At 73.5% G+C, this 55,840-nt stretch carries 53 protein-coding genes (1 of these 53 cut by a window edge); 38 read left to right on the plus strand and 15 right to left on the minus strand.

Annotated elements, in window-relative coordinates; genetic code table 11:
• Positions 1–339: 339 nt before the first annotated feature.
• Together AB0C33_RS43750 and AB0C33_RS43755 are read right to left on the minus strand one after the other, a co-directional pair.
• Complete coding sequence (locus AB0C33_RS43750; protein ID WP_358299261.1) at positions 340–714, minus strand: STAS domain-containing protein; 375 nt, start codon at positions 712–714, stop codon at positions 340–342.
• 368 nt (positions 715–1,082) lie between these two features.
• A complete protein-coding gene (locus tag AB0C33_RS43755) occupies positions 1,083–2,039 on the minus strand; it encodes a helix-turn-helix transcriptional regulator (RefSeq protein WP_358299264.1) in 957 nt (318 codons plus the stop codon).
• A 141-nt stretch (positions 2,040–2,180) separates the two neighbouring features.
• Here AB0C33_RS43755 and AB0C33_RS43760 point away from each other — a divergent pair, with 141 nt between their 5' ends.
• Entirely contained in the window at positions 2,181–3,374 is a 1,194-nt protein-coding gene (locus AB0C33_RS43760) for an amidohydrolase (RefSeq protein WP_358299267.1), read from the plus strand.
• Positions 3,375–3,408: 34 nt separating this feature from the next.
• Here AB0C33_RS43760 and AB0C33_RS43765 read toward each other — a convergent pair whose 3' ends face one another.
• The 3 genes from AB0C33_RS43765 to AB0C33_RS43775 are packed head-to-tail and all read right to left on the minus strand — an operon-like array spanning position 3,409 to position 6,383.
• Positions 3,409–4,068: a GntR family transcriptional regulator gene (locus AB0C33_RS43765; RefSeq protein ID WP_358299270.1), complete on the minus strand. Its 660-nt coding sequence runs from the start codon at positions 4,066–4,068 to the stop codon at positions 3,409–3,411.
• Between the two features lie 4 nt (positions 4,069–4,072).
• A complete protein-coding gene (locus tag AB0C33_RS43770; protein WP_358299273.1) occupies positions 4,073–5,041 on the minus strand; it encodes a LysR substrate-binding domain-containing protein in 969 nt (322 codons plus the stop codon).
• Between the two features lie 31 nt (positions 5,042–5,072).
• Complete coding sequence (locus tag AB0C33_RS43775) at positions 5,073–6,383, minus strand: MFS transporter (RefSeq protein ID WP_358299276.1); 1,311 nt, start codon at positions 6,381–6,383, stop codon at positions 5,073–5,075.
• 173 nt (positions 6,384–6,556) lie between these two features.
• On the opposite strand from AB0C33_RS43775, the gene AB0C33_RS43780 reads away from it, so the two are divergent.
• From AB0C33_RS43780 to AB0C33_RS43810, 7 genes are read left to right on the plus strand one after another with little or no spacing between them, the layout of a single operon-like run.
• Entirely contained in the window at positions 6,557–7,990 is a 1,434-nt protein-coding gene (locus AB0C33_RS43780; protein WP_358299279.1) for a 2-hydroxymuconic semialdehyde dehydrogenase, read from the plus strand.
• 8 nt (positions 7,991–7,998) lie between these two features.
• Complete coding sequence (locus tag AB0C33_RS43785; RefSeq protein WP_352355222.1) at positions 7,999–8,796, plus strand: fumarylacetoacetate hydrolase family protein; 798 nt, start codon at positions 7,999–8,001, stop codon at positions 8,794–8,796.
• Positions 8,793–9,539: a fumarylacetoacetate hydrolase family protein gene (locus tag AB0C33_RS43790; RefSeq protein ID WP_358299282.1), complete on the plus strand. Its 747-nt coding sequence runs from the start codon at positions 8,793–8,795 to the stop codon at positions 9,537–9,539. The genes AB0C33_RS43785 and AB0C33_RS43790 overlap by 4 nt, the downstream gene beginning before the upstream one ends.
• Positions 9,536–9,961, plus strand: coding sequence for a RidA family protein (locus AB0C33_RS43795; protein ID WP_357981716.1), 426 nt, complete (start codon positions 9,536–9,538; stop codon positions 9,959–9,961). Before AB0C33_RS43790 ends, AB0C33_RS43795 begins: the two co-directional genes overlap by 4 nt.
• Entirely contained in the window at positions 9,958–10,500 is a 543-nt protein-coding gene (locus AB0C33_RS43800) for a 3-hydroxyanthranilate 3,4-dioxygenase (RefSeq protein ID WP_357981713.1), read from the plus strand. The genes AB0C33_RS43795 and AB0C33_RS43800 overlap by 4 nt, the downstream gene beginning before the upstream one ends.
• A 2-nt stretch (positions 10,501–10,502) precedes the next feature.
• Positions 10,503–11,480, plus strand: coding sequence for an amidohydrolase family protein (locus AB0C33_RS43805; protein ID WP_358299626.1), 978 nt, complete (start codon positions 10,503–10,505; stop codon positions 11,478–11,480).
• Positions 11,477–12,715 carry a carboxylesterase family protein gene (locus AB0C33_RS43810; protein ID WP_358299285.1) on the plus strand — a complete coding sequence of 413 codons (1,239 nt, stop codon included), beginning with the start codon at positions 11,477–11,479 and terminating at the stop codon, positions 12,713–12,715. Before AB0C33_RS43805 ends, AB0C33_RS43810 begins: the two co-directional genes overlap by 4 nt.
• On the opposite strand, the gene AB0C33_RS43815 is transcribed toward AB0C33_RS43810, so the two are convergent.
• Positions 12,693–13,142: an Lrp/AsnC family transcriptional regulator gene (locus AB0C33_RS43815; RefSeq protein WP_358299288.1), complete on the minus strand. Its 450-nt coding sequence runs from the start codon at positions 13,140–13,142 to the stop codon at positions 12,693–12,695. The genes AB0C33_RS43810 and AB0C33_RS43815 overlap by 23 nt on opposite strands.
• A 139-nt stretch (positions 13,143–13,281) precedes the next feature.
• On the opposite strand from AB0C33_RS43815, the gene AB0C33_RS43820 reads away from it, so the two are divergent.
• Genes AB0C33_RS43820 through AB0C33_RS43835 form a run of 4 tightly spaced genes read left to right on the plus strand, consistent with a single transcriptional unit; the run spans position 13,282 to position 17,469 of the window.
• A complete protein-coding gene (locus AB0C33_RS43820; protein ID WP_358299291.1) occupies positions 13,282–14,169 on the plus strand; it encodes a tryptophan 2,3-dioxygenase family protein in 888 nt (295 codons plus the stop codon).
• 14 nt (positions 14,170–14,183) lie between these two features.
• Positions 14,184–15,449: a kynureninase gene (gene kynU, locus AB0C33_RS43825; protein WP_358299294.1), complete on the plus strand. Its 1,266-nt coding sequence runs from the start codon at positions 14,184–14,186 to the stop codon at positions 15,447–15,449.
• On the plus strand, positions 15,446–16,780 hold the full coding sequence (locus tag AB0C33_RS43830; protein WP_358299297.1) for an NAD(P)/FAD-dependent oxidoreductase: 1,335 nt from the start codon (positions 15,446–15,448) through the stop codon (positions 16,778–16,780). Before kynU ends, AB0C33_RS43830 begins: the two co-directional genes overlap by 4 nt.
• 2 nt (positions 16,781–16,782) lie before the next feature.
• Positions 16,783–17,469 carry an alpha/beta hydrolase gene (locus AB0C33_RS43835; RefSeq protein ID WP_358299300.1) on the plus strand — a complete coding sequence of 229 codons (687 nt, stop codon included), beginning with the start codon at positions 16,783–16,785 and terminating at the stop codon, positions 17,467–17,469.
• Here AB0C33_RS43835 and AB0C33_RS43840 read toward each other — a convergent pair.
• Positions 17,435–18,766: a M14 family zinc carboxypeptidase gene (locus tag AB0C33_RS43840; protein WP_358299303.1), complete on the minus strand. Its 1,332-nt coding sequence runs from the start codon at positions 18,764–18,766 to the stop codon at positions 17,435–17,437. The two genes, AB0C33_RS43835 and AB0C33_RS43840, sit on opposite strands and share 35 nt — an antisense overlap.
• A gap of 69 nt (positions 18,767–18,835) precedes the next feature.
• Between AB0C33_RS43840 and AB0C33_RS43845 the strand changes: the two genes are divergently transcribed.
• From AB0C33_RS43845 to menC, 12 genes are all read left to right on the plus strand, one after another.
• Entirely contained in the window at positions 18,836–19,447 is a 612-nt protein-coding gene (locus tag AB0C33_RS43845; protein WP_358299306.1) for a TetR/AcrR family transcriptional regulator, read from the plus strand.
• Between the two features lie 63 nt (positions 19,448–19,510).
• Positions 19,511–20,944, plus strand: a complete 1,434-nt coding sequence (locus AB0C33_RS43850; protein ID WP_358299309.1) for an MFS transporter — start codon at positions 19,511–19,513, stop codon at positions 20,942–20,944.
• A 2-nt stretch (positions 20,945–20,946) separates the two neighbouring features.
• On the plus strand, positions 20,947–21,801 hold the full coding sequence (locus tag AB0C33_RS43855; protein ID WP_358299312.1) for a M55 family metallopeptidase: 855 nt from the start codon (positions 20,947–20,949) through the stop codon (positions 21,799–21,801).
• A 59-nt stretch (positions 21,802–21,860) separates the two neighbouring features.
• Complete coding sequence (locus tag AB0C33_RS43860) at positions 21,861–23,426, plus strand: serine hydrolase domain-containing protein (RefSeq protein WP_358299315.1); 1,566 nt, start codon at positions 21,861–21,863, stop codon at positions 23,424–23,426.
• 121 nt (positions 23,427–23,547) lie between these two features.
• A complete protein-coding gene (locus tag AB0C33_RS43865; RefSeq protein WP_358299318.1) occupies positions 23,548–25,107 on the plus strand; it encodes an ABC transporter substrate-binding protein in 1,560 nt (519 codons plus the stop codon).
• Positions 25,107–26,054, plus strand: coding sequence for an ABC transporter permease (locus AB0C33_RS43870; protein ID WP_358001330.1), 948 nt, complete (start codon positions 25,107–25,109; stop codon positions 26,052–26,054). Before AB0C33_RS43865 ends, AB0C33_RS43870 begins: the two co-directional genes overlap by 1 nt.
• Positions 26,051–26,908 carry an ABC transporter permease gene (locus tag AB0C33_RS43875; protein ID WP_352355187.1) on the plus strand — a complete coding sequence of 286 codons (858 nt, stop codon included), beginning with the start codon at positions 26,051–26,053 and terminating at the stop codon, positions 26,906–26,908. The genes AB0C33_RS43870 and AB0C33_RS43875 overlap by 4 nt, the downstream gene beginning before the upstream one ends.
• Entirely contained in the window at positions 26,901–28,613 is a 1,713-nt protein-coding gene (locus tag AB0C33_RS43880) for an ABC transporter ATP-binding protein (protein WP_358299321.1), read from the plus strand. Before AB0C33_RS43875 ends, AB0C33_RS43880 begins: the two co-directional genes overlap by 8 nt.
• Positions 28,614–28,654: 41 nt before the next feature.
• On the plus strand, positions 28,655–30,205 hold the full coding sequence (locus AB0C33_RS43885; RefSeq protein ID WP_358299324.1) for an amidohydrolase family protein: 1,551 nt from the start codon (positions 28,655–28,657) through the stop codon (positions 30,203–30,205).
• Entirely contained in the window at positions 30,202–31,812 is a 1,611-nt protein-coding gene (locus AB0C33_RS43890; protein ID WP_358299327.1) for a helix-turn-helix domain-containing protein, read from the plus strand. Before AB0C33_RS43885 ends, AB0C33_RS43890 begins: the two co-directional genes overlap by 4 nt.
• A gap of 53 nt (positions 31,813–31,865) precedes the next feature.
• Positions 31,866–32,624: a GNAT family N-acetyltransferase gene (locus AB0C33_RS43895; protein WP_358299330.1), complete on the plus strand. Its 759-nt coding sequence runs from the start codon at positions 31,866–31,868 to the stop codon at positions 32,622–32,624.
• Positions 32,621–33,739: an o-succinylbenzoate synthase gene (menC, locus tag AB0C33_RS43900; protein WP_358299333.1), complete on the plus strand. Its 1,119-nt coding sequence runs from the start codon at positions 32,621–32,623 to the stop codon at positions 33,737–33,739. Before AB0C33_RS43895 ends, menC begins: the two co-directional genes overlap by 4 nt.
• Before the next feature lie 30 nt (positions 33,740–33,769).
• Here menC and AB0C33_RS43905 read toward each other — a convergent pair whose 3' ends face one another.
• Positions 33,770–34,225 (minus strand): MarR family transcriptional regulator, encoded by a 456-nt coding sequence (locus tag AB0C33_RS43905; RefSeq protein WP_358299336.1) that lies wholly within the window; start codon positions 34,223–34,225, stop codon positions 33,770–33,772.
• Between the two features lie 89 nt (positions 34,226–34,314).
• Here AB0C33_RS43905 and AB0C33_RS43910 point away from each other — a divergent pair, with 89 nt between their 5' ends.
• Positions 34,315–34,860 carry a YceI family protein gene (locus AB0C33_RS43910; RefSeq protein ID WP_358299339.1) on the plus strand — a complete coding sequence of 182 codons (546 nt, stop codon included), beginning with the start codon at positions 34,315–34,317 and terminating at the stop codon, positions 34,858–34,860.
• Here the strand turns inward: AB0C33_RS43910 and AB0C33_RS43915 are convergent.
• On the minus strand, positions 34,847–35,485 hold the full coding sequence (locus AB0C33_RS43915) for a hypothetical protein (RefSeq protein WP_358299342.1): 639 nt from the start codon (positions 35,483–35,485) through the stop codon (positions 34,847–34,849). The two genes, AB0C33_RS43910 and AB0C33_RS43915, sit on opposite strands and share 14 nt — an antisense overlap.
• Positions 35,486–35,668: 183 nt before the next feature.
• Positions 35,669–36,022, minus strand: a complete 354-nt coding sequence (locus AB0C33_RS43920; RefSeq protein ID WP_358299345.1) for a helix-turn-helix domain-containing protein — start codon at positions 36,020–36,022, stop codon at positions 35,669–35,671.
• 136 nt (positions 36,023–36,158) lie between these two features.
• Here AB0C33_RS43920 and AB0C33_RS43925 point away from each other — a divergent pair, with 136 nt between their 5' ends.
• Entirely contained in the window at positions 36,159–37,595 is a 1,437-nt protein-coding gene (locus AB0C33_RS43925; protein WP_358299348.1) for an MFS transporter, read from the plus strand.
• 104 nt (positions 37,596–37,699) lie between these two features.
• On the opposite strand, the gene AB0C33_RS43930 is transcribed toward AB0C33_RS43925, so the two are convergent.
• The gene (locus tag AB0C33_RS43930) at positions 37,700–38,125 is read right to left on the minus strand and encodes a MerR family transcriptional regulator (protein WP_358299351.1); all 426 of its coding nucleotides are present in this window, start codon (positions 38,123–38,125) and stop codon (positions 37,700–37,702) included.
• A gap of 177 nt (positions 38,126–38,302) precedes the next feature.
• Here AB0C33_RS43930 and AB0C33_RS43935 point away from each other — a divergent pair, with 177 nt between their 5' ends.
• The gene (locus AB0C33_RS43935) at positions 38,303–38,758 is read left to right on the plus strand and encodes an SgcJ/EcaC family oxidoreductase (RefSeq protein ID WP_358299354.1); all 456 of its coding nucleotides are present in this window, start codon (positions 38,303–38,305) and stop codon (positions 38,756–38,758) included.
• Between the two features lie 103 nt (positions 38,759–38,861).
• Positions 38,862–39,017 carry a hypothetical protein gene (locus tag AB0C33_RS43940; RefSeq protein ID WP_358299357.1) on the plus strand — a complete coding sequence of 52 codons (156 nt, stop codon included), beginning with the start codon at positions 38,862–38,864 and terminating at the stop codon, positions 39,015–39,017.
• A gap of 32 nt (positions 39,018–39,049) precedes the next feature.
• Here the strand turns inward: AB0C33_RS43940 and AB0C33_RS43945 are convergent, their stop codons facing one another.
• Positions 39,050–39,730 (minus strand): TetR/AcrR family transcriptional regulator, encoded by a 681-nt coding sequence (locus tag AB0C33_RS43945; RefSeq protein WP_358299360.1) that lies wholly within the window; start codon positions 39,728–39,730, stop codon positions 39,050–39,052.
• Positions 39,731–39,821: 91 nt separating this feature from the next.
• Here AB0C33_RS43945 and AB0C33_RS43950 point away from each other — a divergent pair, with 91 nt between their 5' ends.
• Genes AB0C33_RS43950 through AB0C33_RS43960 form a run of 3 tightly spaced genes read left to right on the plus strand, consistent with a single transcriptional unit; the run spans position 39,822 to position 42,312 of the window.
• A complete protein-coding gene (locus AB0C33_RS43950) occupies positions 39,822–40,478 on the plus strand; it encodes a CatB-related O-acetyltransferase (RefSeq protein WP_358299363.1) in 657 nt (218 codons plus the stop codon).
• Positions 40,479–40,531: 53 nt separating this feature from the next.
• On the plus strand, positions 40,532–41,704 hold the full coding sequence (locus tag AB0C33_RS43955) for a macrolide family glycosyltransferase (RefSeq protein WP_358299366.1): 1,173 nt from the start codon (positions 40,532–40,534) through the stop codon (positions 41,702–41,704).
• A 41-nt stretch (positions 41,705–41,745) separates the two neighbouring features.
• Positions 41,746–42,312: a YciI family protein gene (locus tag AB0C33_RS43960; protein ID WP_358299368.1), complete on the plus strand. Its 567-nt coding sequence runs from the start codon at positions 41,746–41,748 to the stop codon at positions 42,310–42,312.
• A 131-nt stretch (positions 42,313–42,443) separates the two neighbouring features.
• On the opposite strand, the gene dgoD is transcribed toward AB0C33_RS43960, so the two are convergent.
• The 3 genes from dgoD to AB0C33_RS43975 are packed head-to-tail and all read right to left on the minus strand — an operon-like array spanning position 42,444 to position 45,806.
• Complete coding sequence (gene dgoD / locus AB0C33_RS43965) at positions 42,444–43,586, minus strand: galactonate dehydratase (protein WP_358299370.1); 1,143 nt, start codon at positions 43,584–43,586, stop codon at positions 42,444–42,446.
• Complete coding sequence (locus AB0C33_RS43970) at positions 43,583–44,662, minus strand: Gfo/Idh/MocA family oxidoreductase (protein ID WP_358299372.1); 1,080 nt, start codon at positions 44,660–44,662, stop codon at positions 43,583–43,585. Before AB0C33_RS43970 ends, dgoD begins: the two co-directional genes overlap by 4 nt.
• Positions 44,663–44,681: 19 nt before the next feature.
• The gene (locus tag AB0C33_RS43975) at positions 44,682–45,806 is read right to left on the minus strand and encodes a GntR family transcriptional regulator (RefSeq protein WP_358299374.1); all 1,125 of its coding nucleotides are present in this window, start codon (positions 45,804–45,806) and stop codon (positions 44,682–44,684) included.
• Between the two features lie 89 nt (positions 45,807–45,895).
• Between AB0C33_RS43975 and AB0C33_RS43980 the strand changes: the two genes are divergently transcribed.
• The 7 genes from AB0C33_RS43980 to AB0C33_RS44010 all read left to right on the plus strand — a co-directional run.
• Positions 45,896–47,500: a hypothetical protein gene (locus tag AB0C33_RS43980; protein WP_358299377.1), complete on the plus strand. Its 1,605-nt coding sequence runs from the start codon at positions 45,896–45,898 to the stop codon at positions 47,498–47,500.
• 15 nt (positions 47,501–47,515) lie between these two features.
• The gene (locus AB0C33_RS43985) at positions 47,516–48,766 is read left to right on the plus strand and encodes an enolase C-terminal domain-like protein (RefSeq protein WP_358299380.1); all 1,251 of its coding nucleotides are present in this window, start codon (positions 47,516–47,518) and stop codon (positions 48,764–48,766) included.
• A 114-nt stretch (positions 48,767–48,880) separates the two neighbouring features.
• The gene (locus AB0C33_RS43990; protein ID WP_358299383.1) at positions 48,881–50,239 is read left to right on the plus strand and encodes an extracellular solute-binding protein; all 1,359 of its coding nucleotides are present in this window, start codon (positions 48,881–48,883) and stop codon (positions 50,237–50,239) included.
• On the plus strand, positions 50,236–51,168 hold the full coding sequence (locus AB0C33_RS43995; RefSeq protein WP_358299386.1) for a sugar ABC transporter permease: 933 nt from the start codon (positions 50,236–50,238) through the stop codon (positions 51,166–51,168). Before AB0C33_RS43990 ends, AB0C33_RS43995 begins: the two co-directional genes overlap by 4 nt.
• A complete protein-coding gene (locus tag AB0C33_RS44000; protein ID WP_358299389.1) occupies positions 51,165–52,019 on the plus strand; it encodes a carbohydrate ABC transporter permease in 855 nt (284 codons plus the stop codon). The genes AB0C33_RS43995 and AB0C33_RS44000 overlap by 4 nt, the downstream gene beginning before the upstream one ends.
• Positions 52,019–52,864 carry an NAD(P)-dependent oxidoreductase gene (locus AB0C33_RS44005; protein WP_358299392.1) on the plus strand — a complete coding sequence of 282 codons (846 nt, stop codon included), beginning with the start codon at positions 52,019–52,021 and terminating at the stop codon, positions 52,862–52,864. Before AB0C33_RS44000 ends, AB0C33_RS44005 begins: the two co-directional genes overlap by 1 nt.
• A gap of 23 nt (positions 52,865–52,887) precedes the next feature.
• Positions 52,888–55,840 carry the 5' portion of a sugar-binding protein gene (locus AB0C33_RS44010; protein ID WP_358299395.1) on the plus strand. It continues 200 nt past the right edge of the window, so 2,953 of the gene's 3,153 nt are visible here — the first part of the coding sequence; it begins with the start codon at positions 52,888–52,890; its stop codon lies beyond the right edge, outside the window.

The raw sequence follows: 55,840 nt of genomic DNA on the forward strand, positions 1-55,840 counted from the left end.
CGATCTCACCCAGCAGCCCATCGGCGTCCTCGGGCAGCCGGGTACGGAAATCGCCGTCCCGGACCGCCGTCAGCCCGCCGAGCAGCTGACGCAGCCGAAGCTCGCCGACCTCGGCGCCCCCGGACGCGGAACGGGAGCCACCGGTCATCGCTTCGCTCATGTCACCCTCGTGTCCTACGACGTTGTCGGGACTGTCCTGCCGGTGACCTCGCGAACGGCCCTGATCAGCAGGCCATGATCGAGGTCGTCGACGGAACAGTCGTGGTTGTCGGTCATCCGGATTCTAGAGCCGGTACTCATGATCTTCAGCCCCGAACGCCGAGGTGCGGCGGGGACCGCTCACGACGACTCGCGGAGGCTGTCGGGGCGCTGCGCGCCCATCGCGGCCACGGCGTCGCCCACGTCGGCGTGGACGGTCAGCGAGGACCACACGCCGGTGACCTGGAGCACGCGCGCGGGCAGCTCCTGCACGCCGGCCAGGCGGAGGGCGCCCCCGTGTTCGAGCACCGCGGCGTTGAGGCGTAACAACACGTGCAGGCCGCGGCTGTCCATGAAGCTCAGCCCGCCCAGGTCGAGCACCATGCCCGCCCCGGGCCGCAGGTGCCGCTCGGTGAAGGATCCCAGCCGCGTCGAGTTGGAGGCATCGAGCTCGCCGATCACGGTCACCAGCACGCCGCCGGGCAGATCGCGGCAGTTCAGGCTCAGAGGGGTCACGCTGTCACCGGAGGCCGGGCAGCACGAAGGCCCGTCCGGCCTGAAGGGGACGGGTGTGACGGCGGACGAAGGAGGTCAGGCATCACAGGCCGGCGGCGGGATCGACTCGGTCACGGGACCGACGCGGTCGCCCGAAGGGCGCGGCCACCCCGACTGTGCTGCCTCTCGATCGCCTGGCCTGCGGCCACGGCCTCGCCGCGGACGCGCCATGTCGCCGCTACGGCCGGGACTCAATCGCGATCATCTCCTCCGTGCCGCGGCGATCGGTGCTCGCCTCCAACCCTTGAGCCTTCGGCGGTGGCGGGTCAGCACATCAGGCGAAGAATCCGGCTCACTCCTGTCCACAGAACGAACCGGGCATCAGAGGATCAGTCGCGGCGGAGCTCGGCCGCGGAACGGAGGGTGTCGCCGGGCGAGCAGCCGAAGGCGGCCCGGTGGAGCTGGGCGAAGCGCCCGGGGTGGAAGAAGCCCCACCGGGCGGCGACGGCGGTCACCGTGGTGGCGGGATCGCCGGTCTTCAGCTCGGCGTGCGCGCGGGCCAGCCGGGCCTGGCGCAGGTAGCCCAGCGGGGTGGTGCCGAGGTGCCGGCGGAAGGCGTACTGGAGGGCGCGGGCGCTGACCCGGGCGGCGGTGGCGATCTCGTCGATGCCGATGGGCAGGGCGGCGTGGTCGTCGATGAAGGCCGTCGCCCGGCGCAGCGCCTCGGGACGGGCGGAGCCGGGGGCGGCGTCGTCGGCGTCGGTGGGCAGGGCGGTGAGCACGCTGGCGGCCAGGAGCTGCCCGGCGGTGGAGACGACCAGCGGCTCGGCGGCCAGCTCGGGGGCGGCCAGGACGTCGTCGCGCAGGTAGGCGAGGGTGCGCCGCAGATGGCGGCCGGCGGCGGCGGAGACCGGGCGGTGCCCCACCAGCCGGACCGGCTCGGCCCGGCGGCCGGGCAGCGTGCCGGCCACCTGCTGCAGCAGCGCGGGGTCGAACATGATGATGTCGTAGCGCGAGCGGCGGATCTCGCCGGTGTAGGGCAGGTCGTGCGGGGCGAACAACACCGTGTCGCCGGGGCCGAAGAGCTCGTCCGGCCCGCCCGCGACCTGCTGGGCGATGGTGCCGGTCTCGACCGCGCACAGGCACACCTTGCCGAGCGGGTTGACGTCGAAGCTCATCGCGTACTCGAGGTTGAGCCGGTCGATGCTGACCGAGCCCATGACCTGGCGGGAGATCTGGGTGCGGGGGTTCTTCACGTCGGAGCCGATGCTCATCTTGGCGTACGCCTTGCTGAGGAACTCCTCCGTCTGGCCGATGTCACGGCTGTCGAAGACCTCTGGGCCCATCGGACCACCTCTCTCCGGTCGGGGGGACCACGCCTGCCGCGGCCCGTGCCGATTTTCCCAAACGGCTACGACAACGGCCGACCGCCGACGGGACAGGGCCCTCTGCCAGGGACGATCCGCTTTTGGTATACCATTTTTCAGGTGACTTCCTGGACGATCTCCAACGTGCGCCCCTGGGGCGGCGCGCCCGTGGACCTGACCATCGACGGTACCCGGATCGCCGCCGTGCTCCCGGCCGGGACCACCCCGCCCGCCGGCGAGCACATCGACGGCCGCGGCCTGCTGGCCCTGCCCGGATTCGTCAACGCCCACGCCCACGTCGACAAGAGCTGGTGGGGCCGGCCCTGGGTGTCGTACGGCGGTGTGGCGACCACGCAGGGCCGCATCGAGCACGAGCGCGCCGAACGGGACAAGTACGGCATCCCGGGTGTCGACGGCACGGTGGCGGTGCTGCGCGAGTTCCTGCGGCACGGCACCACGGCCACCCGCACCCACGTCGACGTCGACCTCGGGGTCGGGCTGCGCGGCATCGAGGCCGTGCGCGAGGCCGCGGCACGGCTCGACGGGGCGATCGAGGTCGAGATCGTGGCCTTCCCGCAGGACGGCGTCGTCCGCCGGCCCGGCGTGCTCGACCTGCTCGACCAGGCCGCGCGGGCGGGCGCCACCAGCATCGGCGGCATCGACCCCGCGACCATCGACCGGGACCCGGTCGCCCAGCTCGACGGCCTGTTCGAGATCGCCGAACGCCGCGGCGTCGGCCTGGACATCCACCTGCACGACGGCGGCGAGCTCGGCGCGTTCCAGTACGAGCTGATCATCGACCGCACGCTCAGGACCGGCCTGCAGGGCAAGGTCACCGTCTCCCACGGCTTCGCCCTCGGCGACCTGGCCCCCGAACGCCAGCGCGGCCTGCTCGACGACCTCGCCGCGGCGGGCATCTCCTGGGCGACGGTCGCGCCGGTGCGCACCGCGCCCCTCCCGTGGCGGGGCATGGCCGAGCGCGGCATCGGCCTCGGCCTCGGCACCGACGGGATCAGGGACCTGTGGTCGCCGTTCGGCGACGGCGACCTGCTGCGCGTCGCCCTCGGCTTCGCCCGGCTGCACGGGCTGCGCTCCGACGACGAGCTCACCGCCGCCGTGGAGCTGGCCACCACGAAGGCGGCGCCGTTCGTGCACCGGGACCGGCACGACCTCGTCGCGGGGGCGCGGGCCGACGTCGTGCTCGTGGACGCCGAGAACGTGCCGGACGCGCTCGTGCGGGTGCCGCCGCGGGCGCTCGTGGTCGCCGGCGGCAGGGTGGTCGCCCGCGACGGCGACGTGCTCCTGGACGCCTGACGCCCGCGCGGGGTCGCCTGACGCCCGCGCGGGGTCAGGGAGTGCCGGACCGCAGCCGGTCGGCGTGCTCCCCGATGAGCCGGGCGCTGGTCGCCACGTGCCGGGCGACCAGCTCGCCGACGAGGGTCACGTCGCGGGCGGCGATCGCCTCGTAGAGCTCGCGGTGCTCGTCGGCGACCGCCTGGAGGTCGTCGTGCCGGCCGAGCAGCCAGCGCATCCGGCTGCGCAGGACCTGCCCCACCTCGACCAGCAGGTCGTTGCCCGCGATGGCGGTGGCCGTCTCGTGGAAGTCGGCGGCGGCCCGCCGGGCGCGGACCGCGTCGCCGGCGCGCGCCGCCCGCAGCTCCGCGTCGAGGTCGGCGCGCAGCCGCCGCAGGCCCTGCGCGTCGTGCCGCCGGGCGGCGAGCTGGAAGGTGACGGCCTCGAACGCCGAACGCACCTCCACCAGGTCGGCGACGTCGCGGGCGGTGAACTCGCGCACCACGGCCCAGGTGCGGGGCCGCAACGTCACCAGCCCCTCGGCGGCCAGGGTGGCCAGGGCGTCGCGCACCGGCACCCGGCTCACGCCGAGCTCGGTGGCCAGGTCGCGCTCGACGAGCCTGCTGCCCGGCGGGCGGACGCCGTCGAGGATGTCGTCGCGCAGCCGCCGGATGACGCGTACGGACTCGGGTTCGAACCCGGCTCCTGCCACCATGCCCTCAGTCTCCCACCGGCGCCGCACCGGACGGGCTGTCCGCGTCCCCGGTGTCGAGGCGTCGCGCCTGCTGCTGGAGATGGGCGAGCATGACCTTGCCCGCCGGCGTCAGGGCGCGGGACCCGGGCAGGGTGGCGCCCACCGAGCGGCGCACCGACGGCAGCGGCACCTGGAGTTCGAGGAGCTGGGGATCGGTCCTGACGAAGAGCGCGGGCAGCGCGGCGATCATGTCCGTGCCGAGCAGCAGGGAGCGGATCGTCAGGATGGAGCTGCATTCGGTGCGGTCGGGCGGCAGCGGCAGCCCGTTGCGGTGGAACACCTGCTCCAGCTCCCGTCGCAGCGAGGTCTGCTCCAGCGGCAGGATCCACGGGTAGTCCAGCAGGCCGGCCAGCGCGCGGGCGTGCGCCGCCGGGTGCCCGGCGCGGGCGACCAGCAGCACGGGCTCGTTGTAGAGCGGGATCTGGCGCAGGTCCGGGCGGTCCTCGATCGGGTTGAGCCGGCCGAGGATCAGGTCGAGGTCGCCGCCGGTGAGCTGGGGGACCAGCGAGTCGAACGTGCCCTCCTTGACGATCACGGTGATGCCCGGCCGCTCGGCCTTGAGCGCCGCGATCGAGCGGGGGAGCAGCACGTTCGTGGCGGCCAGCAGGGTGCCGACGGTGACCGTGCCGGCCGTGCCGTCGGCCAGGCCGGCGATGCGCTCGCCCGCGCGGCGCAGCTCGGCCTGCACGGCGCGGGCGTGGTCGATGAACGCCTCGCCGAAGAGGGTGGGGGTGACGCCGCGCGATCCGCGGGTGAACAGCTCCACCCCGAGGATCTGCTCCACCTCCCGCAGCCCCCGGGTCACGGCGGGCTGGGCCAGGTGGAGGTGCTCGGCGGCGCGCAGGACGCCGCCCTGCTCGGCGATGGTGGTCACGAGCACGAGGTGCCGCAGCTTGAGCCGGCCGCTCAGCAGGTCCAGCGGACGAGATATCACGAAATCATCATATGACCAGGGCGAACCTGCCCTATTTCGCTATGTCGGCGGGAACCGGCTGGTCACCCAGGCGTTCGGCGTCGTTGCGGGGGATCACCAGGGCGGCGACCAGGCTGATGACCGTCACCACGGTCAGGTAGGCGGTGATCGACAGCGAGGTCCCGGTCGAGGCGAACAGCGAGGCGGCCACCAGCGGCGTGATGCCGCCGCCCAGCAGCGAGGCGAGCTGGTAGGCGACCGACGTGCCGGAGTACCGGATGGCGACCGGGAAGAAGCTGGCGGTCAGCGTGCCCTGCGGCGCGTGCGTCATGGCCAGCACCGCGCCCATGACCAGCATGAACACCGCGATGAGCGGCTTGTTGCCGGTGTTGACGACCGGCAGGATCGCCAGGGCGCCGGCCAGCAGCACCACCGAGCCCCAGGTGAAGACGGCACGCAGCCCGTGCCGGTCGCCGAGGTGGGCCCACAGCGGCGCGGTGACCAGCCAGACGGCGGCGCCGCCGATCACGCAGCTCAGCAGGAACGTCCGCGACAGGCCGGCCGCGGCCTCGCCGTAGCCGAGGATGTAGACCATGAAGATGTAGGCCAGCGCGCTGTTGCCGATGATCACGCCGATCGTGTGCACCACCTCGCGCCAGTGGTCGCGCAGCACCACCGCGATCGGCAGCTTGACCGGCTTGCGCCGCTCGACCAGGTCGGCGTAGTCGGGGCTCTCCTCGATGCGCAGCCGCAGGTACAGGCCGACCGCCACCAGCACGATGCTGAGCAGGAACGGCACCCGCCAGCCCCAGGCCATGAAGCTCTCCTCGCCCAGCAGCGAGGACGTGCCGAGGAAGACGGCGTTGGCGCACAACATGCCCGCCGGGGTGCCCATCATCGGGAACGCCCCGAACAGGCCGCGCCGGCCCTTCGGCGCGTGCTCCATCGTCAGCACCACCGCGCCGCCGAGCTCGCCGCCCAGGCCGATGCCCTGGGCGACGCGCATCACCACGAGCAGCACCGCCGCCCACACGCCCAGGCTGTCGTACGTCGGCAGCACGCCGATCAGCGTGGTGCCGATCCCCATGATGAGCAGCGAGACGACGAGCGTGTTGCGCCGCCCGATCCGGTCGCCGAAGTGGCCGAAGACGATGCCGCCCAGCGGGCGGGCCAGGAATCCCACGGTCATGGTGCCGAAGGAGGCGATGGAGCCGGCGACCGGGTCCATGGCGGGGAAGAACTGCTTGTTGAAGACGAGGGCCGCGGCGGTGCCGTAGAGGAAGAAGTCGTACCACTCGATGGCGGTGCCGATGAAGGCGGCCCGCGAGACGCGGCGGGCGGCCAGGCGGCGATCTGTGTCCATCTCTCTGTGCCTTCCGAATGAGGGTACGGAAGAGGATGCACGCTGGTGGTATGCCAGAACGAATACCGATTCGGTCGGCAGACATAGCAGAACCGACATATAACGAAATAAGGATAGCCAGGCGACATTTCGGTATTGGACTGTTATGTCGAGCGATCAGCAGAATGTCGACCATGAAGCCCGCGCACTACGTCAACGGCGTCTTCACGACGGCGGGGACCGACTTCCCCCTCATCTCGCCCGTCGACGGCCGCACCGTCGGAGCCGTCCCCGAGGCGTCCCGCGAGACCGTCGACGAGGCGGTCCGGGCCGCCCGCGCCGCCCTCGACGGCCCCTGGGGCGCCACCTCCACCGAGGAGCGGTGCGCGTACCTGCGCCGGATCGCCGACGGGATCGAGGCCAGGTTCGAGGAGTTCGTCGAGGCCGAGGCCGCCGACACCGGCAAGCCGCGCGAGCTGGCCGCGACGGTGGACATCCCGCGCGCCGCCGGCAACTTCCGCGCCTACGCCGACCTGGCCTACGGGCGTCCCGAACGGGCCTACAACACCAGCGTCCCGGCCTGGAGCGGCAGCGGGCAGGCGCTCAACTACACCGTGCGCCGCCCGCTCGGCGTGGTCGCCGTCATCTCGCCGTGGAACCTGCCGCTGCTGCTGCTCACCTGGAAGGTCGCGCCGGCCCTGGCCGCGGGCAACTCCGTCGTCGCCAAGCCGTCGGAGGAGACCCCCTCCACCGCCACCCTGCTGGCCGAGGTGATCGACGCGGCGGGCCTGCCGGCCGGCGCGTTCAACCTGGTCCACGGCCATGGCGCGGGGGCGGCCGGCGAGCACCTGACCGCGCACCCCGGCGTGGACGCCATCGCCTTCACCGGCGCCTCGGCCACCGGCAGCGCCATCATGCGCAACGCCGCCGCGCACGTCACGCCGGTCTCCTTCGAGCTCGGCGGCAAGAACCCGGCCCTGGTCTTCGCCGACGCCGACCTGGAGGAGGCCGTCGAGGGCACGATCCGCTCCAGCTTCACCCACTCCGGCCAGATCTGCCTGTGCACCGAGCGCGTCTACGTCCAGCGCCCGATCTTCGAGGCGTTCACGCGGGCGCTGGCAGAGCGGGCCAGGGGCCTGAGCGGCTACGGGCCGATGATCTCGGCCCAGCACCGCGACAAGGTGCTGTCCTACTACCGCCTCGCCGTCGAGGAGGGCGCGACGGTGCTGGCCGGAGGAGGCGTGCCGGAGTTCGGCGACGCCCGCGACGGCGGCTTCCACGTCGAGCCCACCGTGATCACCGGCCTGCCGCCGCACGCCAGGACCGTCCGCGAGGAGGTCTTCGGCCCCATCTGCCACGTCGCCCCCTTCGACGACGAGGACGAGGCCGTCCGGCTGGCCAACGACAGCCCGTACGGCCTGGCCGCCACCGTGTGGACCACCGACCTGTCGCGCGCCCACCGCGTGGCACCCCGGATCCAGGCCGGCATCGTCTGGGTCAACTGCTGGAACCTGCGCGACCTGCGCACCCCGTTCGGCGGCGTGAAGGCCTCCGGCATCGGGCGTGAGGGCGGCGAGTACTCGCTCGACTTCTTCTCCGAGCCGGTCAACGTGTGCGTCAAGATATGAGGACAGAAGTGACAGACAACCATCGCGCCGCCGCCGCGCGGCTGCTGGAGGCGTACGCGTCCGGCCGCCCGTGCGAGCCGGTCCGCGACCTGGTCGACGGCCTGGAGGCGGCCTACGCGGTGCAGAGCCTGCTCACCGAGCACTGGCTCGGCGAGGGCAGGCGGATCACCGGCCGCAAGGTCGGGCTGACCAGCGAGGCCGTGCAGCGGCAGCTCGGCGTCGGCTCGCCCGACTTCGGCGTGCTGTTCGCCGACATGGCGGTGCCCGACGGAGCGGAGATCCCGGCCGGCGCGGTGCTCCAGCCGCGCGCCGAGGCCGAGGTCGCGCTCGTGCTCGACCGCGACCTGCCGCACGAGCGCCACACGGTCGCCGACGTGATCGCCGCGACGGCGTTCGCGCTGCCCGCGATCGAGGTCGTCGGCAGCCGCATCCGCGACTGGGACATCACCCTGGCCGACACCGTCGCCGACAACGCCTCCTCCGGCCTGTACGTGCTCGGCAACCGCCCGGTCCCGCTGCGCGACGTGGACCTGCGGCTGGCGGGCATGGTCATCGAACGCCGCGGCGAGCAGGTCTCGACCGGCGTCGGCGCGGCCTGCCTGGGCCACCCGCTGCACGCCGCGGTCTGGCTGGCCGACACGCTGGCCGCGCTCGGCCGTCCGCTCCGGGCGGGCGACACCGTGCTGACCGGGGCGCTCGGCCCGGTCGTCCCGGTGAGTCCGGGCGACGTGCTGGAGGCCCGCATCGACGGGCTGGGCGACGTCCGCGCCGCCTTCGCCGCCGACGACGAGAAGGAGGAGCGGTGAACGCGCTCGCCGAACGCCTGGACGAAGCCACCCTGACCGGCCGCGCCATCCCCCGCCTGACCGACACGGCCGACCTCGACGTGCCCGCCGCCTACGAGGTCCAGCGCGCCCTGATCGAACGGCGGCTGGCCCGCGGCGAGCGGCTCATCGGCGTCAAGATGGGCTTCACCAGCCGCGCCAAGATGGCCCAGATGGGCGTGGACGACGTCATCTGGGGCCTGCTCACCGACGCCATGCTGGTGGAGTCCCGGCTCGACACCACCGGCCTGATCCACCCGCGGATCGAGCCGGAGATCGCGTTCCTGCTGGACCGGCCGGTGCGCGGCACGGCCGACGTGGCCTCGGCCGTCGGCGGCGTCGCGGTCGGGTACGAGGTGCTCGACTCCCGCTACGAGGGCTTCAGCTTCACCCTGCCCGACGTCATCGCCGACAACGCCTCGGCCAGCGGCTTCGGCGTCGGCCCCTGGCGCCGTCCGCAGGACGCCGGCGACCTCGGCAACCTCGGCCTGGTCATGGAGATCGACGGCCGCCAGGTCGCCGGCGGCTCGTCGGCGGCCATCCTCGGCCACCCGCTGCGCGCGCTGACCGCGGCCGCCCGGCTGACCAGGGCCGCCGGGATCGAGATGGAGGCCGGCTGGATCGTCCTGGCCGGCGCGGCCACGGCGGCGCTGCCGCTGCCCGCCGGGGCGCACGTACGCGTCGGCGCCGCCGGCCTCGGACACGTGGAGGTGACCACCCGATGAGCGACGCGCTGCTGGTCGAGGGCAAGGCCCGGCCCCGCGGCCGGTTCCCGCACGTCAAGCGGGCCGGAGACTTCGTGTTCGTGTCGGGCACCAGCTCGCGCCGCCCCGACGGCTCCTTCGCCGGGGCGAGCGCGGACGAGCTGGGCACCACCAGCCTCGACATCCGCGAGCAGACCAGGGCGGTGATCGAGAACATCGCCGACCTGCTGGCCGCCGCCGGAGGCGGCCTGGACGACGTGGTGAACGTGACCGCGTACCTGGTCAGCATGAACGACTTCGGCGGCTACAACGAGGTCTACGGCGAGTACTTCGACGAGAGCGGCCCCGCCCGCACCACGGTCGCCGTCCACCAGCTCCCGCACCCGCACCTGCTGATCGAGATCTCCTGCACCGCCCTCATCCCCCAAAGGAGCCAGGCATGATCCCCCCCTTCAACCTGAACAAGTGGATCGACGAGCACCAGGACCTGCTCAAGCCGCCGGTCGGCAACGCGCAGATCTGGAAGGACGCCGACCTCATGGTGACGATCGTGGGCGGGCCCAACCAGCGCACCGACTTCCACGACGACCCGATCGAGGAGTTCTTCTACCAGCTGCGGGGCGGCATGGTGCTGCGGGTCATGGAGGAGGAGGGCAAGCCGCCGGTGGACGTGCAGATCGGCGAGGGCGACGTCTTCCTGCTGCCGCCGCACGTGCGGCACTCGCCGCAGCGGCCGGTGCCCGGCTCGATCGGCCTGGTCGTGGAGTTCGCCCGCCCGCAGGGCGCGCTGGACGCCTTCGAGTGGTACTGCGTCAACTGCCACCGCCTGGTCCACCGCGCCGAGGTGCAGCTCCAGTCGATCGTGGACGACCTGCCGCCGGTCTTCCGCGCCTTCCACGAGGGCGACCGCACCTGCCCCCACTGCGGCGCCGAGCACCCCGGCAAGGACTGGCCGGACCACCTGCGGCCGGTGGTCCGGTGACCATGATCGACGTGCACGCGCACGTCTTCCCGCGGATCTCCCGCGAGGAGGCCAGGACGCTCGCCGGGGCCGGCGAGCCGTGGCTGCGCGACGGCATGATGATGAGCGGCGAGGACGACTACCGCCCGGTCACGCCGGAGCTGTGGGACGCCGGGGCCCGCGTGGCCGCCATGGACCGCACCGGGGTGGCCGTGCAGGCGGTCTCCTCGACCCCGCTGCTGTTCGGCTACGCGGCCGACCCGGCCCGCGCCGCCGAGTGGTGCGCCATGGTCAACGACCGCGTGCTCGACCACTGCGCGCAGGCCCCCGACCGGCTGCTGCCGCTGTGCCAGGTGCCCTTGCAGGACGCCGCGCTGGCCGCGAAGACCGTCACCGAGGCCAAGGCCGCCGGTCACCGCGGCGTGCACATCGGCAACCACGTCGGCCCGCGCAACCTGGACGACCCCGACATCGTCGCCTTCCTCGCGCACTGCGCCGAGCAGGACATGCCGGTGCTCGTCCACCCCTGGGACATGCTCGGCGCCGACCGCATGCGCGGCCACATGATGCCGTGGCTGGTCGGCATGGCGGCCGAGACCCATCTCGGCATCCTGTCGCTGATGTTGTCCGGGGCGTTCGAGCGGCTGCCGGGCTCGCTGCGGCTGTGCTTCTGCCACGGCGGCGGCAGCTTCGCCTACCTGCTGGGCCGGGCCGACAACGCCTGGCACCAGCGCGACATCGTCCGCGAGCACTCGCCCAGGCCGCCGTCGGCCTACACCGACCGCTTCTACGTGGACTCCGCGGTGTTCGACCCGCGCGCCCTGCGGCTGCTGGTCGAGGTGATGGGGGCCGAGCGCGTCATGCTCGGCACCGACTTCCCGTTCCCGCTGGGGGAGCAGGAGCCGGGCGCGGTCGTGCGCGCCTGCGCCGAGCTGGACGAGCAGGGCCGCGCGGCCGTCCTGGGCGGCAACGCCGCCGCCTTCCTGGGGCTCGGGGGATGACGGTCGCCGAGACGCCGCTCGGGGCGTTGCGCGGCGTCCGGGGCGGCGGCGTGAGCACGTTCAAGGGCGTGCGCTACGCCGCGCCCGCCCGCCGCCTGGCCGCGCCGGAGCCCGCGCGCCCCTGGCGGGGCGTCGCGGACGCCCGCACCCCCGGCCCGCCCGCCCCGCAGCGGCCCGGCCGCATGGCCTGGGTGCCGGGCCTGGAGATCGACCCGGCGACGTCGGCCGAGGACTGCCTGTTCCTCAACGTCTGGACGCCCTCCGCCGAGGGGCGCCGCCCGGTGCTGGTGTTCCTGCACGGCGGCGCGTTCGTCTTCGGCTCCGGCTCCCAGGCGATGTACGACGGCACCGCGCTCGCCCGTGACCACGGCCTGGTCGTGGTGACCGTGAACTACCGGCTCGGCCTGCCGGGCTTCTGGCACGGCGACGGCGTGCCGGCCAACCTGGCGCTGCGCGACCAGATCGCCGCCCTGGAGTGGGTGCGCGCCAACATCGCGGCCTTCGGCGGCGACCCCGCGAACGTCACCCTGGCCGGGCACTCGGCGGGCGGCACCTGCGTGCTGGCCCTGATGACGTGCGCGCCCGGCCTGTTCGCGCGGGCGGCGGCGATGAGCCCCGTCCCGTACGGGTTCCGCACTCCCGCCGAGGCCGCCGCCTGGACCTCGGTGGCGCGTTCCGCGCTCGGCGGCGACCCGTACGCCGTGCCGCTCGCCGATCTGCTGGCCGCCGAGGAGGCCGCCGTACGCGCCTGCGCCCCGGCCGCGGGGCTGCTGCCCGCCGCGCCCGTCGTGGACGGCGAGCTGCTGGCCGTCCACCCGGTGGAGGCGGTCCGCACGGGCGCCGCCGCGCGCGTCCCGCTGCTGGTGACGACGACGGCCGAGGAGACCCGCCTGTTCACCGCGATCGGCCAGGACAGCCTGGACACCGGCGAGCTCTTCGCCGGGCCCGCCCAGGAGCTGGCCGACGCCCATCACGGCCCCGCCGGGCACCACGTCTGCGGGCACCGCTCGCCGATGAGCCACGCCGGAGTCGCCCTGGGCGCCTGCCATCTGGTGGACGTCCCCCTCTACCTCGGCACCCACGGAACCCCGCTGACCGGCACGGGCCCCCAGGTGGACGCCCTGTCCCACTCGATGAGCACCACCTTCGCCCGCTTCTGCCACGACGGCACGGGCCCGTGGATCATCGGGGCCGGCCGCGAGGCGGACGGGCTCACGGGCCGTCGGGGGTGGTGAGGGGGTGGCCGGGGAGCGGAGTGGACAGGATCATGGTGCTGGAGGGCGGGCCGTAGACCGCCAGGCGGTCGATCAGGTCCTCGAAGGCGACCATGGAGACCGCCACGATCCGCAGGATGCTGCACACGTCGCCGGTGACCCGGTGGATCTCGCGCACCTCCGGCCAGCCGGCCACCTCGGGGTCGCGCAGCACGCAGCGGGTGCCGTAGCAGGACATGCGGATGAAGGCCGAGACCGGCCAGCCGGCCCGCACCGGGTCCACCGTCGCGTGGTAGCCGGTGATCACGCCCGACTCCTCCAGCTTTCGTACGCGGTCGGCCACCGAGGGCGCGGACAGGTGGACCCGGCGGGACAGCTCCTTGAGGGAGAGCCGGGCGTTGTCCTGGAGTTCGCGCAGCAACTCCCAGTCGGTCTCGTCCACGATCATGCCTTCCGTTCGTAAGCCCCAAATCACGATTTATACCGAAACATAAGCCTATATGGCGATATAGCCTTCCATATGGCATTCCTTCTCCATCATCCCGACGCCATCATGGGGACAGCAAGGCTAAGAGAAGGGCAAGCGCGTGGACGCGACGCGACAGTTAGCAGCAGTGCGGCCGACCACGGCGGAGGAACGCGCCGCAAGAGCCAGGGCGACGGGCGGAGCTCCCACCCTGGACTTCCAGACCCGCACCCCCTACGACGCCTACGTCCGCACCGACGTGCTGCACGACCTGCAGCACCCGATGAGCGACGACGCGGGCGAGATGTCGTTCCTGATGATCACTCAGGTGATGGAGCTGTACTTCAAGCTCATCGCCTTCGAGCTGCGCAACGCGCAGGAGCGGCTGCGGGCCGACGACGTGTGGGCCGCGCTGGACCCGCTCCGCCGTACCGTGCTGCACCTGGAGGGCCTGAACGCGAGCTGGCGCGGCCTGCGCTGGATGACCCCCGCCGACTTCAACCGCTTCCGGGACGAGCTCGGCGAGGCCAGCGGCCTGCAGTCGGCGATGTACCGGCACGTGGAGTTCCTGCTGGGGCTAAAGAACCCGGCCCTGCTGCGCCCGTTCAGACGCCAGGACCGCACCCACCGCGACCTGCTCACCACCCTGGAGTCGCCGAGCCTGTGGGACGACGCCATCGCCCTGCTGGCCCGGCTCGGCCACGACCTCCCCCGCGAGCTGCTGGAGCGCGACTTCGCCGTCGAGCACGAGCCGCACCCGGCCGTCGAGCGGGCCTGGGTCGAGGTGTACCGCGACACCGGCCCCGGCAACGCGCTGCGGCTGCTCGGCGAGGCGCTGACCGACGTGGCCGAGCAGTTCGGCGACTGGCGCTACCAGCACGTGACGGCGGTCCGCCGGTCGATGGGCGCCAAGCCCGGCAGCGGCGGCTCCAACGGCCTGGCCTGGCTGGAGCGCAGCATGGCGCGGGTGGTCTTCCCCGAGCTGTGGTCCGCCCGGACCCACATGTGAAGGACGGACGACACGTGATCGACGACTGGAAGCCCGCCGAGCAGGACGCCCTGCGCCGCGACCGCGACGACCCGGGCCACCGCGAGCTCTTCCTCATCCCGCCCGCCGACGGCGGCGGCCACCCCGAGTGCGCCTACTTCGCCGGCAACTCCCTGGGCCTGCAGCCCCGGGCGACCGCGGCGGAGCTGGCCGAGGACCTGGAGGCCTGGGCCCGGCTCGGCGTGGAGGGACATCTGGAGGGGGCCCGCCCGTGGCTGCCCTACCACGAGCGGCTCACCGGCCCGGCCGCCCGGCTGGTCGGCGCGCTGCCCGAGGAGACCGTGGTGATGAACTCGCTGACGGTCAACCTGCACCTGCTGATGGTCTCGTTCTACCGGCCGCGCGGCACGCGGACCCGGATCCTCATCGAGGACACCGCGTTCCCCTCCGACAGCTACGCCGTGCGCAGCCAGGCCCGCCTGCACGGCCTCGACCCGGACGAGACGGTGGTCCGGCTGCGCGACGGCCGGGAGGTGCTGGACTTCCTGGACCGCGAGGGCGACACGGTCGCGCTGGTCCTGCTGGGCGGCGTCAACTACCTGACCGGCGAGCTCATGGACATCCCGGCGATCACCGCGGCCGGCCGGGCGAGCGGCGCGGCCGTCGGCTGGGACCTGGCGCACGCCGCCGGGAACGTGCCGCTGGAGCTGCACGCGTGGGGGCCGGACTTCGCCGCCTGGTGCTCCTACAAGTACCTCAACTCCGGGCCCGGCGCCCTCGGCGGCGTGTTCGTCCACCAGCGGCACCTGGGCGACCCGGCGCTGCAGCGGCTGGAGGGCTGGTGGAGCACCGAGCAGGCGACCCGGTTCGAGATGGCGCCGGTCTCCCGGCCGCCGGCCAGCGCCGACGCCTGGCAGGTCTCCAACCCGCCGATCTACGCGATGGGCCCGGTGCGCACCTCGCTCGGCGTCTTCGACCGGATCGGGATGACCGCCCTGCGGGCCCGCAGCGTACGGCTCACCGCCTACCTGGAGAGCCTGCTCGACCGGGTCACCCCCACCAGGCCGCTCACGGTGGTCACGCCGCGCGACCCCGCCCGCCGGGGCTGCCAGCTCTCCCTGCGCGTCGAGCGCGGCGGCGCGGCCGAGCTGACCCGGCGGCTGCGTCACGAGCACGGGGTGATCGCCGACGCCCGCGAGCCGGACGTCGTCCGCCTGGCGCCGACGCCCCTGTACTCGACCTACCACGACTGCTGGCGCGCCGCCGTCGCGCTGGCCGAGTGCGTCGAGGAGGACCGATGAACGTCACCGTGGTCGGCGCGGGCCTGACCGGCTGCCTGCTCGCCTGCTACCTGGCCCGGCGGGGCCTCGACGTGACCGTCTACGAACGGCGGCCCGACCCGCGCGCCGGGCTCGCCGAGCGCGGCCGGTCGATCAACCTGGCCATCTCCGAACGCGGGCTGGCCGCGCTGCGCCGGATCGGCCTGGAGGAGCAGGTCATGGCCGGCGCGCTGCCCATGCGCGGCCGGATGATCCACCCCGTGGACGGGCCGCTGAACTTCCAGCCGTACAGCCACGACGGGGTGCGCTCGATCAACTCCATCAGCCGCGGCGCGCTCAACAACACGCTGCTGGACGCCGCGGAGTCCGCGCCCGGCGTGAAGATCTTCTTCGGGCACCGGCTGACCGGCCTGGACCCGGCGACCGGCGCGATGGAGTTCGACACCGAGGCCGGCCCGGTGCGCGCGGCGGCCGGCGTGGTGCTCGGCGCCGACGGTGCCGGCTCGGCCGTACGGGCCGAGCTGGTGGCCCACCGGGGCATCCGGGAGAGCCTGGACTTCCTCGGCCACGGCTACAAGGAGCTGACGATCCCGCCCGTGGCCGGCGAGTTCGCCTTCGACCCCGGCGCCCTGCACATCTGGCCGCGCGGCACCTCGATGATGATCGCGCTGCCCAACCCTGACCGCTCCTTCACCTGCACGATGTTCTGGCCGACCGAGGGCACGTCGAGCTTCGCCTCGCTGAGCGGCCCGGCCGCGATCGAACGGCACTTCCGCACCCACTACCCGGACGTGCCCCCCCTCGCGCCCGGTCTGGTAGGGGAGTACATGGAGAACCCGGTCGGCCGGCTCGGCACCGTCCGCTGCGCGCCATGGCAGGCGGACGGCCGGGTCGGCCTGATCGGCGACGCCGCGCACGCCATCGTGCCCTTCTACGGCCAGGGCGCCAACTGCGGCTTCGAGGACGTGACCGTGCTCGACCGGTGCCTGACGGAGACCGGCGGCGACTGGGCCCGCGCGCTGCCGCTGTTCGAGGCGCGGCGCAGGGACGACACCGACGCGATCGCCGAGATGGCGCTGGACAACTTCGTCGAGATGCGCGACAAGGTCGCCTCCCCGGTGCACCGGCTGACCAAGAGCGTCGAGCACCGCCTCGAACGCGCGCTGCCCGGCCGCTACGTGTCGCGGTACGAGCTGGTGTCGTTCTCCACGGTGCCGTACGCGCAGGTCAGGCGGCGGGTCCGGCGGCAGCACCTGCTACTGGCCGGGGCCGCCGGGGCCGGGGCCGCGCTGCTGGCGGCGGGCGCGGCCGGGCTCGCCCGGCTCGGCTCGCGACGGTCCGGCGGGAGGTGAGGGTGGAGAACCGTGCCGTCCTGACCCGCCCGGCGCCCGGCCCGCTCCGGACCCTGCGGTACGGGGACGACGCCGACCAGGTGATCGACCTGTGGCCGGGCGAGGGACCCGTGGTGGCGCTGGTGCACGGCGGGTTCTGGCGCCCGGAGTACGACCGGACGCACCTGCGGCCCATGGCCAACGCGCTGCACCGGGCGGGGTGCGGCGTGGCCGCCGTCGAGTACCGCCGCAGGCCGGGAGATCCGGCGGCGGCGGTCGCCGACCTGCGGGCCGCGGTCGGCCTGCTGCGTCCCTCGGTGGTCGTCGGCCACTCGGCCGGCGGTCATCTCGCCATGTGCGCCGCGCCGGACGGCACCGCCGTCCTCGCCCTGGCACCGGTCGCCGACCTGCGGCTGGCCGCGCGGCTGGACCTCGACGACGGCGCGGTGGCCGACTTCCTCGGCGGCCCGCCGGACGACCATCCCGGCCTGGACCCGGTACGCCTGCCGGACCGGACGGGCCCGCTGGTGATCGTGCACGGCACGGCGGACGAGCGGGTCCCCGTCCAGGTCTCGGAGTCGTACCTGGCGGCCCACCCGGGGACGTCGCTGGTGCGCGTCCCGGGGGCGGGCCACTTCGTGCTCATCGACCCGGAGAGCCGTACCTGGCCGCTGGTCAGGCGTGAGCTGACCGCCCTCCTGCCCGCCTGACGGCGTCCGCCGCGAGCAGCGCCGCGCCGAGCTGCACCGCGACCAGCGAGCGCAGCGGGATCGGCGTGCTCCGCGCGTCGGCCTCGGCCTCGGCGAACCACTCGTCGAAGCGCGCGCCGAGCCGGGCGCGCTCGGCCCGGACGGCGGGCGTCGCGTTGCCCGCGGCCAGCTCGGCGTCCAGCATGCGCAGGCAGGTGCCGCAGTACCGGAGCCGCATGAGGTGCACGAGCTGCCGGCCGCCGACCGCCTCGGCCACCGTGGCCGGGCGGTCGGTGCCGGGCAGGCCCTCCCACTCGCCGATGAAGTCGTCGTGGGTGCCGACGAAGTCCTCCAGCGCCCGGCGGAAGGCGGAGCGCACGGTCAGGTCGCCCTTGACGCGGGCGAGGGAGGCGGCCAGCTCGCCGATCAGGTCGCGCTGCCCGGCCAGGCAGTCGCGGATCGTCTCCTCGTACTTCTGGCCGGTCGGGGTCTGGTCGGAGACGCGGGGATCGGCCCAATAGGGCAGCTCGGTGACCAGGTGCAGGGCGCCGAACCGGTCGGCGTAGTCGACGCTGCCGCCGCCGGTGCCGTACGTCGGGCCGATCTCGGCGCCCCGCGGGGTCAGGTAGGCCGCCGGCGCGATCTGGACGGCGCCGGGCAGCTCCGGCGGGCCCATGTGCAGGGGCAGGCCCTCGGCCGTGGCGATGGCGGTCAGGCGGGCGGCGAGCGCGGGGTCGTTGCGGCTGAGGTAGTAGAAGGCGCCCTGGAGCTCGCCATTGTGCAGGGAGTAGACCAGGGCGGGCCGGACCTCGTCCATCAGCCGCATCAGCGCCTCGGTCTCCGGCAGCGTGCGGTCGAAGAAGTAGTCCTCGCCGGTCAGCGGGAAGGTCCATTCGACCTGGTCGGCCTCGGCCGGGCGATAGAAGTGCTCGGCGTAGGCGCGGCGGTCGCTCGGGCGGGCGTACCAGCCCTCGTTGAGCCGGGCGCCGTCGGGGTCGACGCAGGGGATGAGGTGCCAGCGGAAGCCGAAGTCCTCCCGCAGCGCGGCGTCCTCGACGAGCTGCCGCAGCAGCGTGCTGACGGTGAGCGCGCCGATGGGCTCGTTGGGGTGGGGGCCGCCGATGATCACGGCGTCATGGGGGCCCGCGCCGATGGTGGCCACGCGCAGCGGCTCGCCGAGGCGGGAGGTGCCGATGCGGCGCAGGCGCACCAGGTCGGGGTGGGCGGCGGCGAGGTCGTCGAGCTCGGCGTGCATCTGGTCCACCGTCGGGAACGCGGTGAAGTCGGGCACGCGGCTCATGTGGGGGGCGACGTCCATTTTCGGGCCTCCTGATAATCTGGATTATTCTAGTAAATCAGATTATCTTTACGGCATGCAGGAGATGTCATGCGGCTGACCAGAGCGGAAAGCAAGGCCGCCAACAAGCGCGCGCTGATCGAGGCCGCCCGCGAGATCGTCGGCAGGGACGGCTCGAAGGCCAAGCTGGAGGACATCACCGAGCTGGCCGGCCTGACCACGGGGGCGGTCTACTCGCTGTTCGGCGGCAAGAACGGGCTGATGGCCGCCATGGTCGACGACTACGTCGGCCCGCTCGACCTGCGCACGCCCGAGACCGGCGGGTTCGGCGCGCGGCTGGCGGAGGTCGTGGCCGAGATCGCCCGCCGCTACCTGCACATGTCGGCCGACCCCCAGGCGGCCGGCCGGATGTTGTTCGAGACGCGCGTGCTCGACCTCGTGCTCAACGACCCCGACCTGCGCCGCAGGCTCAACACCTCGATCAGGTCGACCGAGGTCGAGCTCGCCGCGCTGCTCACCGGCCGCGAGCACGGCGGGGCCGCCGTCACCGCGCAACAGGCGCTGCGCCTGGCCCGCGCCCTGAAGGCCCTGCTGTCCGGGCTCGGCCAGAGCGTCGTGCTCGGCGCCCACGAGGCCGACGAGGAGTTCTTCGTCGAGACCGCCCTGGCGCTGATCACGCCGACGGTGCTCGGACCGGCCTAGATCACGGCCGGGGTTCGGGGGGACCACACGGCCGCACGTCACCCCACCCCGAAAGGCAGAACCATGTCCAGATCCGGCTTCGGCGTCATCGGCGCGCCGGTGTTGTACATCGGCGTCCTCCAGACCATGGAGATGACGCTCTCGCCCGCGCTCCCGCTCGTCCAGCAGGACCTGGGGGCCTCGCCCGGCGCGCTCGCGTGGATCTTCACCGGCTCGCTGATCAGCTCGGCGATCAGCACCCCCATCGTCGGCCGCCTGGCCGACATGTACGACAAGCGGCGCGTGCTGCTCGCGCTGATGGCGATCAGCGGCGCCGGGGTCCTGCTCTCCGCCCTGGCGCCGAACATCACCCTGCTGATCACCGGCATGGCGATCGAGGGCATCTGGCTGGGCGTGCTGCCCCTGACCGTCGGGCTGTTCCGCGACACCCTCACCCCCGAGCGCGCCGCCACCGGCAACGGCCTGGTCGTCGGCGTCGCCGCGCTGGCCAGCGCACTCGGCCTCATCCTGGCCGGGCCCATCACCTCGGCCCTCGGCTACCGGTCGCTGTTCCTGCTGGCCGTGGCAGGCGTGGCGGCGGCCGCCCTGCTCGCCTGGTTCACCGTGCCGTCCACCCCGCGCGCGGCCGGCGGTCGCGTCGACTGGGCGGGCGGGCTGCTGCTCGGCGGCGGCGTGGCCCTGGTCATGCTGGGCCTGACCGCCGTCTCCAGCTGGGGCTGGACGTCCCCGGCCACGCTCGCCCTGTTCGCCGCCGCCGTGCTGACGCTGGGCCCGTGGGTGGTCGTCGAGCTGCGCGTCGCCGACCCGCTCGTGGACCTGCGGCTGCTGGCCGGACGCACCCCGGCCGGGGTGACCGCCATGGGGGTGCTGCTCGGCTTCGCCTCCTTCGGCCTCGTCGTCGCCCTGCCGATGATGCTGGCCGCGCCCGCCGGCACCGGGTACGGCCAGGGCGCCGACACCCTGTGGATCGGCATCTACATGTTCCCCATGGGCGTCGCGGGCACCGTGATCGCGCCGCTGGTCGGGCCGATGACCAGGCTGCTCGGCCGGCGCACGGTGCTGGTGCTGGGCAGCGTGCTCGTCTGCGCCGGGACCGGCGGGCTGGCCCTGTGGCACTCCGCACCCTGGCAGGTCATGGCCGCGGTGACGGTCATCGGGCTGGGCGCCTCCATCGGCCTCACCGCCGGGCTCAACGCCGTGGCCGCCGACGTGCCGGGCGAGCGCGCGGCCGGGGTCAGCGGCGTGGTCTTCGTCGCCAAGAGCATCGGCGGCACGTTCGGGGCCCAGCTCGGCGCCATGGTGCTGGCCTCCGGCGCCGTCGCGGGGGCGCCCACCGAGCAGAGCTTCGTCGACACGTACCTGCTGTCGGCGGCGCTGGGCCTGCTGGCGGTCGCCGCCGCCTTCGTGATCCCGGCCACTGTGCGGAAGACGCAAGCGGGGCAGGCGGTTTCTGCCCTGGCGACGAAGCCGTCCGTCCGCCCCGGTGAAAGCCTGTGACGATGACGAACGTCTACATCTCCATCGACATGGAAGGCGTGGCGGGCATCGCCACCATGGACCAGGTCTCCCGCGCCGGCCACGGCTACCCGCGGGCCCAGCGCCTGATGACCGCCGAGGCCAACGCCGCCATCGAGGGCGCCTTCACGGCCGGGGCCGCCAGCGTCCTGGTCAACGACAGCCACGGCACCATGGACAACCTGCTGCACGAGGAGCTCGACCCGCGCGCCCGGCTGATCTTCGGCACGCCCAAGCTCGACTGCATGGCCGAGGGCGTCTCGGCCGAGCACGACGTGGCCATGTTCCTCGGCTACCACGCCGCCGCCGGCTCGCCGGGCGTGCTCGCCCACACCTACTCCTCGCACTTCTACGAGGTGCGGCTCAACGGCGCCATCGTCTCCGAGGCCGAGGTCAACGCCCTGCAGGCGGCCGCCGTCGGCGTGCCGGTGGGGCTGCTCACCGGCGACGACGTCATCTGCGACGTCGCCGGCAAGGCGTTCCCCGGGGTGCGCACGGTCGCCGTCAAGATCGCTCACGGGCACACCGCGGCCGACAGCCTCTCGCCGTCCGAGGCGCGGCGGCTGATCAAGGAGGCGGCGGCGGAGACCGTGCGCTCGGCCGGGGAGCTGCGGCCGGTCGAGCTGCCCGGCGTGCTGGAGCTGGAGATCGACATGCCCACCACGCCCGCCGCCGAGCTGGGCGCGCTGGTGCCGGGTGTGCGCCGGATCGCCGACAAGACGCTCGCGGCCACCTTCACCACCCCGAGGGAGGTGCTCGGATGCGTGACGACCTGCTACCACCTGGCGGCGGACGCCATGATCGCCAGGATGGCCCTGTACGGCAGACCAACCAGGTAGCCCCCAGGTTTGCCGCTCCGGACAAGCGTTTCGAACCCGGACATCCAGATACTTGAACGATGGATTTTGAGCAGGTAGAACGCGCGCTCGACGCCCTTCCCGGCCTCCGCTCCGGCGGGCCGGGTCTGGCCGTCGGGGTCTACGCCGACGGCAAGGTGCTGCACACCGCGGCGAGGGGCGTGGCCACCGTCGAGTTCGGCGTCCCGATCGACTCCCGTACCCGCTTCGACATCGCCTCCATCAGCAAGCAGTTCACCGCCGCGTGCCTGCTGCTGCTGGCCCGCGACGGCAGGCTGAGCCTGTCGGACGACGTCCGCGAGCACGTCCCCGAGCTGCGGCTCGGCGTGCCCGTCACGCTCGACCAGTGCCTGCGGCACACCGGCGGCCTGCCGGAGTGGTACGGCCTGCAGGCCGTCACCGGCGTCCCGTTCACCCTGATGGACGAGGAACGGCTGATGAAGATCGTGGCGGGCATGCGCCGGACCACGTTCGAGCCCGGCACCCGTTTCTCCTACTCCAACACCGGCTACGTCCTGGCCGCCGTCGTGATCCGGCGGCTCACCGGCCGGTCGCTGGCCGACTTCGCCCGCGAACGGCTCTTCGAGCCGCTCGGCATGGACGACACCGTCTTCCGCGACGACGCCTCCGTCCCGCTGCCGCGGATGGCGTACGGCTACGACGGCGCCGGCGCGCGGGCCGACACGCAGGAGAGCGCGGTCGGCGACGGCGGCCTGGTCACCGGCGTCGCCGACCTCGCCCCCTGGTTCGGCTTCCTGGCCGACGGCCGGGTGCTGGGCGCCGACGTGCGCTCCGCGCTGCTGGAGCGGACCACGCTCGCCGACGGCGCCGTCCTGCGGTACGCCCGCGGCATCTGCCACCTGACGGTCGGCGAGCTGGACGCCTACGGCCACGCCGGCGGCATGCACGGCTACGTCGGCAACCTGCTCCACCTGCCGGAGCCCGGCCTCGGCGTGGCCGTCCTGACCAACCACAGCGGCCTGGACCCGGTCGGCCTCAGCCTCCGCCTGGCCCGCGCCCTCACCGGCCAGGAACCGGCCCCCCGTCCGGCCCCCGCCCCCCGGGCCGACGCCGAGGCCGCGCGGCCCGCCCTGCTCGGGCACTGGCACGACCCGGAGACCGACGCCACGCTCACGCTCGAACCCGCCGGCGACGACCAGGACGGCACGATCGCCCTGACCGGCGCCGCCGACCTCGAACTCGCCCTCGACGTCGACGGCCGCTGGTACGCGCAGGTCCCGGCAGGCCGGATCTGGATCGTGCCGGAGGACGGGCGGCTGCTGTTCGGCCACGACGGGTCGATCCGCTGGCCGAGCGTGTACGAGCCGTGCGACCCCCCGGGGGAGGAGCCCGCCCCGCGAGGCGCCTGGCTCAACGACGAGACGGGCGTGCTCGCCGTCGTCGACGAGGGGACGCTGCGCGTCGGCCTGACCTTCCAGGCCCCCGTAGCCCCCGCACCCGCCGGGACGTGGCGCGCGGGCCCGTTCACCCTGCGCCTCGACGGGGACGGCGACCTGCTGCTCAGCGGCTTCGGCCTGCTCGGCCTGCGCTTCACCGCCCAGCCCGACGGCACCGCGCCCGTCGGCGTCCCCCCTGGTCTGGTCTAGGGCCGTGTTGGCCTGCAGCACGAGCCGGGGCGCGCAGAGTTTGGCTGCCGGGTCAGTGAACGAGGGAGGCCGGGCTTCTAGCGTCCGACTATTCCCCCCGCTCACTCCCCGAGGTGGTTCCATGACATCCGCAACCGCACTCGCCAGGCTCGCCACGGGCGCTCTGCTCGTGCTGGTGGCCGGCTGCGCCGGAGCCGCGAGCTCCGGCGCGGCCCCCGACACGCTCCGCTGGGCGACGGGGACGGCCCCCAACAGCCTCGACATCGCCCACGGCTTCAACGACGCCTCCACGACCGTGCAGTTCGCCGTCCTCGACACGATGGTGACCCTCGGCCCGGACGGCAGGGTCATCCCGAGCATCGCCGCCTCCTGGACCCATCCTGACCCGCGCACGTACGTCTTCACCCTGCGCGAGGGCCCGAGGTTCAGCGACGGCACGCCGGTCACCGCCGAGGACGCCGCCTACTCCCTGACCCGCCACCTCGACCCCGCCGTGACCTCCCAGGCCGCCAGCTACGTCACGCAGGTCAAGAAGGTCGAGGCCACCGGCCCGCGCACGGTGAAGGTCACCCTGAGCAAGCCCAGCGCCAGCTTCCTGGCCACCGCCGCGCTGGCCTGGCAGATCGTCCCGAAGAGGCTGGCCGCCGCGCACCCGAAGGACCTCGGCTCGCCCGAGGTCGGCACGCTCGGCTCCGGCCCCTTCAAGGTCACGAAGTTCTCGCTCACCTCCGGGGTGACGCTGGAACGCAACGATCTGTACTGGGGCCCCAAGCCGGAGCTGCGCAGGATCGAGATCAAGGCGATCGGCGACCCCGAGACGCTGCGCCTGGCCGTCTCCTCCGGCGAGGTGGACGGCACCAACGACATCCAGGTCAGCGAGACGCGCAAGTGGAGCGCCCTGCCCGGCGTCACGACCTCCTTCTACCCGGCCAACAACATCACCTACCTGTCACTCGGCGTGCGCGAGGGTCCGCTCAAGGACGTGCACGTCCGCCGCGCCATCGCCCACGCCCTCGACCGGGACGCGCTGGCCACGCTCATGACCAGCGGCCACGGCGGCATCGCCGACCTGATGCTGCCCAAGCCGCAGCTCGCCGCCCTGTACGGTGACACGCCGCCGAAGCTGCCCGCCCACCCCCACGACGTGAACGCCGCCAAGGCCGAGCTGGCCAAGTCGGCCCACCCCCAGGGCTTCACCCTGGCCGCGCCGTACGACAGCGGCAGCGACGACGTCAAGGCGCTGCAGGCCATCGTCGCCGACCTGGCGGTGATCGGCGTCAAGCTCGACCTCCAGCCGCTGCCCACCGAGCAGTACCGGCAGCGCATGTTCAGCCACCAGGACACCCCGCTGCAGCTCGTCGACCTGCTCTACGGCACCCCCGACCCGGGCGAGGTGCTGCCCGACCTGGTCAGCCGCGCCTCGGCCGGGCCCCAGGGCTTCAACTTCAGCGGCTACGGCTCGCCCGAGATGGACGCCCGGCTCGACGCCCTCGGCAAGCGCGAGGGCGCCGACCGCGCCGCCGCCGTCACCGAGGTGCTGGCCGAGATCGCCGACCAGGTGCCGTACGTGCCGCTCTACACCAAGGAGGCCGCCGTCGCGCTGCGCAAGCGGTTCACCGGCCAGTTCGGCACCTGGACCATGAACGTCTTCAGCACCATCCGCCCGGCGGCCGGTGTCTGATGGCCTTCGTCGCCCGCCGCCTGGCCGCCGCGCTGCTCCTGCTCGGCGTGCTGTCCGTGCTCACCTACGCGCTGCTGGCGCTCGCCCCCGGGGATCCGGAGCAGGTCCTGCTCGGGCCGCGGCCCTCCACCGCGGAGTCGCGCGCAGCCGTCCGCGCGCAGTACCACCTCGACGACCCGCTGCCCGTCCGCTACGCCACCTGGCTCGGCGACGCCGTGCGCGGCGACTTCGGCGCGTCCCTCTACAGCCGCGAACCCGTCACCAGCGTCATCGCCGACCGGCTGCCCGTCACCGCCGGGCTGGCCGCCTACGCGATCATCCTCACCCTCGCCGTCGGCCTGCCCGCCGGGCTGGCCGCCGCCATGCGCAGGGGCGGCCCGCTGGACCGGGGCATCACGCTCTCCGCGCTGGTCGGCCTCGCGATCCCGCCGTTCGCGATGAGCATCCTGCTCCTGTACGGCTTCGCCGTCACCCTCGGCTGGTTCCCCGTCTTCGGCGCGGGCGAGACGTTCGCCGAGCGGGTCGCGCACCTGACGCTGCCCGCGATCGCGCTGGCCACCGGGCAGGCGGCGGTCGTCATCAGGCAGATGCGGGCGGCCGCGCTCGACCTGGCCGGGCAGGACTACATGACCTTCGCCCGGGCGCGCGGGGTCGGCCGCGCCCGCTACTGGATCGGGTACGCGCTGCGCAACACCGCGCTGCCCGTCCTCACGGTCGGCGGGCTGCTGCTGGCCGCCAACCTCACCGGCGCGCTGTTCGTCGAACGGGCCTTCGGGCTGCACGGCGTCGGCGAGCTGCTCGTCAGCGCCGTCGGGCAGAAGGACCTGCCCGTCGTCCAGGCGCTCGTCCTGATGGGAGGCGCCGTGGTGGTCGCCGTCAACCTGCTGATCGACCTGGCCTACCTCGCGGTGGACCCGCGGGTGCGGCACGGGGCGGTGGCCGCGTGAGCGTCGTGACCGGGACCGTGCGCCTCGGCGGACGGGCGCGGCGGCTGCGCCGGGCCCGGCCGGGGCCGCTGACGCTGCTGTCGGGCGGGATCCTCGCCCTGATGGCGTTCGCCGCCCTGTTCGGAACGTGGATCGCGCCCTACGACCCGGCCGCGCAGGACCTCGCGCTCGGCGCGACGATGCCGAGCTGGGCCCACTGGGCGGGCACCGACGAGCTGGGCCGGGACGTGTTGTCGCGCTGCCTGGCCGGAGCCCGCTCGGCGCTGCTGTGGCCGCTCGTCGTCGCGCTGGGCACGTGCGCGATGAGCACGTCGCTCGGGCTGCTGGCCGGCTACCGCCGCGGCTGGATCGACGCCGTCATGATGCGGGTGGTAGACCTGCTCATCGCGATGCCGGGGCTGCTCATGCTGATCGTCCTGGTGGGCGTGCTGGGCGGCGGCATCGGGTGGGCGGTGCTGGCGATGGCGGTGCTGTTCACGCCCGGCGACATCCGGGTGGTGCGCAGCCTCACCATGGCCCAGCGCGAGCTGGCCTACGCCGAGGCGGCCCGCACGCTCGGGCTCAGCCGCGGCCGGATCATGTTCAGGCACCTGCTGCCCAACATCGCGCCAACGGTCGTGGCCGGCGCGCTGCTCAGCTTCGTCGCCGCGCTGGTCGCGCTGTCCGGTCTGTCCTTCCTGGGCATCGGGCTGCCCGCCGGCACGCCCGACTGGGGGCTGATGATCGAGGAGAACCGCGGCCTGCTCGACCTCAACCCGTGGGCCGCGGTGGTGCCCGCCGCGCTGGTCACCGTCGCCGCCACCGCCGCCACCCTGCTGGGCGACCAGCTCTTCGAGAGGCTCTCCGATGCTTGAGACACGCGGCCTGCGGGTCGTCGGCGACCGGGTGCTCGTGGACGGCGTGGACCTGACGGTCGCCGCGGGCGAGACCGTCGGGCTGGTCGGCGAGTCCGGCAGCGGCAAGTCCCTGACCGCCCGCGCCCTCGTCGGCCTGCTCCCGCGCGGCCTGCGCGCCGAGGGGTCGGTCGAGGTCGGCGGCGCGCAGCTCGTCGGCGCGTCCGAGCGGCTGCTGCGCGGCGTGCGCGGACGGCGGATCTCGCTGCTCATGCAGGACCCCTTCGCCATGCTCAACCCGCTGCGCACGGCCGGCGCGCACATCGCCGAGACCCTGCCCGGCCGCACGTCCCGGCAGGAGATCGCGCGCAGGCTGGCCGAGGTCGGCATCGGCGACCCCGCCGTGGCCGGACGCTACCCGTTCCAGCTCTCGGGCGGCATGCGGCAGCGCGTCGCCCTGGCCGCCGCGCTGGCCGGCGACCCCGAGCTGCTCGTCGCCGACGAGCCCACCACCGCGCTGGACGCCACCACCCAGCACGAGATCCTGGCGCTGCTGCGCCGGGTCCAGGAGGCGCGCGGCATGGGCGTGCTGCTCATCACCCACGACCTGCGCGTGGCGTTCGCCGTCTGCGACCGGGTCGCGGTGATGTACGCCGGGCGCGTCGTCGAGCAGGGGCCGGGCCCGGAGCTGGCCGCGGAGCCCGCGCACCCGTACACCGCGGGGCTGCTGGCCGCGCTGCCCTCGGCGGAACGCACGCTGGAGCGCCTGGTGGGCATCCCGGGCGCCGTGCCGCGGGCGGACGCGGTGGCCGACGTCTGCGCGTTCGCCACCCGCTGCGACCTGGCCGCCGACGCCTGCACCGCGGCCAGGCCGCCGTTGCGCCCGATCGGCCCCGACCGGCTGACCGCCTGCGTGCACGACACCGCCGGAGCCGCCCGCCCGGCGCTGCGCGAGGCCGCGCTCCCCGCCGCCCCGGCCGCCGGCGAGCCGCTGCTGCACATCGAGGACCTGCGCAAACGGTACGGCGCCCACACCGCGCTCGGCGGCGTCAGCCTGCACGTGAACCCCGGCGAGACCGTCGGCCTGGTGGGCGAGTCGGGCTCGGGGAAGACCACGCTGGCCCGGTCGGTGCTCGGCCTGATCACCCCCGACGGCGGCCGGATCCGGCTCGCCGGCCTCGACGTCACCGACCGCGCCGCCCTGAATCCGCGCGAACGCGCCCGCGTGCACCGGCTCGTCCAGTGCGTCTTCCAGGACCCCTCCACCTCGCTCAACCCCGCCATGACCGTCGGCGCGACGCTGGCCGAGGCGATCGCCAGGGCCGCGCCCGCCGACCGGATCGGCGTGGGGGAGCTGCTGGAGCTGGCCGGACTGCCCGCCGCGTACGCCGCCCGCCGCCCCAAGGCGCTGTCCGGCGGCGAACGCCAGCGCGTCGCCATCGCCCGGGCCCTGGCCGTCCGGCCCGCGCTGCTGATCTGCGACGAACCGGTCGCCTCCCTGGACGTGTCGGTCCAGGCGCACGTGCTCGAACTGCTGCGCGGCATCGGCCGGGAGCTGGGCACCGGGATGTTGTTCATCACCCACGACCTGGCGGTCGTCCGCCAGGTCGCCGCCAGGACCGTGGTGCTGCTGAAGGGCGCGGTCGTGGAGGAGGGGACGACCTCGGCCGTCCTGGACGCCCCGGCCCACGACTACACCAGGCGCCTGGTGGCGGCCGTCCCCTGACATGACCGACGCATCTCGTACCCGGGAAAGGTAATACCTTCATGCACGACCTCATCCTGCGCGGCGGCACCCTGCACGACGGGTTCGGCTCGCCCGGCCGTACCGCGGACGTGGCCATCGGCGGCGGACGCGTCACCGCGACCGGCCGCGACCTCGGCCGGGCCGCCCGCGTGGTGGACGTGGACGGCATGGTCGTCGCGCCCGGCTTCATCGACCCGCACAGCCATTCCGACACCGTGCCGTTCATGGCCGGGGCGCAGCCGTTCAAGCTGTGGCAGGGCGTCACCACCGAGATCATCGGGAACTGCGGCTTCTCCTGCGGGCCGGCCGACCCCGAGTCGGCCCATTTCACCCCAGGGATCTTCGGCGAGCACGCCTTCACCACCTTCGGCGGCTACCTCGACGCCGTGGAGCGGGAGGGCACGACCAACAACCTGGCCGCGCTCGTCGGCCACAACACGCTGCGCACGGCCGTCTGCGGCATGGACGCCGCGCCGCCGCCCGGCGCGCTCGACCGGATGACCGAGCTGGCCGAGGAGGCGTTCGCCGCGGGCGCGTGCGGGCTGTCCAGCGGCCTGGAGTACGTGCCGGGCGCCTACGCCGGCACCGGCGAGCTGATCGCGCTGGCCCGCGCCGCCCGGCGCTGGAACCTCGTCTACGCCACCCACCTGCGCAGCGAGAGCGAGGGGCTGGCCGACGCGCTGGACGAGGCCGTCGAGGTCGCGGCGGCGGCCGGGGTGCGGCTGCAGGTCTCCCACTGCAAGGCGTCGGGCCGGGCCGTGCACGGGTCGTCGGCTATGCTGCTGGACAAGCTGACGGCCGCCCGGGTCCGGGGCGTGGACGTGCGGGCCGACGTGTACCCGTACCGGGCGTTCTGCACCGGGCTGGTCGCGCTGCTGCCACCCGCCGCGTGCGAAGGCGGCGAGCCGGAGCTGCTCAGGAGGCTGGCCGACCCGGCGGAACGGCGGGCGCTGCGCGCGCTGGCCGAGGATCCCGAGCGCACGACCGGCGTCGGCCTGTGGCGGGAGACGCACCCCGAGGACGTGCGGCTGCTGCGGCACGCCTCCGCCGCCGTCACCGGCCGCTCGCTGGCCGACCTGCTGGACGGCCGCGAGCCCTGGGACGCGCTGTGCGACCTGCTCATGGCCGACCCGCACGCCGACGGCGTCTTCCACACCATGCACGACGACGACGTCACCCGGATCATGCGGCACCCCCTCGTGTCGATCGGCTCCGACGGCGGGCCGCCCGACGGGCCGACCCATCCGCGCACGTACGGCACCTTCCCCACCTTCCTCGGCGCGTACGTGCGCGAACGCGGGCTCGTGCCGATGGCCGAGGCGATCAGGAAGGTCGGCTCGGCCACCGCCGCCCAGTTCGGCCTGGCCGACCGGGGCTGGCTGGGCAGGGGAGCGGTCGCCGACGTGTGCGTGTTCGACCCCGCCGCCATCCGCCACGACGGCACCTACGACGAGCCCGCCACCCGCCCGGCCGGCGTCACCCACGTGCTCCTGGGCGGCCGCATGGTGATCGACGACGGCGAGTTCACCGGCGGCCGGCACGGACGCCTCCTGCGCGGGGGCCGGGCGTGAGCGGCCAGGGCCGGGTGACGCTCGGCGTGCTGCTCGACAGCCTCGGCGCGGAGACGGTGAGCGCGCTGTGCCTGCCGTCCGGCCGCCAGGCGATGGTGGGCGCGCCGGTCATCCACGGCTCCGACGAGCCGCTGGCCGCCTACGCCGGGGCGCTGCTGCTGGCCACCGGCAGGCCGGAGCCGTCCCTGCTGGAGAGCGCGGCCGGGGCGGGCGTGAGCGCGGTCGTCGTCCGGGCCGGGATCGGCGACGCCGCCGCGCTGACCGAGGCGGCCCGCGGCGCGGGCGTGGCGCTGCTGGCCGCCGCCCCCGGCCTGGCCTGGGGCCAGCTCTACGCCCTGGTGGACGCCCTGCTCGCGCTCGTCGCCCCGGCCGCGGACCTGGGCGGCGGCGGCCAGGCGGGCGACCTGTTCGCGCTGGCCAACCAGGTCGCCGCCCGCGTCGGGGGCGCGGTGGCCATCGAGGACCTGGCCATGCGCGTCCTGGCCTACTCCACGATCGGCCAGCCGATCGACGACCTGCGCAGGGAGGGCATCCTCGGCCGGCGCGTGCCCGAGCACCCGACGAACGCCGAGGAGTACGCCGCCGTCCTGCGCTGCGAGGGGGCCGTGTGGAGCCACGAGCCGCGCGAGTACCTGCCCCGGCTGGCCATCGCGGTCCGCGCCAGGGGCGAGGCGCTCGGCACGATCTGGGCCATCCAGGCGGACGAGCCGCTCGCGCCCGACGCCGACGCGGTGCTCGCCGAGGCCGCCAGGACCGCCGCCCCGCACCTGGCCCGCCTCAGCCTGGCCGCCGACGAGGCCCGCCGGACCAGGGACGAGTGGGTGGGCCGGCTGCTGCGCGGCGCAGGCCCCGCCGGGGAGCTGGCCGCCTCCTTGGGCCTGCGCCCGGACGAGCCGGTCAGGGTGGTGGCCGCCGGGGACCCGGCCGGGCGGACCGACGTCTTCGCCGCCACGCACGCCGCCGACCTGCTGCGCACCGCCTACGCCGTCTACCGGATCAGGGCCGCCGTCGGCGCCGTGGACGGCCGGACGTACGCGATCGTGGCGGCCGGCGCCGGGACCGCGCTGCTGCGCCGCGTCACCGCCGAGACCCTCGGCCGGATCACCGACCGGCTCGGCGGGCACTGGCGGGCGGGCGTCGGACGGGTCACGGCCTCGCTCGCGCAGGTCCCCGCCGCCGCCCGGCAGGCCGAGGAGGCCCTGCGCGCGATGGGCGGCCCGTTCGCGGGCGGCGAGGTGGGCCTGCACGAGGAGCTGGCCGCCGCGCTGTTCCTGCTGGACGCGGCCGCCTCGATGCGGTCCGGCCCGGCGCTGACGGGCGAGCCGCTGTCCCTGGTGGCCGAGCACGACGCCGGGCACGGCACCGACTACGTCCGCAGCCTGCGGGCCTGGCTGGCCGCCCACTACGACGTGCCCAGGGCGGCCGAGGCGTTGTCGCTGCACCCCAACACGCTCAGGTACCGGCTGCGCCGCATCGGCGAGCTGATCGCGCTCGACGAGCCCGACGTCCGGCTCGTGCTGGGCCTTCAGCTGCGGCTGGCCGAGATCGGCGCGTCCGGCGCGGGCGGTGGTCAGAGCCCGGCGTCCGGCACAAACGGCGGCGGCTGAAGTTGGGCTTGCGCGCCAACGATCCGGCGGCGGTCCGGCGGAATGCTGATGCCATGCTCGATATCCGCATCCTCCACGGGACCTCCGAGTTCCAGGCCGCCGACCGGCTGCTGCGCCGCGTCTGGAACACCAGGGCGGGCGACGACCCGCCGGTGGCCGTCGACCTCATGTGCGCCCTTGAGCACACCGGCGGTTACGTCGGCGGCGCCTACCTCGACGGCGTGCTCGTCGCCGCCGCCTCCGGGTTCCTCGCCGAGGGGGGCAGCCTGCACTCCCACGTCGTGGGCGTGGCCGCCGAGGCGCGGGGCCGGGGGATCGGCCAGGCGATCAAGGCGCACCAGCGCGCGTGGGCCGCCGAACGCGGCCTGAACTCCATCTCCTGGACCTTCGACCCGCTCGTGCGCCGCAACGCCTTCTTCAACCTCGCCCGGCTCGGCGCGCGGGCCGAGCGGTACGTGCCCGACTTCTACGGGCCGATGAACGACGGCATCAACGGCGGCGACGTCACCGACCGCCTGTTCGCCCACTGGCCCGTCGACCCGGCCCCTTCTCCGGAGCGGTCGGCCCCGGGCGGGACCCGGAAGGCCGAGGTGATCCTCGACGAGACCGGGGCGCCGCGCGAGCCGGGCGGCGCGGCCGTGCTGCGCTGCGCCACGCCCGCCGACGCCGAGCGGCTGCGGCGCGAGCAGCCCGCGGAGGCCGCGCGGTGGCGGGCCGCCCAGCGGGCCGCCCTGGGCGGCGCGCTCGCCCGCGGCTACCGGATCGCCGCCTTCACCAGGGACGGCTGGTACGTGCTGGAGCGCGCGGCATGAGGATCGCCGAAGCCGAGCTGCGCACGGTCGCGCTGCCCCTGATCACCCCGTTCCGCACCTCGCTCGGCACGCAGACCGTGCGCCGGGCGCTGCTGGTGCGGGTGCGCGGCGCCGAGGGGGAGGAGGGCTGGAGCGAGTGCGTGGCCGACGACGAGCCCACCTACAGCCCCGAGTACCTGGAGGGCGCGGCCGACCTCATCCGCCGTTTCCTGCTGCCCGCCCTGTTCGCGGTGCCGCGCCTCGACCCGGCCGGCGTCGCGCCCGCGCTGGCGCACCTGCGCGGCCATCCGATGGCCAAGGCCGCCGTCGAGACGGCCGTCCTGGACGCCGTGCTCAGGGCGCGCGGCCTGTCGCTGGCCGCCCACCTGGGAGGGGTGCGGTCCAGCGTGCGCGTCGGCGTGTCCGTCGGCATCGCGGACACCCTCGACGACCTGCTCGACACCGTGGACCGGCACGTCGGCGCCGGGTACGCCCGGATCAAGCTCAAGATCGAGCCCGGCTGGGACCTGGAACCGGTGCGGCTGGTGCGCGAGACGTTCGGCCCCGGCCTGATGCTCACCGCCGACGCCAACACCGCCTACACCCCCGCCGACGCCCGCCACCTGGCCCGCCTGGACGCCTACGGCCTGACCCTGCTGGAGCAGCCCTTCGCCCCGGACGACCTGGACGGCCACGCCCGGCTCGCCGCCCGCATGGACACCCCCATCTGCCTGGACGAGTCGATCACCTCGGCCCGCGCCGCCACCGCCGCGATCAGGGCGCGCGCCTGCTCGATCATCAACATCAAGCCCGGCCGGGTCGGCGGCTACCTGGAGTCCCGCCGGATCCACGACCTGGCCCTGGCCGCGGACGTGCCGGTGTGGTGCGGCGGGATGCTGGAGACCGGGCTCGGCCGGACGGCGAACCTGGCGCTGGCCAGCCTGCCCGGCTTCACGCTGCCGGGCGACATCTCGGCGACGGCCCGCTACTACGAGCGTGACATCACCGCGCCGATCGAGCTGACCGGCGACTCCATCGTGGTGCCCGACGGCCCCGGCGTCGGCGTCACGCCGGACCCGGACGCCCTGGCGGCCTTCACCACCGACCCGCCCGTCCGCGTCACCCCCGCCGGGTGAGACGGTCGGGCGTGGGCTGACCGGACGTTGTCACTCCTGCTCGACGAGGTGGTCGAGCAGGACCTGGCTGATGTCGGCGAGTTGCCGCAGCTGTTCCGCGGTGAGCAGGTCGACCAGGTGCTCACGGACGCTGGCCACGTGCTTCGGGGCGGCCGCCCGGAGCGCGGCGTGCCCGTCGTCGGTGAGCACGGCCAGCCACCCGCGCCGGTCGCCGGCGTAGTGCTCCCGGCGCACCCACCCCTTCTGCTCCAGCTTGTTGACCGCGTGCGAGATGCGGCTCGGCTTGGAGTTGGTCCACTGCGCCAGCTCGCTCATGCGCATCGTGCGCCCGGGGGCCTCCGACAGCAGGACGAGCAGCTCGTAGTAGGTGGGCGGCATGTCGGCGGCCGCCATCAGGTCGCGTTCCAGGCGGTCGGTCAGCAGGCGGGTGGCCAGCCCGAACCTGCGCCACGCCTGCTGTTCGTCGTCGTTGAGCCAGCGGGTCATGCCCCGATCGTACTGGAAGGTTGCGTGCTGAAATAAATCTATGTACTGTCGTGCCGAATCTTCCAGTGCTGAACTAATTGGAGCGCGACATGTACCCCAGCGAGCTGAGCGGCGACTACACCTTCGACCCGGCCCACAGCCGGTTCGGGTTCGTCGCCCGCCACGCCATGGTGACCAAGGTGCGCGGCAGCATCCCCGTCCAGGAGGCCACCGCCCGCCTGGACGCGGCGAACCCGGCGGCCTCCGCCGTCCGCGTGGTGCTCGACGTGGCCGGCATCCAGACCGGCAACCAGATGCGCGACGGCCACCTGCGCACCGGCGACTTCCTCGACGCCGCCGCCCACCCGCACATCGTCTTCGAGTCCACGTCCGTCAAGCACGCGGGCGGCGACACCTTCGAGGTCACCGGCGACCTGACGATCCGCGGGGTGACCCGGCAGGTCACCGTCCCGCTCGACTACACCGGCACCGCCGTCGACGCCCAGGGCGTGACCAGGGTCGGCTTCGAGGGGGGCACGGCGATCAACCGCAAGGACTTCGGCATGACGTACAACGCCGCGCTGGAGACCGGCGGCGTGATGATCTCCGACCGGATCGCCCTGGAGTTCGACATCTCCGCCGTCAGGTCCGCCTGACCGCTCCGTTCCGCCACGGTCGGTCACCGTGTCCACGGCCGTCGAGCGGCACGGGCGCCGGCCGCGCCTCCAGTTGCGCCCGGTAACGGCGGAGGAAGTCCTCGCTCGGATCGCCGAACCGCGTCCGGCCCGCGTACCGGGCGGTGCCGCAGTTGCGATCGACCAGCACGACGGCGGGCCGGCGCACGTTCCCGTAATGCACGACGAAGGACAGGCTCGTGCCGCGGCCGACCGGGGTGCAGATCTCGCCGAGGTGGAGGTCGTCGCCCAGGACGCGCCCCTTGGCCGACTCGCGCCGGCGCAGCTCGGCCTCCAGCGCGTCGCGCGTGGGCAGGCCGTTGAGCTCGGAGACCATCGCGCCGACCCCATCGGTGAGCCTCCTGACCGGCACTGCCGCCTGCCCTCGGGACCACGGCAGGGGCAGCTCGCACATCGTCACCGACACCGCGCCGTCGGCGGGCACCAGCTCCCCGGGCCGGTCACCGCGCTCCCACCCGCCGGCGGACGAGACCGGACAACCGCCGGCTCCGAGCCGCGGCCCCAGGGCGTTCACCGGAAAGGCGGCGGAAGCCCCCAGCACCAGCGCGACCACACCCGCGACCACCCGGCCGACGCGCAGCAACATGCCAGCAATGTACGCGCCGGAACCCGGTTGAGCCGCCCCTCCTGGAGGACTGCTCCTCTGGTAGGGCTGCTCCACTGGTAGGGCTGCTCCACCGGTGGGGCTGCTCCGCAAGCGCGCGTCCACCGGCCGCGGTGACGCCTCCGGCGGCCCGGCCGGTGCGAACGCGCGGGCCGGGCCGGTAGGTCAGGTGGCCGGGGCGGTGTCGTCGTGCTGCTGGGGGGCGGCGTCGGTGCGGGCGCCGGACAGGATGGCGTCGAGCAGGCCGGGGTAGCGGGCGTCCAGGTCCTCGCGCCGCAGGACGAGCAGGTTCTCCCGGCCCGACGGCTGCTGCCAGATCACCCCGCTGTCGCGCAACACCCGCCAATGGTGGGTCATGGTCGACTTCGCGGTGATCCCCAGCGTGTTCAGCACGCTGGTGCAGTTGTGCTCACCCCCGGCGTCGAGGATGCGGACGACGGACAGCCGCACGCCGTTCCCCAGCGCCGACAGCACGTCTTCGACCCGGATCTGATCAGGGTCGGGATGACGGAAAGCCATGGTCCAACTGTACCGCGACTGTCGAACAATCCCCTTCCGGTCTGGCATAGTACGACCGTACGTAAATCATCGTACGATCGTTTCGTGCGGCGGGCTTCCGCGTGCCCGCTCACCGGCTCCCTCCGAAGGGCGTTCCATGTCCACACCATCCACGCTGCCCGCGTCCGTCGCGGACGGCGTCAAGCCCCGGCTCGGCTGGCCCCTGGCGTTGCTCGCCCTGGCCCAGCTCATCTACGCGCTCGACCTCAACATCGTCTTCGTCGCGCTCCCGCGGATCGGCGCCGACCTGGGCTTCCCCGGCCAGACCCAGCAGCTCGTGGTCAGCGCGTACGTCGTCTTCGCCGGCGGCTTCCTGCTGTTCGGCGGACGGGCGGCCGACCTGCTCGGCCGCCGCCGCGTCTTCGTGCTGGCCCTGGCCCTCTACGCGCTGTCCTCGCTCGCAGGCGGGCTGGCCGCGGGCCCCGTCGTCATCATCGCCGCCCGCGCGGTGCAGGGCGTCGGCGGGGCGCTGCTGCTGCCCTCGACGCTGGCGCTGCTCAACAGCCTGTTCGCCGAGGGGCGGCAGCGCAACCGGGCGCTGGCCGTCTGGGGCGGCGCGGGCGCCAGCGGGCTGACGATCGGCGCGCTGCTCGGCGGCGTCCTCACCGAGAACTTCGGCTGGCCCGCCGTCTTCTTCGTCAACGTCCCCCTGGCCGGGCTGGTCGCGCTGGCCGCCCTGGCCGTCGTCCCGCGTGACCCGGCCAGGCGGGAACGGCGCAGGTTCGACGTGCCGGGGGCGCTCACCGTGACCGGCGGGTCCACGCTGCTGGTCTTCGCCCTGGTCGAGGGGCCCGAGCTGGGCTGGGGCAGCCCCCTGGTCGCGGGCGCCTTCGCGGTGGCCGCCGCGCTGCTGGTGATCTTCGCGCTGGTCGAGGCCCGCAGCGCGGATCCGCTCATGCCGTTCCGGCTGTTCCGCAACCGCAGCCTGACCGTCGGCATGCTGGTCACCTTCGTCTACATGGCCACGTTCGGCGTCCTGCCGTACTTCCTCACCGTGCTGCTGCAGAGCGTCCACGGCTACAGCGCCCTGCAGAGCGGACTGGCCTTCCTCGTCCCGTCGCTGGCCATCGCCGCCGGCACCCAGGGCGGCGAGCGCCTGGCCACCCGGATCGGCACCCGGGCCACGCTGCTGATCGGCTTCGCCGTCGGCGTCGCCGGGACCGCCGTCCTGGCCCTCGGCTTCGACGCCGACGCCGGGTACGGCCTGCTGATCCCCGGTCTCGTCGTCTCCGGCCTGGGTCAGGGCGTCGTCTGGACCGCCATGTGGATCGCCGCCGCCACCGGCACCCCCGCCCACGAACAGGGCGTCGCCAACGGCATCGCCTCCACCGCGCTCAACATCGGCAACGCCATCGGCCTGGCCGTCTTCACCGTCATCGCCGACCTCGGGACCGCGGGCAGGACCGGCCAGGCCCTGCGCGCCGCCACGGCGGACGGCGAGTTCCTGGTCGTCCTGCTCACCGCGGCGGTGATGATCGCCGGCCTCCTGGTCACCCTCACCCTGCCCCGCCGCACCCCCGACCCGACCCCCTGACGGTCCGCCCCCTTATCCCCTGCCCCCGGCACGGGCCTCGGCCGCCGCGAGCACCCCTTCGGTGCATGCGGCGGTCACGGCGTCCGCGCCCGCAGGGCCGCCGTTCAGTGCTGGTGCGCCTCTTCCAGCGACGCCCCCGCCAGCCGCGCCCTGACCGCCCCGGTGAAGGCGGGGCACTCGAAGACGTTCTCGTGCGGGCAGGCCATGCCGTGCGCGATGGCGGTGCGCGCCACCTGGGCGCGGGCGATGCGCTCGTCCAGCTCGGCGAGTTTGCGCCCGTACAGCTCCCGCCACCCGTCGCCCGGCTGGGACCGGGCCGCGATGAAGGTCCTGATCTCGCGCAGCGTAAGGCCGACCTCGCGCAGCAGCAGGATCACCGCGACCAGCTCGGCCGCCGACGGCGGATACCGCCGCTGCCCCGAGACGCGCTCGGGCTCCGGGATCAGCCCGAGCTCCTCCCAGTAGCGCAGCGCGGAGGTGGCGACCCCGGTGCGTTCGGCCAGCTCGCCGATCGTCAACTGCTCACTCATGGGACCGCAAGCATACGTGAGCCCGCCGTCCTGGATCATGCCCCGGCAGGCGGCGCGGCGATTGGCGGCGCCCCGTGTTGACACTGGCCGACCCTTCTCCTAATCTCTTCTTCAGAGAAGATAAATCTTCGGAGAAGCAAATGCCTCCGCGAAGTTACCTGGGGAAGGGCAACGACCATGAGCAACACCCTCGCCGCCGCCGACGCCGCCGCCGTCACCTCCGTGCTCGACCGTCTCGCGGACGCCTGGAACCGGGCCGACGGCGGCGCGTACGGCGACCTGTTCACCGAGGACGCCACCTACATCACCTACGTCGGCACCCTCTACACCGGCGCCCGCGAGATCGGTGACGCCCACCAGGCGCTGTTCGACAGCTTCGTCAAGGGCACCAGGCTGGCCAGTGAGACCGTCGGCATCCGTCTCGCCGGCCCCGACACCGCCCTCGTCATCACCCGCGGCGACACCTACAAGGGCAAGCCCGGCAAGCTGCACAAGATCCAGACCTACACGATGGTCCGGCAGGCGGACGGCGACTGGAAGATCGCCGCCTTCCAGAACACCAAGCACCAGGCCCTCATGGAGGCCATCTCCTTCACGTTCCAGCCCGCCAGCAAGCCCGCCGCCCACGTCTGACCCCTCGACCACCCCTTCGCCCCACCTCTCGCCACGGAAGATCGCCCGCCGCCCCGGCGGCCTCGACCTCGACCACCCGCGGCTCGTCCGCCGCGCCGCAGACGTGACCGACCGGCCCGGCACCGGCCGCCCCCGCGTCTCGATCGGCGCGACCGAACGCCTGGGCGCCCGTACGTCACGCGCCGACCTGGCCGCCCTCCTCGTCGGCCACCTCGACGACTCGCGGACCTACCGCCTGCCCGTCGCCGTCTCCTCCTGACCGCGACCCCGGCCTCACCGCCCCGGCGGACCTCACCGCCCCGGCGGAGCAGTGAAGGCGCCGGCCGCGGCGGCGAGCACGGCCGTCCGCGCCGCCTGCTCCGGCAGATCCGGGTCGGGGGGAGTGCGGAGGAGCACCAGGTGGTGGTAGAGCGGCGCGGTGGCGGCGACGAGCAGCCGCCGCGCGTCGGTGCCGGCCGGCAGCTCGCCCCGCGCGACCGCCCGCCTGACGATGACCTCGCAGCGGGTGTACCGGTCCTCCCAGAGCCGCCGCACGCCGCGAGCGGCCTCCTCCGAGCGGAACGAGGCGGCGATCAGGGCCGCGGCGATCGACGGCTGTGCGGTGATGGCCGCCTGGTTCTCGTGGTTGAGCGCCGCCAGGTCGCCCAGCAGGGAGCCGGTGTCCCGGGGCTGCCAGTCGTCGTCGCCGGTCGCCTCCAGGACGTCGGTGAGCAGGCCGCCGACGTCCCGCCAGCGTCGGTAGACCGTCGCGCGGTGCACGCCCGCGCGGGCCGCGACGGCGTCGAGGGTCAGCCCGTCGAAGCCGCGTTCCGCGAGCTCGGCGCGGACCGCGTCGAGAACCTGCGCGCGGATGCGACCGGTACGGCCACCCGGACGGCGGCGCGGCCCGGACGACGGGCTCTCGGACGACGGGCTCTCGGACGACGGGCTCTCGGACGACGGGCTCTCGGACGACGGGCTCTCGGACGTCATCGTTCCCTTTCCCGTTTGCGAGGCGGACGTCGGCATGCCACCATCTTAATGTACAAATTGTCGCATTAGCAGCGGCGGAAAGAAGAGATCCATGAACGCCCGCGTCCCCGCCGACCCCACCGTCCTGCACCCGATGCCCGCCCAGCCACGGGTGGTGCTGCTGCGGCCGCTGGTCAAGTCCCCGCTGATCGAGGTGGGGGAGTTCTCCTACTACGACGACCCCGACGACCCGACCGCGTTCGAGACCCGCAACGTGCTCTACCACTACGGCCCGGAGAAGCTGGTCATCGGCCGGTTCTGCGCCCTGGGCACCGGCGTGCGGTTCATCATGAACGGCGCCAACCACCGCATGGACGGCCCCTCGACCTTCCCCTTCCCCACCATGGGCGGCTCGTGGTCCGACCACTTCGACCTGCTCACCGGTCTGCCCAGCCGCGGTGACACCGTCGTCGGCAACGACGTCTGGTTCGGCCACGGCGCGACGGTGCTGCCCGGCGTGCGCATCGGGCACGGCGCGATCATCGGCGCCGGGTCCGTGGTCACCTCCGACGTGCCCGACTACGGGATCGTCGGCGGCAACCCGGCCCGCCTCATCCGCACCCGCTACCCGGCCGACGACGTCGCCCGCCTGCTCGCGGTGGCCTGGTGGGACTGGCCCGCCGAGCACATCACCGAGCACGTGCGCACGATCATGTCGGGCAGCGTCGCCGACCTGGAGGCCGCCGCGCCGGATGCGCGTCGCGCCTGACCGTCGTCCAGCACCCGTCCCGCCGCGCAGAACCCGAAATGAGTGATTCGCCCATGTCTCGCCGCCGCGCCCACATCGCCATGGTCGGCATCCCCGCCGTCAGCCACGTCCTGCCCAGCCTGGAGATCGTCCGCGAGCTGGTGGCCCGCGGCCACCGGGTGACGTACGCCAACGACCCGGCGGTCGCCGACCTGGTCACGGGCACCGGCGCCGAGCTGGTCCCGTGCACCTCGACGCTGCCGGTCGCCGACAACGACTGGCCCGACGACCCCATCGCGGCGATGAGCCTCTTCCTGGACGACGCCGTCCAGGCGCTCCCGCAGCTGCGCGCCGCCTACGACGACGACCCCGCCGACCTCTACCTGTACGACATCGGCGCCTACGCCGCGCGGGCGCTGGCCGAGGCGCAGGGCCGACCCCTGTTGCAGCTGTCGCCGACGTTCGTGGCCTGGAAGGGCTATCAGGAGGAGGTGGCGGCGCAGCTGTGGCGGCTGCCGGGGGCCGACGCCTACCGGGCCAGGTTCGCCGGCTGGCTCGCCGGGTCCGGCGCCACCACCACCGACGTCGACGCCTTCTCCGGCCATCCGCCCCGCGCGCTGGCCCTGATCCCGCGGGCCATGCAGCCGCACGCCGACCAGGTCGACACCGCCACCGTGACCTTCGTCGGCCCCTGCCACGAGCTGCGCGGGCAGGGCGGCTGGACCCGTCCGGGCGACGCCGCGAACGTGCTGCTGATCTCCCTGGGGTCGGCCTACACCCGTCAGCCGGAGTTCTACCGCCGGTGCCTGGCGGCCTTCGGCGACCTGCCCGGCTGGCACGTCGTGCTGCAGATCGGCAAGTACACCGACGTGGGGGAGCTGGGTGAGATCCCGTCCAACGTCGAGGTGCACCCGTGGGTGCCGCAGCGGGCGATCCTCGACCAGGCCGACGCGTTCGTCACCCACGCGGGCATGGGCGGCTGCTGCGAAGGGCTGCTGGCGGGCGTGCCGATGATCGCCGTCCCGCAGGGCGCCGAGCAGTTCGCCAACGCCGACCGGCTCGTGGAGCTGGGCGTGGCCCGCCGCATCGACACCGCCGACGCCACCGCCGAGGCCCTGCGCGCCGCGCTGGCCGAGCTGACCGGCGACCCCGAGGTGGCCCGCCGCCTGACGCGCCTGCAGGCCGAGGCGCGGGCCGAGGGCGGCACCACCCGCGCCGCCGACCTCGTCGAGCAGATGCTCGGCTGAGCCGCCGGGCCGGGCGGCGATGGTGACCGGGTGAAGATCCCGTGGTAGGTACTCTCGGCATGGAGTTCTTCTGCTACCACCGTGACCGTCCCGGATCGGGCCCCCTGCGCGGGGAGTTGGGGGAGGCGCACTGGTCCTACATGGACCGGTACGAAGCGGAGCTGGTCGCCCGCGGCCCGACCTTCGACCGCGACACCGACGCGGCCACCGGCAGCGTGCACATCGTCGACCTGCCCGACCCCGCCGCCGCGCGGGCGTTCGCCTTCGACGAGCCCAACTACCAGGCCGGGGTCTACCGCGACGTGCTGCTCCGCCGCTGGCGCAACGTGCTGGGGCGCACCATGTGGGAGTTCCCCGGCGGCCGGCGGGGCGGCAACCGGTACCTGGTGCTGGGCCTCGGCTCCGGGCAGCCCGCCGACCTCGTCCCGCCGGCCGACGGCGACGAGCTGATCGCGTACGGGCCGCTGCTGTCCGACGACGGCGCCACCTGGGTCGGCACCGCGCTGCTGGTCCGCGCGCCGGACGCGGACGCGGCCCGCGCGGTCCTCACCGCCGACCGCTACGCCGGGATCGAGGTGCACGACTGGGAGTTCGGCGGCCGTCGATGACGACCTGCGGCCACGCGACGGTCAGGGCGGGCAGGGCGAGGCCGGGGAACCCCAGCTGGCGCCCATGACGATGATCGGCGTGACGATTGCCCTCGGGCGGCCGTGCGATCGGCCGCGCGCTCCATGGACGGCTACCACTCGGCGAACGAGCCGTCCCGGTGCCGCCAGACCGGGTTGCGCCAAGCGTGCGACGACGCCTGGCGCACCGCCTTCTCGTCGACCTCGATGCCCAGGCCGGAGGCCGTCGGGCGGTCGAGGTGGCCGTCGGCGAAGGTGAAGACCGAACGGTCCACCAGGTAGTCGAGGAGTTCGCTGCCGTCGTGGTAGCCGATGCCCAGCGACTGCTCCTGGATGAGGAAGTTCGGGGTCGCGAAGTCGATCTGCAGACAGGCGGCCAGAGCGATCGGGCCGAGGGGGCAGTGGGGAGCGAGGGTGACGTCCCAGGTCTCCGCCATCGCGGCGATCCGGCGGACCTCGGAGATGCCCCCGGCGTGCGACAGGTCCGGCTGGATCACCGCCACGCCCGTCGGGAGCACGTCGCGGAAGTCCCAGCGGGAGAACAGGCGCTCGCCGGTCGCGATGGGAATCGAGGTGGACTCCACCACGCGTCGCAGGTCGCGGGAGAACTCCGGGAGCACCGGCTCTTCGGCGAACAAGGGGGACAGCGGCTCAAGCAGCGGCAGCACCTTGCGCGCGGCCGCCGACGTGAAGCGGCCGTGCAGGTCGACGGCCAGGTCGACGCCGTCGCCCACCGCATCGCGCACCGCCGCGAAGCGGGCCACGATCCGGCTGGTGAGGGCCGGTGACGGGATCGGCGGCAGCCGGCCCTCCCAGGCGGCGAACTTCAGCGTGTCGAAGCCCGCCTCCACCCGGGCCACGGCGTTCTCGGCCAGTTCCGCGTCCGTGTCGCCGTGCGCCCACGTGTAGACCTTGGCCTGATCGCGCACCGGGCCGCCGAGCAGGTCGTAGACCGGCACGCCGAGAGCCTTGCCCTTGATGTCCCACAACGCCTGGTCGATCCCGGCGACCGCGCTGGACAGCATCGGGCCGCCCCGGTAGAAGCCGCCCTTCGACATCACCTGCCAGTGGTCCTCGATGCGGCCGGGGTCGGCGCCGGCCAGCGCCTCCATCAGCGTGTTCACGCAGGCGGCGACCGTCTCGGCGCGGCCCTCGACGATGGGCTCGCCCCAGCCGCTGACACCCTCGTCGGTGTCGACGCGCAGGAACATCCAGCGCGGGGTGACGATGAAGAGCTCGAAGCCGATGATCTTCACTGGAACACCTCGGGGTTGTCGCCGTGCAGGTTCCGGTGGAACGGGTCGCCCGGACCGATCTCGCCGGAACGCACCGGCTGCCCGGTGAGCGCCGACTTGTACATCGCCGTGATCAGCTCCAGCGCCCTGCGGCCGTCCTGGCCGCTGCCGCGTGGCCGCCGTCCGGCCCGCAGGTCGGCGATCAGGCCCCGGAGCTGGGCCAGGTGGGAGCTGGGCACATCGTCGGGCGGCGGCCAGTCGAGACCGGTCACGCCGGGGGCGGGGGTGATAGTCCAGTTCTCGTTGGCGTAGCCGTACAGGTGGGTGAGCTCCAGGGTGGCGGCGGCCAGATCGACGCGCAGGTGGCTGACCTGGCGCGGCGCCAGCGACGTGCTGACGACCGTGGCCAGCGCGCCGGAGTCGAAGCGGACCAGCGCCGTCGTCACGTCGTCGGTCCGCACGTCGCGGGCGAGCCTGGCGGCCATGCCGCGCACCTCGCTCCAGTCGCCGAGCAGTTCGAGCATGAGGTCGATCTGGTGGATGCCGAGGCCCATGGCGGGGCCGCCGCCCTCGGTCTCCCACCGGCCGCGCCACGGGACCGCGTAGTAGCCGGGGTCGCGGAACCAGGTGGTCTGGCAGTGCGCGACGTACGGCCGGCCGAGTGCGCCGCCGGAGATCAGCGCGCGGGCGTGCTGCGCGGCCGAGCCGAAACGCTGCTGGTAGATGACCGCGGCGTACGGGCCGCCGGCCCGCTCGGCCGTGGTGATCTCGTCGTACTCCGCCAGCGACAGGCACGGCGGCTTCTCGCACCACGCCCACGCGCCCGCGCGCAGCGCGGCGACCACCTGGTCGCGGTGGAGCGCGGGCGGGCTGGCGATGTCGACGAGGTCGGGGCGCAGGTCCCGCAGCGTCGCGGTGAGGTCGTCCGAGGCGTACGGCACGGCCCACCGGTCGGCGAACGACCTGGCCGCCTCGACGGTGGCGTCGACGACCGCGACAACCTCGATATCGGCCGACATTTCGCGAAAAGCCGGCATGTGGGTGGAGTCGGCGATCTGACCGCCGCCCACCAGGACGACGCGAAGAGGGGAAGGCATGGGGGGTACCTCGGGAGGTTCAGGCGGTTTGGGCGGAGACCACGCGCAGATAGGCGGAAGCCGACTCGCGGGTGCGGATCTCGATCGGCAGCACCACGTGCTCGACCTCCGACGCCGTCTCGGGATGGTCGATGCGCTCGGCCAGCAGCCGCATCGCCCGCTCGCCCATCTCCCGCGACGGCAGGCGGGCGGCGGCGACCGTCAGCGGCAGCAGGTCGAACGGCCCCGCGTCGTCCATGCCGGCCAGTTCGACCTGGCCGGGCACCTCGACGCCCATCGCGGTGAGGTCGGAGGCCGCGTGCGCCAGCACGAACCCGTTGGCGCACAGCAGCACCGTCGGCGGCTCGCGCCGGTCGAGCAGCCCGGCCAGCATCTCCCGCCGCCGGTCCTCCGGCAGCCGCAGGTAGGTCTTGAGCGCGGTCAGCTCCGGCGAGACCGGCAGCCCGTGCTCGCGCAGCGACTGCACGTGCCCGGTGAGGCGCTCCTGCACGGAGGTGCACTCGGTGGCGTCCCACAGCGCGGTGATGCGCCGGTGCCCCTGCCCGATGAGGTACTCGGTGAGCCGGTAGCCGATGGCGAAGTTGTCGAAGAGCACCGCGTCGGTCGGGGACTCGGGGTGGTAGCGGTCGACCATGACCAGCGGGACACGCCGCCGTCTCAGCTCGGCCAGGGCGGGGGAGTCGTGGTGGGCGTCGACCGAGTACAGCGCGACGCCGCTGGCCTGGGTGTCGAGCGCCTGACGCAGCGCCTTCTCCTGGGCGGCCGGTGAGCCCTTGGTGTTGGACAGGAACATCCGGTAGCCGAGTTCGGCGCAGACCGACTCGATGCCGTCGATCACGTCGGAGTTGTGCGGCCCGTGCCCGTGCATGATGTAGGCGATGGAACGCTCCCGCGTCGACTCGGCCGGGACGGGCCGGTCGGCCACGAACGTGCCGCGCCCGCGCCGGCGTACCAGGTAGCCCTCGGTGACCAGCTCGTTGAGCGCGCGCACCGCGGTGGTGGTGCTCACTCCGAACCGTTCGCAGACCTCGCGCTGGCTGATGAACGGCTCGTCCTGCACGTACTCACCGCGCGAGATCGCCGCGACCAGATCCCGCTTGACCTGCTGGTAGAGCGGCTCCTGGCTGTCGGACGATTCGTTCATCCTGCCCCCATCCGTCCCATTCGTGATCGTTGACACGTTAACACGCTAAGACTAACGTCGGGCCGCATTCGGCGAAAGGACACCCAGCGGTGACACCCGAGGAGTTCCTGAAGGTTCAGGACGAGCGCTACGACCCCGAACACCGGCTGCCGTGGCAGCTGTCACGCAGCAACGGATACCACACGACGATCCCGGCCGGCACCCGCGTGCACGACACCCGCGCCTCCACCGACTACGCGATCGCGTTGTTGCAGGCAGGCCGCCTCGACCGGGCCAAGGACGTGCTCGGCGCGATCGTCGGCCTGCAGGAGCGCGACCCGCTCGACGACCACTACGGCATCTGGGGCTACTTCATGGAGGAGCCGCCCCAGGCCATGGCGCCCGCCGACTGGAACTGGGCCGACTTCATCGGCGTACGGCTGGCCCAGGTGCTGGCCGCGCACGGGGACGTCCTCGACGGCCGGATCGCCGAGGCGCTGCGCCACGCGGCCCTGTCCATCTTCCGGCGCAACGTCGGCCCGCGCTACACCAACATCGCCCTGCTCGGCTCCGTCACCTGCGCGAGCGCCGGCGAGCTGCTCGGCACGCCCGAGTTCCTCGCCTACGGCAGGCGCAAGCTCACCGCGATGCTGGAACGCGACGCCTTCGCCGAGTACAACTCGCCCGCCTACAGCCCGTTCCTGCTGGAGATCTGCGAACGCGCCCACGTGGTGGTCCGCGACCAGGGGTTCCTGGAGCAGATCGAGGTCATGCGGGAACGCGTCTGGGCGGCGCTCGCCGAGCGCTTCCACCCGGGCACCGGGCAGCTCGCCGGGCCGCACGCCCGCGCGTACACCGACTGGCTCAGCGAGGAGTTGACGTGTTATCTCGCCGCCCAGACGGGAGCGCCGATCGAGCCGCGCCCCGGCGTCGGGATCCGTGACGACACCCCGCGCTTGGTGCCCACGCTGCCCTGCCCGCCGCGTCTGGCCGGGCGCTTCGCCCGGCTGCCCGAGCCCGAGGTGCAGGTCAGGACCGTCTTCGACGGCCAGACCACCGGCACCACCTGGCTCGGCGAGGACGCCACGCTGGGCACGGTCAACGAGGAGTTCGCCTGGGTGCAGCGCAGGCCGCTGCTCGGCTACTGGCGCACGCCCGAGGACCCGGCCGTGGTGCTGCGCGCCCGGATCATGCACAACGGCCACGACCTGACCGCCGCGTGGTGCCGTCAGGCACAGGACGGACCCAGGGCGCTGGCCGGATGGTGGCTCACCTACGACTCCGGCGACTTCCACCCGAACCTCGACAAGCCAGAAGGCAGCGTCTTCGACATGGGCGACCTGCGGCTGCGCGTCACGCTGCGCGGCCGGGGCGTGCGGGGCCGCGAGCTGGGCGACGGCGTCTTCGAGCTCGCCGCCGGAAGGCGCCGGGCGGTCGTGCACACGGGCGCGGCCGCCTTCCTCGGCGAGCCCGCCACCTGGGCCCTGACGACCGCCGAGGACGAGGTCGCCGTCGAGGCGGTGCTCTACAGCGGGCCGCGCCGGCCGGTCGACTTCCACCACGCGGTCCTGCGCGCCGGGTTCGCCGTGGAACTGCTCGCGGAAGGCGCGGAACCCACCGCGCAGGCGCTGCTCAGCGCCGTGGGGGAGGAGGAGGTCCGCTGGTCGTGGGGCGGCCTGGAGGTCGCCGTGCCCGCCCGTCCCACCCGCTTCTGAAAGGCGCGTCCCCGCATGCAGGAAACGCAGGCCCCCTGGCCGTCCAGGGACGGGCTGACGATCACGCGCGTGCGTGCCGTCGTCACGGCGCCCGAGGGCATCCCGCTGGTCGTGGTCAGGATCGACACCTCCGACGACGGCCTGCACGGCCTCGGCTGCGCCACCTTCACCCAGCGCTTCCACGCCGTCGCCGCGACCGTGGACGAGCACGTGGGCCCGATGCTGATCGGCCGCCATCCGGCCGACATCGAGGACATCACCCGCATGATCCACCTGTCGTCCTACTGGCGCGGCGGACCGGTGCTGAACAACGCGCTGTCCGGCGTCGACATGGCGCTGTGGGACATCGCGGGCAAGCGCGCCGGCATGCCCGTGTACGAGCTGCTCGGCGGCCGGGTGCGCGCGGCGGCGCCCGTCTACCTGCACGCCGAGGGCGCCGCCGTCGAGGGCACGCTGGAGCACGCCCAGCGGCTCATGGCCGCCGGATATCGCCACGTCAGGCTGCAGACCGGGCAACCGGGGCTGGGCGGCTACGGCGCGCCCGGCAGGGCGAACGCCTACCCGGACGCGCCGCATCCCGACGGCTGGGACGTCAGGCACTACCTGCGCACCACCCCCGCCCTGTTCGACCGGGCCCGCGAGGTCCTGGGCGAGGACGTCGAGCTGCTGCACGACGTGCACAGCCGGCTCACCCCGAAGGAGGCGATCCTGCTGGCCAGGTCGCTGGAGCCGTACCGGCTGTTCTTCCTGGAGGACGTGGTCGCGCCCGAGCACTACGACCGGCTGCCCGAGGTGCGGGCGGCCTCGCCCGCGCCCATCGCGGTCGGCGAGCTGCTCGTCTCGGTGCCCGACGCGGCCAGGCTGATCCTGGGCGGCGGCGTCGACCTGCTGCGCTGCCACGTCTCGGCCATCGGCGGGCTGACCCCGGCGCGCAAGCTGGCCGCGCTCTGCGAGCTGACCGGGGTGCGCACGGCCTGGCACTCCCCGGGCGACGTCTCGCCCGTCGGCGTGGCGGCGAACCTGGCGCTGGACGTCACCACGCCCGCGTTCGGCATCCAGGAGGGCCACGTCTACCCCGACAGCGTGTGCGAGGTGTTCCCCGGCACGCTCAATCCCGTCCGAGGTCACCTGCGTCCCGCGGACCTGCCCGGCTGGGGCATCGAGCTGGACGAGAAGCTGGCCGCCGCGTACCCGCCGGTCACGCACCTGCACGAGCGGTGGGCCGCGCGGGTCCGCCGCCCCGACGGCGGCATAGAGCCACCCTAGTTGACGCGTTAACTCGTGGCATTTCGTGCGCGTTACCATCCCGTGCTTTACACGTTAACGCGTCATATATAGCGTTCGACTCGACTCGCCCCCCGGCATGAACTTGGAGTCCCGATGAACACGTACATGGCTAGAGGAGCCGCGGGTCTGCTGCTCCTGGCCGCGGTCGCGGCGTGCGGCGGCGGGCAGGACGGCACGTCCGGCGGCAAGACCGAGATCACCGTCTCCGGCATGCCGCCCAGCACCCAGCCGGAGAGCCAGAAGAACTTCCTGGCCCAGGTCGCCGAGTTCGAGAAGGCCAACCCGACCATCAAGGTCAAGCCGACCGAGACGCAGTACGACGTCAAGACGTTCGCGGCGCGCCTGGCCGCGGGCCAGCTGGAGACGGTCTTCCGCGTCCCGCTGACCGACCCGCAGGCCATGATCAGGCGCGGCCAGGTCGCCGACCTCACCGCGGACCTGAAGCTGCTCGCCAAGTCCGACTTCGACAAGCGCATCCTGGCCCCGAGCAGCACCCCGGACGGCAAGATCTACGGCCTGCCCACCGAGGCGTACGCCGCCGGCCTCGTCTACAACCGTGAACTGTTCACCAAGGCCGGGCTCGATCCCGACAAGCCCCCCACCACCTGGGACGAGGTGCGGGCCGCCGCCAAGACGATCAGCGACAGGACCGGGGTGCCCGGCTTCGGCATGCACGCCACCGCCAACACCGGCGGCTGGATGCTCACGACCATGACCTACTCCTACGGCGGCCGGATGGAGAGGGAGGAGGGCGGCAAGGTCGTCCCCGCCTTCGACGACGCCCCCACCAGGCAGGCCCTCGCCCTGCTCAAGGCGATGCGCTGGGACGACCGCTCGATGGGCACCCAGCACCTGCGCAACCAGGACGACCTGCTGCGTGACTTCGCCGCCGGCAAGGTCGCGATGATGATGGGCGCGCCCAACCTCTACGGCAGTTACGTCGCCAAGTTCAACGGCAAGCCCGAGGTGTACGGCCAGACCACGCTGCCGTCCGGGTCGGGCAAGGGCACGCTGCTGGGCGGCACGGTCGCCGTCGTCAGCCCGAAGGCCACGCCCGAGCAGCGCCGGGCGGCGGTCAAGTGGATCGACGCCGTCTACCTGCGGCCCAAGTACGACCCGGCCCTGGCCACCGAGCGGGCCGAGAAGAAGAAGGCCGACGGTCTCGTGGCCGCCGTGCCGCAGCTGCCGTTCTTCGCCCCCGCGGTCTCCGACCCGGTGATGGCCGCGGAGAAGGCCGTCTCCAACGTCGACTGGGAGCACTTCGCCACCTACAACGAGGGCGTGAAGGCGCAGGAGTTCATCTCCGAGCCGCCCGTCGCCGGCCAGGAGCTCTACGCCGCGCTCGACACGGTCGTCCAGGCGGTGCTGACCCGCCAGGACGCCGACCCGGCGGCAGAGATCACCAAGGCCGTCGAGAAGGTGAAGCCGATCCTGGACAGGTCGCAGCAGTGACGGCGCTGGCCGAGCAGGCGGACGCGGCGGTCACCACGCCGCGCCCGCCCCGGCGGCGCCGGGCCCGGCACCCCTACGCGGTGGCCTCGGTGTTGTTCCTCGCGCCGCTGGTGCTCGTGTTCGCGGTGTTCTCCTGGTGGCCGATCCTGCAGAGCGCCATGCTCGCCTTCCAGCGCACCAACCTGGTCGAGGCGGCGAGCTGGGTCGGCTGGCAGAACTTCGCCAACCTGTTCGCCGATCCGCTGCTCGGCAAGGCCGCGCTGAACACGCTCTGGTTCACCGTCCTCGCCCTGATCCTCGGCTTCCCCGTGCCGGTCTTCCTCGCGGTGGTCATGTCGGAGCTGCGCAAGGGCGGCGGCCTGTTCCGCGTGCTGGTCTACCTGCCGGTGGCGGTGCCGCCGGTCGTGGCGATCATGATGTGGAAGTTCTTCTACAACAGCGACTACGGCCTGCTCAACGGCCTGCTCGGGCTCGTCGGCCTGGGCCCGTTCCCGTGGCTGCAGGACACGCAGTGGGCGATGCCCTCGCTGGTGCTGGAGGCCACCTGGGCGGGCGCGGGCGGCACCGTGCTGATCTACATCGCGGCGCTGACCAGCGTCCCCAGGGAGCTGTACGAGGCGGCCGAGAGCGACGGCGCGTCGATCCGGCGGCGCGTGTGGCACATCACGCTGCCCCAGTTGCGCGGCGTGCTGCTGCTCATGCTGCTGCTGCAGGTCATCGGCACCTTCCAGGTCTTCACCGAGCCGTTCGTCATGACCGACGGCGGCCCCGAGGACGCGACGGTGACCGTCCTGCTGCTCATCTACCGGTACGCCTTCGTCTACGGCGACTACGGCATGGCCGGCGCTCTGTCGGTGCTGCTGGCGGTCGTGCTCGGCCTGCTGTCGGCGGTGTACCTGCGCATGACGAAGGCTTGGAGCACGACATGAGCGGACTCATCTCCGATTCCGACCGCAAGAAGCGCGGCGTACGCGCGGTGCTCGGCTCGACCCAGTTCGCCGTCTTCCTCGGCGTGCTCGTCGCCGGGCTCGGCCCGATCCTGTGGACGGTCAAGGGGGCGATCTCCCCGACGCGGGAACTGCTCACCGACCCGCTGCGCCTCTACCCGGCCGCCCCCGACTGGTCGCTGCTCGCCGAGGCCTGGAGCAGGCTGCGCATCGGCCACTTCATGCTCAACACGGTCGTCCTGGCCGGAGGGTCGTGGCTGGCGCAGATCGTCGTGTCGGTCATGGGCGCGTACGCGCTGTCGGTGCTTCGGCCGCGCTACGGCAAGTACGTCTACGGCGCGATCCTGGCGACGCTGTTCCTGCCGGGCAGCGTGTCGCTCGTCGCGCTCTATCTGACGGTGCTCGACGTGGGCATCGCCGACACCACGTGGGCGGTGTGGCTGCCGCACGCCGCGCACGCCTTCACCGTCCTGCTGATGAAACGTTTCTTCGACGGGATCCCGCGCGAGCTGTTCGGCGCGGCCCAGGTCGACGGCGCCGGCCCGTGGCGGATGTTCTGGTACATCGTGCTGCCCATGTCGAAGCCCGTCCTGGCCGTGACGTCCCTGCTGACGATCATGGGTGCCTGGAAGGACTTCCTGTGGCCCATGGTGGCCATCTCCGACGGCGAGCTGCACCCGATCTCGGTGGCGCTGCCCAGGCTGGCGGAGTTCGCCGAGGAGAACATGGTCATCGCCGGCATGTTCATGGCGTTGATGCCGCCCGTGCTCGTCTTCATCGTCTTCCAGAAGTACATCGTGCGCGGCGTGGGGTTCACGGGGGTCAAGGGTTGATGCTCAGCAGAGTGCTCGTCACCGGCGCCGCCGGGCTGATCGGCCGGGCCGTCCTCGCGCGCTGCGCGGCCGAGGACGTGCCGGTGACCGCGCTGGTCCTGGAGGATCCGGGCGACCTCAAGGCCGACCGCGTCGTCGTGGGCGACGCGGGCGACCCCGAGGTCGTACGGCGGGCGCTGGACGGCGTCGACGCCGTGGTCCACCTGGCGGCCATCCCCAGCCCCAACGACAACCCCCCGCAGGAGGTCTACCTCAACAACACCGGCGCCACGTTCGCGGTGCTCGACGAGGCGGGCCGGGCCGGGGTGCGCCGGGCGGTCATCGCCAGCAGCCTCAGCGTGCTCGGCATGCCGTTCTCCCCGCACCGCCTGGAACCGGCCTACCTGCCCGTCGACGAGGCGCACCCGCTGCTGGCCGCCGACCCGTACGCGCTGTCGAAGGAGGCCGACGAGTCCACCGCGCGCATGATCCACCGGCTGCACGGCATGACGGTGGTGGCGCTGCGCTTCCCGTTCGTCGGCGGCCCCGAGGACCGGCTGCCCGAGCGGGCCGCCGAGTTCGCCGCCGAGCCGGCCAGGGGAGTCGCCGACCTGTGGGCCTACCTGGACTCCCGGGACGCGGCCACCGCCTGCTGGCTCGGCGTCACCCGGCCGATCGACGGCTCCCACGTGCTGTTCGTGGCCGCCCCCGACACCATCGTCCCGCTGCCCACCGAGGAACTCGTCCATCACTTCCTGCCCCGTTCCCCGCTGCGCGCGGCCCTGCCCGGCCGGGCCGTGCCGATCGACGTGACCAAGGCCCGCCGAGTCCTCGGCTTCGAGGCGGAGCACCTGTACCGGTTCTGACGAACGGAGAGGATCCACCCCCCATGAGATCCCGCATCCATCTCTGGTTACGTACCGTCATCACCTCCCTGCTGATCGTCCCGTTCCTGGCCGTGCCGTCCCTCGCGGCCACCGACGTCGACCAGGTCGTGGGCGACTTCGAGTACGGCACGCAGGGCTGGGCCCTGGGGCTCGGCCCGGAGTTCCCCGGCGCCAAGGGCGCCCTCACCAGCGACGCGGCCGACGCGAGGACCGGAGCGCGCTCGGCCCTGCTGACCGCCGACCTCACCGCCGGCGGCAAGTACGTCGAGGCCGGGTACGCCACGGCCGCCGACCTCAAGGCGCTGTCGCTCTGGGCGCGCTCGCCCGCGCTGCCCACGGTGACGCTCCGGCTGGTGGACAGCACCGGGCAGACCCACCAGCAGCGGCTGCCGCTGGCCGCGGGCGGCGGCTGGCAGCGGCTCACCGTCACCTCCTTCACCGCCGGGCAGTCCTACCAGCACTTCGGCGGGGCCGGCGACGGCGTCTGGCACGGGCCGGCCAAGCGGGTGGCGTTCCTCGTCGAGCGCACCGGGCAGCTCAGGCTCGACGGGGTCACGATCACCGCGCCCGCCCCCGACCTCGCCCTGGGGCAGCGGGCCGTGGGCAACGTGTTCGTGCAGCCCGCCCAGCCCTCGTTCGACGTGACGAGCCGGGGCGACGCGCTGACCTGGACCGTACGCGACCTGTCCGGCGTCCAGGTGGCCGCGGGCGGCGGAACTCCCGGGACGCTGGCCGTACCGGTCGCCAGGCCGGGGCACTACCGGCTCAGCGTGACCGCGACCGCGGCCGGGACGGCGATCGCCACCAAGGAGACCGCGTTCGCCGTGCTCACGCCCTTCACCGCGACGGGCGACTCCCCGTTCGGCGTGGCCGGGCACTTCACCCGGGCAGACTGGGGCGCTCCCGGCGGCGACCTGCTGGAACTGGCCGTCAAGGCCGGGGTGCGCACCGTGCGCGACGACGCGTTCTGGGAGTCGATCGAGAAGACCGAGGGCGTCTACGAGTACGGGCGCTACGACCCGCTGCACGCCACGCTCGACGCCAAGGACATGCGCTGGCTGGCGATCGCCGCGTACACCAACCCCCACCACGACGGGAACGCCACGCCGTACACCGACGCGGGCCGCGCCGCCTACGCCGCGTACGCCTCGGCGTTGATCGGCAGGTACGACCTGCCGTGGATCGAGGTCTACAACGAGTTCAACATCGGCTTCGGCGACCGCGGCAACGGCCCGGCCGACTCGCGCGCCGACTACTACTTCCCGCTGCTGAAGGCCACCTACGAAAAGGTCAAGGCCGACCACCCGCAGGTCACGGTCGTCGGCCCGGCCTCCGCCGGCGTGCCGCTCGCCTGGCTGGAGGAGCTGTTCAAGCTCGGCGCCCTAAAGTACCTCGACGCCGTCTCCATCCACCCCTACGTCTATCCGGGCACCCCCGAGTCGGCCGCCAAGAGCATCGACGACCTCGACGCGCTGGTCAGGAAGTACAACAACGGCCGGTCCAAGCCCATCTGGATCACCGAGCAGGGCTGGCCCACCCACACCGACGCGCGCGGCGTCACCGAGGCCGTCCAGGCCGCCTACGTGGTCCGCGCCCACGTGACGGCGCTGGCCAAGGGCGTGCAGCGGTTCTTCTGGTACGACTTCATGAACGACGGCACCGACCCGGCGCTCAACGAGGACAACTTCGGCCTGGTGCGCAACACCGCCGACGCCTCCGGCCGGTGGACGCCCAAACCCGGCTACGTCGCCTACGCCGCCATGACCAGGCAGCTCACCGGGGCCGCCCATGTCAGGCAGGAGGCCGAGGGCCGCCAGCTCTTCCGCAAGGACGGCCGCGACCTGCGCGTCCTGTGGTCGGCCCGGCCCGCGACCGTCTCGCTGCGCACCGACGCCCCGCTCACCGTCACCGACCTGGCCGGCGCGAGCGAGGTGCTGCGCCCGCTCGGCGGCCGCGTCACGCTCTCGCTGTCCGGCGACCCGATCTACGTGCGCGGTGACGCCGTGCTGGAGGACGCCGCCCGCTACACGGTCACCGGCGGCGGCGGCGTGGTCGGCGAGGGGATCGAGCTGAAGCTGGCCGTGGACGCCACGCGCGGCCCCGCCGTACGAGGCAGCTTCGCCGTCGGCGACGTCGAGGTGCCGGTGTCGGTGCGCGGCGGGCGCAGGGCCGAGATCCCGGTGTCGCTGCCCGCAGTGACCCGCACCGGCCCGCTCGACCTGGTCGGCCGCCTGAAGATCCACGGGAGGCCGGTCGCCAGGCTCGGCTCGCGGGTCGAGGTGACGCCGCCGTTCGTGATCAGCGCCAGGCACGTGCTGCCGGACGACCTGGCGATCACCGTGCGCAACCTGTCGGCCAGGGAACTCGCCCCCGGCGACATGGGCTGGACCTTCGGCGCTCGCACCGGCACGCTGCCGATCGCCGGGACCGTGCCCGCGGGCGGCTCGCGCACCGAGCGCCTTCCGCTGGCCGACCTGCCCGCCGGGCCGTACGAGCTGCGGCTGGACGCCGTCGCGGGCGTCGGCGTCACCGGCCGGGTGGCCCGCGTCGCCGACGGCGCGCTCAACCGGGCCGGCCGCGCCACGATCACCGTCGACGGCGTGCCCGACGACCTGACCGGCCGCCCGGCCGTCGACCTCGCCGACGGCACCGTCAAGATCCCCTCGTACGGCGGGTCGGACGACCTCAGCGGCACCCTCCACGTCACCTGGGACGCCGACCGCTTCTACCTCAGCGCCAGGATCCACGACGACGTCCACACCCAGACCAGCACCGGAGCCGACATCTGGCAGGGCGACTCCCTGCAGTTCGCCGTCGCCGCCGGACTGCCCGGCGAGACGCGCACCTGGTCCGAGCTCGGCCTCGCGCTGACCGCCCAGGGCCCGCAGTTCCACCGCTGGCTCGGCGACGGACCGGAACCCGAGGCCAAGGTCGCCGTCACCCGGGACGAGACGG

It is taken from the genome of Nonomuraea sp. NPDC048881, assembly GCF_040649795.1.
GTDB lineage: Bacteria > Actinomycetota > Actinomycetes > Streptosporangiales > Streptosporangiaceae > Nonomuraea.

Bases quoted from the DNA above. Each gene is read 5' to 3' on its own strand.
- AB0C33_RS43755 (WP_358299264.1), bottom strand. From the start codon at position 2,039: ATGGGCCCAGAGGTCTTCGACAGCCGTGACATCGGCCAGACGGAGGAG.
- AB0C33_RS43765 (WP_358299270.1), bottom strand. From the start codon at position 4,068: ATGGTGGCAGGAGCCGGGTTCGAACCCGAGTCCGTACGCGTCATCCGG.
- AB0C33_RS43775 (WP_358299276.1), bottom strand. From the start codon at position 6,383: ATGGACACAGATCGCCGCCTGGCCGCCCGCCGCGTCTCGCGGGCCGCC.
- AB0C33_RS43780 (WP_358299279.1), top strand. From the start codon at position 6,557: ATGAAGCCCGCGCACTACGTCAACGGCGTCTTCACGACGGCGGGGACC.
- AB0C33_RS43795 (WP_357981716.1), top strand. From the start codon at position 9,536: ATGAGCGACGCGCTGCTGGTCGAGGGCAAGGCCCGGCCCCGCGGCCGG.
- AB0C33_RS43800 (WP_357981713.1), top strand. From the start codon at position 9,958: ATGATCCCCCCCTTCAACCTGAACAAGTGGATCGACGAGCACCAGGAC.
- AB0C33_RS43805 (WP_358299626.1), top strand. From the start codon at position 10,503: ATGATCGACGTGCACGCGCACGTCTTCCCGCGGATCTCCCGCGAGGAG.
- AB0C33_RS43810 (WP_358299285.1), top strand. From the start codon at position 11,477: ATGACGGTCGCCGAGACGCCGCTCGGGGCGTTGCGCGGCGTCCGGGGC.
- AB0C33_RS43815 (WP_358299288.1), bottom strand. From the start codon at position 13,142: ATGATCGTGGACGAGACCGACTGGGAGTTGCTGCGCGAACTCCAGGAC.
- AB0C33_RS43830 (WP_358299297.1), top strand. From the start codon at position 15,446: ATGAACGTCACCGTGGTCGGCGCGGGCCTGACCGGCTGCCTGCTCGCC.
- AB0C33_RS43840 (WP_358299303.1), bottom strand. From the start codon at position 18,766: ATGGACGTCGCCCCCCACATGAGCCGCGTGCCCGACTTCACCGCGTTC.
- AB0C33_RS43845 (WP_358299306.1), top strand. From the start codon at position 18,836: ATGCGGCTGACCAGAGCGGAAAGCAAGGCCGCCAACAAGCGCGCGCTG.
- AB0C33_RS43850 (WP_358299309.1), top strand. From the start codon at position 19,511: ATGTCCAGATCCGGCTTCGGCGTCATCGGCGCGCCGGTGTTGTACATC.
- AB0C33_RS43855 (WP_358299312.1), top strand. From the start codon at position 20,947: ATGACGAACGTCTACATCTCCATCGACATGGAAGGCGTGGCGGGCATC.
- AB0C33_RS43860 (WP_358299315.1), top strand. From the start codon at position 21,861: ATGGATTTTGAGCAGGTAGAACGCGCGCTCGACGCCCTTCCCGGCCTC.
- AB0C33_RS43865 (WP_358299318.1), top strand. From the start codon at position 23,548: ATGACATCCGCAACCGCACTCGCCAGGCTCGCCACGGGCGCTCTGCTC.
- AB0C33_RS43870 (WP_358001330.1), top strand. From the start codon at position 25,107: ATGGCCTTCGTCGCCCGCCGCCTGGCCGCCGCGCTGCTCCTGCTCGGC.
- AB0C33_RS43880 (WP_358299321.1), top strand. From the start codon at position 26,901: ATGCTTGAGACACGCGGCCTGCGGGTCGTCGGCGACCGGGTGCTCGTG.
- AB0C33_RS43885 (WP_358299324.1), top strand. From the start codon at position 28,655: ATGCACGACCTCATCCTGCGCGGCGGCACCCTGCACGACGGGTTCGGC.
- AB0C33_RS43895 (WP_358299330.1), top strand. From the start codon at position 31,866: ATGCTCGATATCCGCATCCTCCACGGGACCTCCGAGTTCCAGGCCGCC.
- menC (WP_358299333.1), top strand. From the start codon at position 32,621: ATGAGGATCGCCGAAGCCGAGCTGCGCACGGTCGCGCTGCCCCTGATC.
- AB0C33_RS43905 (WP_358299336.1), bottom strand. From the start codon at position 34,225: ATGACCCGCTGGCTCAACGACGACGAACAGCAGGCGTGGCGCAGGTTC.
- AB0C33_RS43910 (WP_358299339.1), top strand. From the start codon at position 34,315: ATGTACCCCAGCGAGCTGAGCGGCGACTACACCTTCGACCCGGCCCAC.
- AB0C33_RS43915 (WP_358299342.1), bottom strand. From the start codon at position 35,485: ATGTTGCTGCGCGTCGGCCGGGTGGTCGCGGGTGTGGTCGCGCTGGTG.
- AB0C33_RS43920 (WP_358299345.1), bottom strand. From the start codon at position 36,022: ATGGCTTTCCGTCATCCCGACCCTGATCAGATCCGGGTCGAAGACGTG.
- AB0C33_RS43925 (WP_358299348.1), top strand. From the start codon at position 36,159: ATGTCCACACCATCCACGCTGCCCGCGTCCGTCGCGGACGGCGTCAAG.
- AB0C33_RS43930 (WP_358299351.1), bottom strand. From the start codon at position 38,125: ATGAGTGAGCAGTTGACGATCGGCGAGCTGGCCGAACGCACCGGGGTC.
- AB0C33_RS43935 (WP_358299354.1), top strand. From the start codon at position 38,303: ATGAGCAACACCCTCGCCGCCGCCGACGCCGCCGCCGTCACCTCCGTG.
- AB0C33_RS43945 (WP_358299360.1), bottom strand. From the start codon at position 39,730: ATGACGTCCGAGAGCCCGTCGTCCGAGAGCCCGTCGTCCGAGAGCCCG.
- AB0C33_RS43950 (WP_358299363.1), top strand. From the start codon at position 39,822: ATGAACGCCCGCGTCCCCGCCGACCCCACCGTCCTGCACCCGATGCCC.
- AB0C33_RS43955 (WP_358299366.1), top strand. From the start codon at position 40,532: ATGTCTCGCCGCCGCGCCCACATCGCCATGGTCGGCATCCCCGCCGTC.
- AB0C33_RS43970 (WP_358299372.1), bottom strand. From the start codon at position 44,662: ATGCCTTCCCCTCTTCGCGTCGTCCTGGTGGGCGGCGGTCAGATCGCC.
- AB0C33_RS43975 (WP_358299374.1), bottom strand. From the start codon at position 45,806: ATGAACGAATCGTCCGACAGCCAGGAGCCGCTCTACCAGCAGGTCAAG.
- AB0C33_RS43985 (WP_358299380.1), top strand. From the start codon at position 47,516: ATGCAGGAAACGCAGGCCCCCTGGCCGTCCAGGGACGGGCTGACGATC.
- AB0C33_RS43990 (WP_358299383.1), top strand. From the start codon at position 48,881: ATGAACACGTACATGGCTAGAGGAGCCGCGGGTCTGCTGCTCCTGGCC.
- AB0C33_RS44000 (WP_358299389.1), top strand. From the start codon at position 51,165: ATGAGCGGACTCATCTCCGATTCCGACCGCAAGAAGCGCGGCGTACGC.
- AB0C33_RS44005 (WP_358299392.1), top strand. From the start codon at position 52,019: ATGCTCAGCAGAGTGCTCGTCACCGGCGCCGCCGGGCTGATCGGCCGG.